We start from the raw sequence: 57,671 nt of genomic DNA on the forward strand, positions 1-57,671 counted from the left end.
GAAACCCAGCGCGAAGCCGAGCGCCAGCGCATGCCGCGCATCAAGGCGCTGGACAACCTGCTCAAGCAATACGCCGGTACCCACTACCAGTACGACGCGCGCGGCAACCTCACGCAACGCTGGCACAACGGCAAGGAAAGCCGCTTCACCTGGGACCTGTTCGACCGCCTGACGCACTACGAAGACGATCGCCTGAAGGTCGACTACACCTACGACGCCCTCGGCCGGCGCTTGTCCAAGCACAGCCAGGCGCACTACGAGGAAAGAAGGGAAGCGGGGCCACACTGGAACCGCGCCGAGCGTGTGAAACGCAACCGCGCGCTGCAATGCGGCTTCACGTTGTATGGCTGGGACGGCGATACGCTGGCGTGGGAGAGCAAGATCGCCGACGAGGACGGCTTCGGCGCACGCACCACGCACTACGTGTACGAGCCCGGCAGCTTTGTGCCGGTGGTGCAGGCGGTGCGCGACGACGCCATCGAATTGCTGGACCAGCCCGAGTACGGCGATTACTACCGGCAGGATGAAGACCCGCTGTGGTTGCCGCCGCCAGCGCCGACGATCAACAGCCTGGCGTGGTACCAGTGCGACCACCTCGGCACGCCGCAGGAGCTGACTGATGAGCACAGCGAGATTGCGTGGAGCGCGGAGTACCGCGCCTGGGGTGTCGCGCAGGAGGCGATCAGGAAGGCGTCGGGGAAGGCACCGATCGCCAACCCCATCCGCTTCCAGGGGCAGTACCATGACCATGAGTCGGGGCTGCATTACAACCGGCATCGGTACTATGATCCAGCTACGGGGCGGTTCGTATCGAAGGATCCGATCGGGCTGGCGGGCGGGGTCAACGCCTTCCAGTACGCGCCGAATCCGACGCTCTGGACCGATCCTCTTGGTTTAGCGAGAAAGTGTAATTCATGTCCGGGTAAGGATGACCGCCAATGCGATGAAGTGCACGATGACTACAATCAAGCGATGAATAGTGCCCTTGATTTTACGAAGATTACAGCAAAGAGAGCTATTCCAAATCCAGCCAAATTCGGCTCTCAGCGCTTTAACGGAAGGCGTGCTCCCGATGAATATCGAGGATTTCGTGTTGAGCACGATGAAAGGCATGGTGCTCACATCAACATCTTCAACGGGAAAGGGAACGAAAAAACGATCTGCTTTAATGCATCTGGAAAGACGGTTGCCAAGATAGTCAAGAGGTTCAATAGATGATCTTCTCTAGTGAATGTGCTAATTATGTTGCCGCCCACTCATGTGCTCGGGGTGAAGAAAGGCAGATGCTTGATATGCTCAGGAAATCTCTTCCTGCGAGTTCGTCGTCTATCGACTGGAGTCGCATTATTAAGAAGAAAGAGGTAAATGGTGTTGATCGAGCGCGGTTAAGTAATGAGCTGAAAGTTCTTTCGACTTCTATGGGGGCGGCGATAACTGACGTTTTTTATGTCTTCAATTTGGACGATGCTGTCCCGGCACTTAAGACAAGCTTGTCAGAATGGCTGAGGTTTGTGAGTGAGCTGGATTTTGTGGATACGATATTTTTATCGAAATCTGGCAAGCTCATTATTCATTGGGATTTCTATATGAATCTGCACGCGACAACCATATAAGTGGGCTGGATGTGCGTCACTAACCCGAAGGGCTGCTAATGAGCGGGTCTTCCCGGCTTCGGCGCTTGGGATGACGCGGAGGAGGCGATCAGCGATGTGGCTCGCAAGGCCGAGGTCGTGAATCCGCTGTACTTGGTTGTGGCACGACTACGATTGAGTAGCGGACCAACTTCTGCATACTGCCGAGCGACGCCGATATGCTACGTAGCACAAGGCGACGGGGTGGGTTGATCCGCTTGGCTTATCCGGTTTTGAACCTAAGGTTATAACTAGCGGAACTGTCTTTAGAAATGCATCGGGAACCCCCCGATAGCCTGACTCCGCGCTTAGGAAAAGACACGACCCGAATCGATGTGAAAGAGCCGGGCTTGTCGGCAGCCACTTCGGAAGCGGGATTGGACAGAGGGAAATATGTTGAGCTGGACGTCGGAAAGCTTTGTTCGTGCGGGCTTCAAGCGACGCATGATAAGCCGAATGGTCACGTGACCATTCGACCGATAAACGATCCGATCGATTCCAAATTGACAGACTGGGCGAAGTCCAGAGGAAGCGGCTCGACGCATTCTCTGACAGAAGGTATATTGGAAGCAGTCACTGGTCGGGGGAAAAGTGATGGCGACAGATATTAAATCCTATTTGTCAGACTATGTAGCAAGGGTAGAATGTGCCATTGAAAAGAGGGTCAAGATTGAGTCATCGAATTCAGGGTTTTACCAAAACTCTCTCGGCGGCACGGCATACGTAAGCTTCTACCCAATGGAGATCGATCTAACACTTGATCTGACAGGTATGGGTGATAAATATAGGGTAACTGCCGATCTGACGGATCAAGAGGGAAAATTGATTTCCGGAGATATTTTTAAATTCGACGGGAATTCAGAGTATTTGTGCATGGAGCTTGACGCGTTCTTCTCTGATTTGGTTAAGTTGGTTTCGGATCGTCTTTAAATGAATGAGATGGCCGCGTCAGCGGCCCCTCGTTCGTCTACAACCGGCATCGGTACTGCGATCCACAATCGGTAGGTTTGTATCGAAAGACCCCATCAGATTGAAGGGGGGGATCAACGTATATCAATATGCGTCCAATCCGATACAGTGGATCGACCCATTGGGGTTGTCAGGATACGACGTTTCTGCCAATACCGCCGGGCCGGATACTTTGGCGCGAGGGGCACATGTCAATGTAAGCGGTCCTGGACTGCCGCCTAGCGGGCGGCATATTACGTTGACGCCTAACGCAGACGGAAGCCATGTGGATCTGGGGCCGGCGGATAAAGCCACGCGCAATATGTCCGAGTCTCAATGGAAGAAAGTATGTAGCTGCGATGTCAAATGCCTCGACAAAGCAAGGAACGTTGATCGCTTGGCCGAGGCTTCACAGGTCGGTGTGGACGCATGTCCAAATTCAAATCGAGCATCAGAACTCAAAAAGGTTACTGAGATTCTCGGCAAGCATGGTGCATCTGGGACGAATCCTATTTCTAGGTAAACAGAGATGGCAATTTATTTTTATGAAATTATTGATGCGCTGCTGCAATCTAATGGCGATGATCCAGGCAGGTTGATCCGCGGTGAGGATGGCGATAAGTCGCAGCTCGAGGATCGAGGCTACGATGTTGTGGGGGAAATTCCCGATTTCCATTTGTACGAGAAGTATATGCATGTAAATCATAGGAATGGGGAAATTAATTCTCTGTATAAGTTGTATTATCTTGGCGAAACTTATGTCGGTAGCTCTGTCGACTTTGGGCCGGGCGTAAGGTTGATGGCTTTGCTTAAGCGAATTTGGGATGGGGTTCAACTAAGTTTTCTGAGGGACGATGTTCATCTTTATTTTTCTGACGACAAAAAAGATGGTGCAATTGTGTTGGGTCAGTACTCTGTTATCCGGTTTGGCCGAAGAAATGTAAGATCTGGGTATGCTGTGGTGGGCGTGGATTATGCGTCCGTTGGAAATGAAAAGTTAATAACGGGGAGTATAGGGGCGGCAATGGATATGCTCGATGAGCGGCCGTTGGGTAGTTTGAGGAAGTATTCTTCTGAATACGGAAAATTGATCAATTTCTACTTCGGCTGATTAAGCTGATGTGAAGCGTGGTACGAGTGGGACAGCTTCGATCGACTGGTACGGTTCGGCAACGGCCGGGTATCGGTGCGCTACTGGTACGATGCGCTGGGGCGACGGGTGGGGAAGGAATCGAACGCGCAGGTGAGATACAGTGCCAGTGACGGCAGTGGTTACCGGGAAGCGGAGACGGCGCGGCTGAACGCGGAGCACGGCTATGGTTTGACGCTGTACGGCTGGGACGGCGACACGCTGGCGTGGGAGAGCAAGATCGCCGACGAGGACGGCTTCGGCGCACGCACCACGCACTATGTGTACGAGCCGGGCAGCTTTGTGCCGGTGGCGCAGGCGGTGCGCGAGGAAGCCATCGAATTGCTCGACCAGCCGGAGTACGGCGACTACTACCGGCAGGATGAAGACCCGCTGTGGGGCCCTCCGCCGCCGTGCAGCATGGGAGTTGACACTGGGCTTCGCAGGGCGGCGGTCAGTGACGTTTCTATTTCGCGACGTGCAACGTCATGAATTTCCGAGAGTTTCGTATCGTTCGTCGTTCGGTCGACGACGAACGGCGCAGTGACGTCCGTATTTCGCAAACGGTGACAACTTTACTTTGTTCTGTGGCTACGTGTATGGCCCGCGGTCGCCGGATGACCTCGGGCCGCTTCACTTTTCATGAAGATGCGGATCGCTGTCGCGCACCTTCGTCACGCAAGCTACTCCACCACCTTGAACACCCGGTTAATCTCGATCACGCCGGATTTCAGCAGCTTGCCGTCATCGTGGGCCTCGGGCCGCAGATGCCGCTCGTCGAGCGCCGGTCCCGTATAGCGGCTGCGCGGCCGGATCACCTTGCCGACGCGCAGTTGCTCGATGCAGTGTGCGAGCAGCCCGACACTGCGCGCGATCGCAAACAACCCGAATGCCGCATCGGTCGGCAATTGAAGCTGTACCGCCAGCATCACAAGCGCGACGTCGATGGTCGGCCGCTGGCCGGTGAGCGTCGTGACCTTCTCGACGAAGTGCGCGAGTTCGGCCGGCGGATCGAGTCGCACGAGCAGCGCGGTCGCGCGCGGATCGCCGTCGGGGTAAAGATGGTGACCGAAACCTGGAATCGGGATCGCGGACTTCAGGTGATGATCGACCACGCGCTCGGCGCCGAGCCGTTCAACGTCGTCGAACACGGCACGCACGCGCCCCGACGCGTCGCCGTGCAGCGGGCCCGACAATGTCGTGAGGCCCGTCAGCAGGCAGCCAGCGAGGGACGCGCCGGTCGACGCGGTGATGCGTGCGGCGAACGCCGAACTCGTGATCTCGTGATCGGCGACCAGCACCATCGCACGGCGCAGCAGGTCCGCGCCATGGTCGTCGAGGCCCCAGCCGGCCGCGAGCCGCTGATGGATCCAGGGCCGCCCCGCATCGGCATCGTCGTACGCGCCGAACGCGCGCGACACGATCGCGACGAGCTGTCCGGCCTCGGTGTGCAGCGCGCTGTCGAGCCGGCCGAGCGTCGAGTGACCGTGCGCGGCCAGTGTCGCGAGCATCGTGAACGCGCATTGCCGATCGCGCTCGCTGGGCGGCAACGCAACCGCCGGCGCGTTGAACGACACAGGCGTGGTGGCTTGCCACAGCAGCGCGGCCGTTTCCTCGAGCGTGGCGGTGTCCGCGAGTTGAATGCTGTCGCGGCCGCGATACCACGCGCGGCCCTTGGAGAAGGTGGTGATGCCGCTGTAGATGCACGGCTCGGCGCCGAAGATCGTGCTGGCCGCCAGCGCTGCCCGCTTGCGGCCGACCTGTTTCTTGCGGCACAGCGCGACCACGTCGTCGGCGCGATACAGGCTCTTGCGCGGATCATCGGGATCCTGCATCACGGCGATGCTGCCGCGGCTCGCATACGCATAAATGGTCTGCGCCCGCACGCCGAGCCGCCGCGCCGCTTCCGTCAGGGTGATCCAGTTCTGCATGGCGTGTCGTGATCAGATGCGGCCGGCGACCGGCCGCTTGCGACGACTATAGACCGGGTTCAACTGAATGTCATCTCGGCGGCGCGCCGCTCGAGCACCTCAACGAGGATGTCGCCCGGTGCGCGCACGAAACAGCCGCGCACGCCGGCGCGAATCCGCGTCACCGGTTGCACGATTTCCGCGCCATTGTCGACCAGATGCGCGTAGGCGGCATCGAGATCCTCGACCAGTACGCCGAAGTGATCGATGCCTTGCACGCGGACGCCGTCCGGCACGATCGCCGAACGCGCATCCGGCAGTGCCGTGATGAACAAGTTGACGGTGCCGATTCGCAGGTCGACGCGGCCGGGGCGTCGCACGACTTCGGCGTTCAGGCAACGCGCGAACCATGCGGCCGTGGCCTCGGCATCAGCTGAGCAGAGTTGCAGGTGATCCCATTTGAATTCGATCATGATCGAGGTCAGTACGTGAAGGAGTGGCCGGAATGGGAGATGAACGTGGTCAGAGCTCGATACGCGACAGCTTGCCGAGCAATACCGAGTACGACAGCGTGCCGACGAGGCAGATCGCGCCCATCAGGTTCAGCGCCCAGAAAAAGTTGCCGGTGTGCTGCGTCACGTAGCCGATCATCAGCGGCGTGGTGACGGCCGCGATATTCGCGGCAAGGCTGGTGATGCTGCTGGTGAGCCCGACATAGCGTTTCGGCGCGATCTCGGAGACGGCGGCCCACGACATCGAGCCGATCCCCTGCGCGAAGAACGCGATGGTGAGGATCGCGATTACCAACGCATTCGAGTGCACGAAATTGACGAGCACGATCGATGCGCCGAGGAAGGTGCCGATCACGAGCGGCGCCTTGCGGGACGACGACATCGACACGCCGCGCCGGATGCAGAGATCCGACAGATAGCCGGCCATCAGGATCCCGAGCGTCGCGCCGATGAACGGCATCGCCTGGAAGAAGCCGACCTTGATCATCGACATGTGCCGCTCTTCGACGAGATAGGTCATGAACCACGTCGTGAAGAACACCAGTAGCGTGTTGTTGCAGAACTTGCCCAGACAGATCGCGAGGATCTGCCGGTAGCCGAGCAAGCGCAGCGCCATGCGCCAGTCGAACGGGTCGCGCGCGGTCACCACAGGCCGCCCTTCGGTGATGTACTGTAGCTCGGCCGCGTTGACGCGCGGATGCCGCGACGGATCGCGATAGAGCCGGTACCAGACAACGCTGAACAGGATGCCGAACGCGCCGGTCGCGAAGAAGACCGTACGCCAGCCGAACGCCGACGAGATCCACAGCAGCAGCCCGGTGAAGAGCGGTGTGCCGATGTACTGGCCCATCACGTATACACTCGTCGCAAACCCGCGCTCCTGGACCGGAAACCACATCGTCACCGCGCGCGCGTTCGACGGAAACGCGGGCGCCTCGAGCGCGCCCATCGCGAGCCGCGAGCCGAGCAGCATGTGATAGCCGTGCGCGAGCCCTTGCGTGAGCGTCGCAAGCGACCAGCCGACGAGCGACAGCGCATACGCTACGCGCGAGCCGAGCAGGTCGGCGAGCACGCCTGCCGGCAGCAGCGCGATTGAGTACGCGAGGCCGAACACCGCGAACAGCTCGCCCATCTGCACGCGGGTGAGCGCGAGATCCTTCGACAGCGCAGGCGCGACGATGCCGAGCGCCGAGCGGTCGACGTAGTTGAGGATGGTAGCCACCAGCAGCATCGACAGCATGCCGTAGCGCACCCTCGATCGTCTCGCGAGGGCTGCGGGCGCGTCGAGATCGCGCATCACCAAAACCTGCTCTTCTGCGGTTTTCAATGTCGTCTCCTTATATATTCGATTTGATGGGCCGGCGCGCAGTCGTCGTGCGCGCTCGCGCGCGTCAGGTCAACCGCGCCCGACGAACGGCATCGCGCTCGCCATGATCGTCATGTGCAGAATGTTCGCTTCGAGCGGCAGGCTCGCCATCTGCACGATCGCGTTCGCGACGTGCGCGACGTCGACGCGCGGCTCCTGCGCGACGCGGCCGTCGGCCTGCAGCACGCCGCTGTTCATGCGCTCCGTCAGCGACGTGGCGGCATTGCCAATGTCGATCTGGCCGCATGCGATATTGAATGGACGGCCGTCGAGCGCGAGCGAGCGTGTGATGCCGAGCACCGCGTGCTTCGTGGCCGTGTATGCGATCGTGTTCGGGCGCGGCGTGTGCGCGGAGATCGACCCGTTGTTGATGATGCGCCCGCCTTGCGGCGTTTGCTGCTTCATCTGGCGCCATGCGGCGCGGGCGCACAGGAACACGCCCGTCAGGTTGGTCGCGATCACGTCGTTCCAGAACTGCAGCGAGTAGTCGTCGAGTGGCACCGCACCCGCGTTGCGGCCGGCGTTGTTGAACAGCACGTCAAGGCGCCCGAAGTCTTGTGCGATCTGCGCGAAGCTCGCGTCGACCGATGCTTCGTCGGAAACGTCGGTCGGAATGGCCGCCGCGTCACCGCCGGTGCGCTCGATGATCTCCTTCGTCGCGAGCAGCGGATCGATGCGCCTGCCGAGCAGTGCGACGGTGAAACCTGTGCGCGCGAGCGCCACAGCCGCCGCCTGCCCGATTCCGGTACCGGCGCCCGTCACTGCCGCAATTTTTTTCTCTGGCTGCATTTTCACGACCTCGTCGTCGGTTCGTTGAACGTGCCAAAAGCATTGCGCGGCGGCGATTCTGCAGCAATCTTGATTCTTTCAATCAATATCAAGCGCCCCGTCCGGTCGGGGCGGCGTCAGGGTTTTCCTGAGTTCGCCGACGCGTCGGGCGGAGGCCTGCACTGTACCGGCGCATCGCAAACCGCACGACCGTAACCGTTCGGCAATTCGGCTGTTCGATGCCACACGGACATGTTGATCGAATCAATCAATATTGACCCGCGTCGACCGTGCTTCGTAGGCTGTGCTCCGTTTTCCGACCTAAGGACGAGACCATGCCTGACAACAATCGCACCCGCCTGCTGGTGGCGCGACGCGTGCCGGCCGCGGTGGCCGCACGCGCGGAAGCCGACTTCAACGCTTATGTAACCGACGCCGACATGGACGCGCCGTCCGTCGTCGAGTTCTGCAACCGCTACGACACGCCGGCGGTGCTGATCGGCAAGAAATCAGGGCTGCAGGCCGAGCACATCGCGGCATTGCCGCCGAGCGTGAAGATCATTGCGAACGCGAGCGCCGGCTACGATCACATGGATGTGACCGCCGCGCGCGCGCGCGGGATCGTGGTCAGCAACGCACCCGACGCGCTCACCGACTGCACGGCCGATTTCACGCTGCTGCTGATGCTGGCCGCGTGCCGGCGTGCGTCGGAGTACGAGCGTATCGTGCGCGCCGGTTGGGGAAAGTCGTTCGGCATGACGGACATGCTCGGCACGCGCGTGAACGGCAAGACGCTCGGCGTCGTCGGCTTCGGCCGGATCGGGCGGGCGGTTGCGCAGCGTGCGCGGGGTTTCGGAATGAAAATCGTCTATACCGACCGGCGGCCCGCACCGCCGGAGATCGAAGCCGGCGCACGCTATTGCGCGGACCTCGACACGCTGCTGCCGCAGTGCGACATTCTCACGCTGCACGTGCCGGGCGGCGGCACGCCGCTGATGACGCGTCGCGAGTTCGGCCTGCTGCGCGACGGTGCGGTGTTCGTGAACGCAGCGCGCGGCAGTCTCGTCGACGAGGATGCGCTGTACGATGCACTGGCATCGCGTCGGCTCTTCGGTGCGGGGCTCGACGTCTACCGGAACGAGCCGAATATCGATCCGCGCTTCGCCACGCTCGACAACGTGTTTCTGTCGCCGCACATGGCGAGCGCGACGATCGAGACGCGCGACCAGATGGGGTTTACCGCGCTCGACAACGTCGCGGCGGTGCTTGAGGGGAGGGCGGCACCGAACGCGCTGTGACGGCGACCGGGGTGGCTGCTCATTGATGCCGGGGCGTCCAATAGCAGGAACGCGGGCGCTCGGCAGATGCTTACCGACACCCCCCTCCGCCACCAGCACCTCATGTGTTGGTGGAAGCCGTTAAAAGGGCTGGGAATCGGCCGCGTGGAGGCGTATCCAGGTCGTGACAGTCATGTAACCATCCGCAATCACCCCGTGGGCGTCGGGAAATCAATACAGGGGACGCGGTCAGTGCGTCGGTGGTGCGAGACAACAAAGCCGAATGTAGAACTCGGCATCGACATCGGCTATGTTCGTCGCGCCCGGTGCAATCGCAAGGGTTCGAGCAAGCAAAATCGCATAGAAGCCGGGAACCGGCCATCGTCAATCGCAGTCGTCATGGCTGCGCTGGCGGAATCCGGCAAGCTGCCACGAGTGTGGGCTTCCGCCATGCCGCGCACCAAGCGATTGAACCAAGAAATGACACGATTTCTCGAAGACAGTGGATGCGGAGACCAAAATGAAGTCGTAGTTTTGACTGACGGAGCTCGAGACCTAGCCGGCGTCGCCAACAATCTGCCATACGACAACGAGTGGGTTCTCGATTGAGCACACATCGGACGGATGATGCGACGCGTTGATCGGGCTATCGCGCCTTTGGCATACGGGCGACTCACGGACGGTGGATCAGCGTTTGAGTTATGTGATCTGTTTGTCCGCTTCCGCCATTACGTTTGGGTCGGACGCACATTTGCCTGGAAGCAGCTTGCAGCCAGACTCGCTCGCTTGCTTGACCTCCGCGAGAAGCGCGATCCGGCGGTGAGACGTGAAGTCAGGAAAGCGAGCTATAGCCTGTTGAATGTGGTCACGTATCTCAGCAGTAACGTCGAGTCGCTGATTGACTATCGCACCTGGCAATGCTCGGGAGGGCGGATCTCCACCGGATTCGTGGAATCATCAATTAATCGACTCATTGGTCGTCGTATGTGCAAGGGCCAGCAGATGCGCTGGAGTCGCGTGGGAGCACAGAGTGTCGTGCAATTGCGCGTGGCATTGTTGAACCGGGAATTTCACGAACTCGCACAGCGCCAGTTTCCGTGCATTGGACTGCAGCGCGTTAGTTGGCCATGGCGATGAGCTTCCGGGCCTTTTTAACGGCTTCCTTCAACAGCAGCTGCAGGAGCGGATGCAGTCGATGCTGCTCGAGCGCAGCGCACGGTCGCGCCGACCCGACGAAGTGATCCGGCGCCAAGTGGCGCACCTGCGCGACGCGTAGCAGATGACGCCTGATCTCGTGCTGAAAGATTCATACATCCTCGACTTTCTCGGCCTCAATGATCACTATCTGGAGCGTGATCTCGAGGATGCGATTCTGCGCGAGATGGAACAGTTCTGTTGATTTCCACCGCATCCCCGGTGGGTCAATTCCGCGTGGACGTCAACAGCCGCAGCGTTCGCACCAAATCCGACGGGGGGATGCAGCATCACCCGGTACTCGAACAGCGGCAGGTCACGCACTCGGCGAACCGTTGTCTCGTGGATCTGCGGGCAGCGTGTCCCACATTGCTCGCAGTACATGACCTTGCTGACCGGCTTCAAATACAGCGACAGCCTGCGGCCTTCGCCTTCCGGCTATTCCACACGCTCCAAATCGCTGACCTGTCCAGCAACCCGGTGCCTGAAGTGCCTTGCGATCGAGCAACTCCTCCTCCTGACCTCCTTACAGTCAGGCGTCAGATTCGCAATCGGCATCAAATCTTCCACGGTTTCCTGTGATGAACCATTTTTAAGCCATTTCCTAGTGTTTTCCCTTAAATGGATGTGTCGGGTTTTTCCCGTAGTGCGCCTCCGCGAGCGCCCAGTGCCCGGCGCAGCAGTAGTTCCCGTCAAATCGCGCCCGGCCGCGCCAATACTGGCTGTAGCGTCACTGGTACTTTTCCACAAGCGCCGGCTTTTTTCGTCCGTAGCCGATGCATTACCAAAGGTATGGGAAAGCGCACAAAAAATGTATCTGGAACAACGAAATTGGATTGATACGCTGCAATCACTGTATCAGCGCCGTCAACCACGCAGAAGCGGCATCGGGCCCACCCGCCAATCGGGCTATCGATGCCGAATCAGACGAAGTTCGCGGTTTCCCTTGCCAGTTAGTCGGGACGACAGAATGACTCCAAATCTGACGTTTGCGCCGGGCGACGTACTTCCCCCCGAAGCAATCCACACCGATGGTGCGCCGTCGATCGCCCGTTCGAGTATCGCGACCGGAACCGACATCCTGACCGTCAAGCACCTGTCGAAGATTTTCGGCCCGAAGCCGGAGCGTGCGATCGAGATGCTCAAGCGCGGTGTCGGCCGCAACGAGATTTTCGCTGAAACCGGCAACATGGTGGCGGTCAACGACGTGAGTCTGAGCGTGCGGGCCGGCGAAATCTTCGTGATCATGGGGCTGTCGGGCTCCGGGAAATCGACGCTGGTCCGCCTGCTCAACCGGCTGATCGAGCCGACGTCGGGGCAGGTCGTGCTCGAAGGCCGCGACATCGCACCGATGTCGACGCCGGAACTGCGCGACGTCCGGCGCCAGAAGATGGCGATGGTGTTCCAGTCGTTCGCATTGCTGCCTAACCGCACCGTGATCGACAACATCGCATACGGGCTCGAAGTCGCGGGCATCAAGAAGGCGCAGCGCTACGACGTCGCGCGTGCCGCGCTGGAGCGCGTCGGCCTCGGGTCGTACGAAAAGCTGCTGCCGAGCGAACTGTCGGGCGGCATGCAGCAGCGCGTGGGCCTGGCACGCGCGCTGGCGGTGAATCCGTCGGTGCTGCTGATGGATGAGGCATTCTCCGCGCTCGATCCGCTGATCCGCTTCGAAATGCAGAACGAGCTGCTGCGCCTGCAGAAGGAAGAGCAGCGCACGATCGTGTTCATCTCCCACGATATCGAGGAAGCGGTCAAGATCGGCGGGCGCATCGGCATCATGAAGGACGGCTGCCTGATCCAGGTCGGCACGCCGGCCGAACTGATCCAGACGCCGGCCGACGCGTACGTGCAGGACTTCTTCCGCAACGTCGACGTGTCGCGCTTCCTGAAGGCGTCGAGCATGATGACGAAGATTGAACGCGGACTGCTTCGCTGCGATGCGGGCACGCCGTCCGAGCGTTACCTGAACCAGCTGATCGACAGCGGCGCGGAATGCGGCTACGTATGCGACGAGGCCGGCCATTACCTGGGCTGCGTCACGCCCGCGACGCTTCACCGGTCCGGCACGCGGCCGATTCGCGAGGCATTCCTGAACGACTTCAATGCGGTTCCGATCGATACCGATCTGCATCGGCTCGCGTCGATCGCGCTGACCCAGGAGCACGACGTGCCGGTGACGGACACAGCGGGACGACTGGCCGGCGTCGTGTCCTGCCGGACGATACTCAAGCAGATGATGCAACGGAGGGCAGCATGAATTCGTCGGTGATCGGGAAGTTCGCGGAGAACTTCGTCAATTTCCTGTTTCTGCATTTCCGCGGCGGCTTCGACACGTTCTCGGCGGGGCTTGGCGCGGTCGTGAAGCTGCTCGAGGACGGCCTTGCCGCGATACCGTTCATCGTAATGGTCGTGATCCTGGTCGGCCTCGCGCTGTGGCGTCGCGGCGTCGTGTTTTCGGTCTTCGTCGGCGGCGCGCTGCTCGTGATTCACTACATGGGCTTGTGGGCGCAGACGGTGTCGACCCTCGCGCTCGTGACCGCGGCGACGTTCTTCAGCCTCGTGATCGGTGTGCCGCTCGGCATCTGGGGCGCACGCAACAACCGGATCGGCATGATCCTGCGCTCGCTGCTCGATTTCATGCAGACCATGCCGGCATTCGTGTACCTGATCCCGGCCGTGATCCTGTTCGGTCTCGGCCGCGTGCCGGCGGTGATCGCCACGATCGTGTTTGCGATGCCGCCCGTCGTGCGGCTGACGACGCTCGGCATCCGCCAGGTTCGCGAGGAACTGATCGAAGCCGGCCGTTCGTTCGGCAGCACCGACTGGCAGCTTCTGTGGAAGATCCAGTTGCCGAACGCGTTGCCGTCGATCATGGCCGGCGTGAACCAGACGATCATGATGGCGCTGTCGATGGTGGTGGTCGCGTCGATGATCGGCGCGGGCGGCCTCGGCGAATACGTGCTGAGCGGGATCCAGCGGCTCGACATCGGGATCGGCTTCGAAGGCGGGCTGGGCGTGGTGCTGCTCGCGATCGTGCTGGACCGCCTGACGGAAAGCTTTGGCGTGAAGGCGAAGAAGAAGGTGAAGAAGCCGATGGCCCGCACCGGCAAGGCCGGCCCGCACGGCGCGGCACGCACCTGATGAGCACAGAGGTGAAACGCAGTTGACGGACGATGAAGCGCCGCGGCCACGGTGCCGCGGCTCAGCCGGTGTAGCAGTGCATGGAGACCAGAAACGCCGATCAAGGCGTTTCTCATTCTTGAAAGACTCGCGTGATTAAAAAGGAGTACTAGATGAAAATCCATACGTTCAAGTCGCTTCTGGCGAAACTTGCGGTATCGACGGTGGTTGCCTGCAGCGCAGGTGTGGGCGCGGTGTCGGCGGCCGAACCGGTCAAGATCGCGGTGACCAACTGGGCGGACGTGCTGGCGGTGGCCAACGTCGCGAAGTACGTGCTGGAGACGCAGCTTAAGCAGCCGGTGCAGTTCGTCCAGGCCGATATCGGCATCCAGTACCAGGGCGTCGCCCGCGGGGATCTCGACATCATGGTCGGCGGCTGGCTGCCGGTCACGCACGGCACGTACTACGCGAAGTACAAGAACGATCTGGATGACGTCGGCATCATCTACACCGGCGGCAAGAACGGCTGGGCCGTGCCGACCTACGTTCCGGAATCGGAGCTGTCGTCGATCGCCGACCTGAACAAGCCGGAAGTCAAGAGCAAGCTGAACGGCACGATCCAGGGCATCGAGCCGGGTGGCGGCCTGATGCAGGCGTCGGAGAAGACGATCAAGGCCTACAACCTGGAAGGCTACAACCTCCAGGCATCGAGCGAGGCCGGGATGCTGGCGAGCGTGTCGCGTGCGTACCAGTCGAAGCAGTGGATCGTCGCGACGGTCTGGAGCCCGCACTGGCTGTTCCAGAAGTGGCAGATGCGTTACCTGAAGGACCCGAAGGGCACGCTCGGCGGTGAAGAACAGGTCCACGCGTTCGCGTCGAAGAAGTTCGCGGGCAAGTTCCCGCGCGCCGACGTGTTCTTCAAGCACCTGAAGCTGACGCTGGCCGACGTCGAGGCGATCGAGTTCGAAGGCAACAGCACGAACGACTACGCGACGGCTGCGAAGAAATTCGTCGATGCCCACCCGGACAAGCTGAAGGCCTGGCTGCAGCAGTAACGTCGTGCGGCGGTAGCGCAGGCGACGCGTTCGACGTCGTCCGCGTGAACCGGCCAGGTGTATCGCCGCAAGCCGATGGCCGGTGCCGCAACGATGGTGCCGGCTTGGCAGCGGACGGTACACGCAGTCGATGCAGCCCATCACGAACCGCGCCGCGGAGTCACCAAGTGAACGAGAACGCCCGATTTTTTTCCGAAACCCTCCAGAGCCGAGATCCGGTGATCGCATCGGAGATCGCACTGGAGCTGCGTCGCCAGCAAACCCAGATCGAGCTGATCGCGTCCGAAAACATCGCGTCCGCGGCGGTGTTGGAAGCCCAGGGAACCGTGCTGACGAACAAGTACGCGGAAGGCTACCCGTCCCGGCGGTACTACGGCGGTTGCGATCATGTCGACCGGATCGAGGCGCTCGCGATCGACCGCGCGTGCGCACTGTTCGACGCGAACCATGCGAACGTCCAGCCGCACTCGGGCGCGCAGGCAAACGGTGCAGTGATGCTCGCGCTGGCCAGGCCCGGCGACACGGTGATGGGCATGTCGCTCGATGCGGGCGGCCACCTCACGCACGGTGCGCGGGCCGGGCTGTCGGGGAAATGGTTCAACGCGGTGCAGTACGGCGTGAACCCGGACACGCTGCGCATCGATTACGACGACGTGCGCCGGCTCGCCGAGCGTCATCGCCCGAAGCTGATCATTGCGGGCTATTCCGCGTATCCGCGCGCGCTCGACTTCGCCGCGTTTCGCGAGATCGCGGACAGCGTCGACGCGAAGCTGATGGTCGACATGGCGCACATCGCCGGCATCGTCGCGGCCGGCCACCATCAGAACCCGGTGCCGTTCGCGGACGTGGTGACGTCCACCACGCACAAGACGCTGCGCGGCCCGCGCGGCGGCTTCATCCTGACGAACCACGCCGAGGTCGCGAAGCAGATCAATTCGGCGGTCTTTCCGGGGCTGCAAGGCGGGCCGCTGATGCACGTCGTCGCGGGCAAGGCCGTGGCATTCGCGGAAGCACTTCGCCCCGAATTTACCCGCTATATCGACCAGATGCTGCGCAATGCGCAGGCGCTCGCGGGCGTGCTGACGGCAGGCGGCCTGAAGCTCGTCACGGGCGGCACGGACAACCACCTGCTGCTGGTCGACCTGCGTTCGCGGCGCATCACCGGCACGCAGGCAGAGAAGGCGCTGGAGCGCGCAGGCATCACCTGCAGCAAGAACGGCATTCCGTTCGATACGGAAAACTTCACCGTCACGTCTGGCATCCGGCTCGGCACGCCGGCCGGCACCACGCGCGGTTTCGGTATCGCGCAGTTCGAGCAGATCGGCGAAATGATCCTCGACGTGCTGGACGCGATCGAGCGCGACCCGGCCGGCGACGAAGCGGTCGAGCGCGCGGTGCGCACGCGCGTGCGCGACCTGTGCAACCAGTTTCCAATCTACGCGCATGCGGAGGTGTTCGCCTGAGCGCGGAAGCGGACCGGGTCAGGAACATCGTTCGGATAACGTAGCTAACCGGTCGTCGCGCATGCATCAACGTGCCGACGACATTGAGTCGAATTGCCGGTTTCCCGCCTGACGGCGGGAACCTGGCGCACCCACCTGAATGAGGAATCGAAATGAGCTTCGAGGGCGTACACACACCGCTGGTCACCCCGTTCGACGCGGACGGCGAAATCGATCACGAACTGCTTGGCCGGCATGCGGCCGATCTCGCCGGCCGCGTGTCTGGCCTCGGCATCGGCGGGACGACGGGCGAATACTATGCATTGAGCTTCGACGAGCGCGTGCGCACGTTCGACACGGTCGCGGCCGCAGCCGGCGGCAAGACGTTCCTGACCGCGGGCATCAATGCGACGACGACGAAGGAAGTGCTGCGTCTCGGCCGCGAAGCGAAACGCGCGGGATTGAACGCGCTGCTCGTTGCCGCGCCGTATTACGCGCAACCGACCCAGCAGGAACTGCTCGCGCATTTGCTCGCCGTGGACGACGCGCTCGACATGCCGATCATGCTGTACAACTTCCCGGCGCGCACCGGCACCGAAATCGGCGACGGAATTCTCGAAACGCTGCTCGAGCGCAAGAATTTCGTCGCGATGAAGGAAAGCACCGGCGACATCGCGCATCTGCATCACCTGTCCACGCATTTCGGCGGCCGGCTCGTGCTGAGCTGCGGCATGGATGACCAGGCGCTCGAGTTCTTCGCATGGGGCGCCCGCAGCTGGGTCGGCGGCGCATCGAACTTCCTGCCCGAAGCGCACACCGACCTGTTCGACGCATGCGTGACGCGCGGCGATTTCGCGACCGGCCGCAATCTGATGGCGCAACTGCTGCCGGTGCTCGAACTGCTCGAGCGCAGCGGCAAGTTCATTCAGTACGTGCGTTACGGGTGCGAGCTGGCCGGCTTGCCGGTAGGCGTCGCGCGCGCACCGCTCGGCGCGCTGTCGGGCGACGAGCGTGACGCGTTCGCGAAGCTCGTGAAGCCGCTGCTGCGCGAGCGCCGGTAATTCATCATGAGCACGAGTGTGGAATTCGCGCGGTTTCCGGCGCCAGACGGGATGAATGGCTGGTGGGAGAGCCTGCCGCCCGCGACGGACGCCCGCACCGTCGCGTCCGAGAGCCGGTTCGACTGGGTCGTCGTCGGCGGCGGCATCACCGGGCTGTGCGCGGCCCGGCGGCTCGCGGAGCTCGCGCCCGGCGCGTCCATCGCGCTCGTGGAGGCCGACCGGATCGGCCGCACGACGGCCGGGCGCAATTCCGGATTCTTCGTCGACCTGCCGCACGACATCAGCAGCGAAAGCTACTCACGCAGCATCGAGGAAGATCGCGCCGACGTTCGGTTTCAGCGGCACGGCATCGACTATGTGCGTGACATCGTGAGGCGCTTCGGCATCGACTGCGACTGGCGCGACGACGGCAAATTTCACGCATCGGCGAACAAGAAGGGCGCCGCCGCGCTCGCGCATTTTGCCGACGGCCTGACCCGCATCGGCGAAGCATTCGAATGGCTCGACCAAGCCGCGATCAAGGCTGTGACCGGCACCGACTTCTACACGGGCGCGCTGTTCACGCCTGGCTGCAGCACAGTGCAGCCGGCTGCGCTGATGCGCGGGCTCGCGGCCACGCAGCCGGACAACGTGACGGTGTTCGAGCTCAGCCCGGTCACGCTGATCGAGCCGCGCGGCGACACGCGCGTGCTGCATTTCGCCGGCGGCACGATCGTCGCGAAGCAGGTGATCCTGTGCACGAACGCGTACGCGGCGACTTTCGGCATGCATTCGAACGGCTTGCTGCCGGTCTATACGTTTGCGTCGCTCACGCGCCCGATGAGTGCCGACGAAGTCGCGAAGCTCGGCGGCACGCGCTCGTGGGCGGTGATTCCGGCTGATCCGATGGGCACGACCGTGCGGCGCCTGATCACCGATCGCATTTGCGTGCGCAACCATTTCGCGTTCCGGCCGGACGTGAAGGTGTCTGCGGCTGATCTGGCGAAGGCGCGGCATCTGCATCAGCGCTCGTTCGCGCGCCGCTTCCCGGTGCTCGGCGGCGTCGAGCTCGAATATACGTGGGGCGGGCCGCTGTGCCTGTCCGCGAACAACGGCGCGCTGTTCGGCAAGCGCGCCGACGGTCTCTACGAGGCGATCGGCTGCAACGGCCTCGGGCTGAGCCGCGGATCGTCGTCCGGCAAGCTGATCGCCGAATATGCGCTCGGCGAATCGAACAGCCTCGTGCAGCAGCTGCTAAAGCAGCCGCATCCGCGCCCGCTGCCGGTCCGACCGATCGTCGACCTGGCCGTGTCGGCGACGATCTGGGCCAAGGAATTCTCGGCAGGTGCCGAGCTTTGATTTTCAAGGAAACGACATGACGACCCATCAGGATTGGAAGCAGAAGGCGAGTGCGTTGTCGCTCGACGGCCGCGCGGTTATCGCGGGGCAACGCAGCGCGGCGGCGTCGGGCGAGACGTTCGCGACGCTCAACCCGGCGTCAGGCAAGGTGCTCGCGGAAGTGGCGCGCTGTAACGAGCGCGATGTCGATCGCGCGGTCGCGGCCGCGCGCGACGCGTTCGAGTCGGGTGTCTGGTCGAAGGCCGCGCCCGCGCATCGCAAGGCGGTGCTGCTGCGCCTCGCGCAGCTGATCGACGAGCATGCAGAGGAACTCGCGCTACTCGAGGCGCTGGAAGCCGGCAAGCCGATCGGCGAATGCCTGGGGCTGGACATTCCCGAATCGGCCGCGTGCATTCGCTGGCACGCGGAAGTGACGGACAAGCGCTACGACGCGTTGTCACCGTCCGGCGCCGGCGTCGTCAGCATGATCACGCGCGAACCGATCGGCGTCGTCGGCGCCGTGCTGCCGTGGAATTTCCCGGCGCTGATGCTAGCGTGGAAAATCGGCCCGGCGCTGTCGGTCGGCAACAGCGTGGTCGTGAAGCCTGCCGAGCAGACGTCGCTGTCGACGCTGCGCATCGCCGATCTCGCGCTGGAAGCCGGCGTGCCGCCCGGCGTGTTCAGCGTCGTGACCGGGTTCGGCGGCGAAGCGGGCGAGGCGATCGGCCGCCATCCGGACGTCGATCTCGTTGCGTTCACCGGCTCGACCGCGACCGGCAAGCGCTTCCTCCACTACTCGGCCGACACCAACCTGAAGCGCGTCGTGCTCGAGTGCGGCGGCAAAAATCCGCAGGTGATCCTGCCGGACGTCGCGAACCTCGACGCGGTGGCCGAGCAGGCGGTCGCAGCGGCATTCTGGAACATGGGCGAGAACTGCAGCGCCGGCTCGCGGATCCTCGTGCCGTCGAGCCGCAAGGCCGAGCTGCTGGAGAAGATCCAGGCCGTGCTCGCCGGCTGGAAGACCGGCGATCCGCTCGACCCGGACGTGAAGCTCGGTGCGCTGATCGAGCAGAAGCACTACGAGAAGGTGCTCGGCCATATCGAGAAGGCGAAGGCAGAAGGCGCGCACGTGGTGTGCGGCGGCCGCGCGATCCTCGCGGAGACCGGCGGCTGGTTCGTCGAACCGACGATCTTCGACCGGGTGACGCTGGAGATGAGCATCGCGCGCGACGAAGTGTTCGGGCCGGTCGTGTGCTTCATCGAGTACGACGACGTCGACGATGCGGTGCGGATCGCGAACGATACGTGCTACGGGCTGGCCGCGTCGCTGTGGACCGACAACGTGAATAGCGCGCACAAGATCGCCGCGCGGATTCGCGCGGGCACGGTCACCGTGAACTGCTTCGGCGAAGGCGACCTGTCGACGCCGTTCGGCGGCTTCAAGCAATCGGGGTTCGGCGGGCGCGACAAGTCCGTCTACGCGCACGATCAATATTGCGAGCTGAAGACCACCTGGCTGAAGCTCGACTGAGTGCGCGGGCCGGGCACGACGCGCGATGGTGCGCCGAACCATGCGTCGCCCGCATGGTCGCCGGTCGTTCGGCCTGCGGGAGTCGCGCACAGCGCGACAAGCGGCGACCCTTGCGGCTGCCGAACCGATGTGCGACTTGCAGTCCCCGTAATCGCTTCCGATAATGGCGGCGCGGTGCACAATCGATCGAAAATGGCGTCGTCGCGACGCTGTTGCGGCGGCCGGGCCGCCCTTGTCAGCCGCCCGGCCGACGCGCAAGCTGCAATATTCGGATAATTGAATGGTTTGCGATGAGACAGCCCGCGGCCAGCGTGCGGGACTGTTGTCGACGGGTGCGTCGACGCAGCGTCCGACCTCCGTTTTGAGAGTGAAAGCCATGTTGAAGAAGCAATTGTTTGCCGACCGACTTCTCGCGCAGATGCCGTCGCTTCGCGCGCTGCGGTGCTTCGTGACGGCGGCGCGCTATGAGAGCTTCACCCAGGCGGCCGAGGTGCTGTGCGTGACGCAGGCCGCGATCAGCCGGCAGATCAAGGAACTCGAGGATTCGCTCGACGTTGCGCTGTTCGAGCGCACCGGCCGGCACATCGCGCTGACGGATGCCGGACGGATTCTCTACAACGCGTCGTATCTGTCGATCATGAACATCGCCGAGGCGGCGGAGGCCGTGCGGCGCACCGACAAGCACGCGTTGATGGTCTGCGTGTCGCACACGTTCTCGGCGCTGTGGCTGTCGTCGCGGCTGCCCGCGTTTCGCGAGCAGTTTCCGAATATCCAGCTGCACGTGATCGTCACCGAACATTTCATGGAGCTCGACGGGCTCATCGAGCCCGACGTGATCATCACGAAGAACCCGCCGCGCGAGCCCGAGTTCGAATCCGAGCCGCTGTTTCATGACATCGTGTATCCAGTCTGCAGCCCGTCGTTTCACGAGCGGCATTTCCACGGCCGGTCGCTGAAGCCGCTGGACCTGCTGTCGAGCCCGACGTTGAACCTGTCGATGCTCGGCCGCGCGCAGGTGTGCGAGCACGTCGACTGGCGCGTGTGGCGCAACTGGTTTCAGCAGAGCGACGGCACCGATATGCTGAGTCAGAACAAGTATCTGGAAAGCAACGACTACCGGCTGCTCGTCGCGCAGGCCGAGGCCGGCGAGGGCACGCTGCTCGGCTGGCATCACCTCGTGCACCGGCAGATCGACCAGGGCATCCTGATGCGGCCGGTGCAGGACGTGCTGGTGTTTCGCGATCGCCATCACTACCTGATCACGCACCGGAATGCTCAGCCGCGCCCGGAGTATCGGATGTTCCGGGAGTGGCTGAGCAACGAGGTCGGCGTGATGATGCGCGGCTGGCTCGACACCGGCGTCGAGATCGCGGGCTAGCGCATCGGCTGCATCGCTCGATCGCGCTGTTCGACAAGGAAGTCTTTCCCGTTTGCTCTCCGGCGTGGCTGCGGCAGGACAGCGCGCTACGGACACGGCGTCGCGCTTGGCTGGGGGTGGTTCGTTCACGACCTGCTTGATACGGCGTCGATTTCAGAATTGAAACTTCGGTTCCATATTTGACGCGGTGCGGCGCCGGGCCTCGCGGCCGGTCACGGTACATCAACGCCGTCCGTTCCATTCTCGATGTGGCCTGCTTTTTGCATTACCGGAGCGACATGCTGGATGTCCGCTCGTTTGACGGATCTTTCCGGATAAACGGAAACGAACCCGACAGTTCGACGGATGCCGCCGATTTTCAATCGTAAGGTGATGCAATGACTGACTACGACAAACGAAGCACCGTATCTGACGGCGACGCGCATTGCGATGCGCAGGAACGCCTGGCGGACGCCAATCGGTCCGCATTGACGCCCGGATGGGTCGGCGCACGCCGCCTCGACACGAACTGGGCCTGGGCGAAAGGAACACCAGGCTACGACTGGATGGATCACGCGCCGCTTTTCGATCCCCGCGATTGATCCTCCCGCGAGCGCAGGTCGTGCCACGGGCTCGCCGTGGTTAGACCGGCGACCGAACCGGCCGGCGAGCCGGTCCCTTATTTCCGGCTGGTCGGTTGGATGCTATTCGTCGTCGCGATGTCGATAGCGGCTGTCCGGCGATCTGGCGAACATGTCGACTGGCGAAAGCCGGGACGATGCAACCTCGACTGACCGACGCGAGAATCCGCACGCCGCCCAGCGAGGCAGGCGGGTGGAGGACGGCGCGTCGGCGAGCTCAATTCAACTCTTTACTATCCATGGCCGCCGTGACGCCTACCCCCATCCAGTCCATCCTGATCGCGAACCGCTCGGAAATCTCGATTCGCGTAATGCGTGCCGCCGCCGAACTGAACATGCGTACGGTGGCGGTCTATTCGAAGGAAGACCGGCTCGCGCTGCATCGCTTCAAGGCGGACGAGAGCTACCTGATCGGCGAGGGCAAGAAGCCGCTCGCCGCGTATCTGGACATCGACGACATCCTGCGTGTCGCACGGCAGGCGAAGGTCGACGCGATTCACCCCGGTTACGGCTTCCTGTCCGAGAACCCGGACTTCGCGCAGGCCGTGATCGACGCCGGCATCCGCTGGATCGGCCCGTCGCCGGACGTGATGCGCACGCTCGGCAACAAGGTTGCCGCGCGCAATGCGGCGATCGCGGCCGGCGTGCCGGTGATGCCCGCGACCGCGCCGCTGCCGGGCGATCTCGACGCGTGCCGGGCGCTGGCCGCGGAGGTCGGCTATCCGCTGATGCTGAAGGCGAGCTGGGGCGGCGGTGGACGCGGGATGCGCGTACTGGAAAACGCTCAGGACCTCGAAACCCTGCTGCCTGTCGCGCGGCGCGAGGCGCTGGCCGCATTCGGCAACGACGAGGTGTACGTCGAGAAACTCGTGCGCAATGCGCGGCACGTCGAGGTGCAGGTGCTCGGCGACCTGCACGGCACGGTCGTCCATTTGTACGAGCGCGACTGCACGGTGCAGCGACGCAACCAGAAGGTCGTCGAACGCGCACCGGCGCCATATCTCGACGACGCGGGCCGGCAGGCGCTGTGCGAATCGGCGCTGCGCCTGATGCGCGCGGTCGGTTACACGCATGCGGGCACCGTCGAATTCCTGATGGATGCCGACACCGGCCAGTTCTACTTCATCGAGGTGAACCCGCGCATCCAGGTCGAGCACACGGTGACCGAGATGATCACCGGCATCGACATCGTGAAGGCGCAGATTCGCATCACGGAAGGCGCCCGTATTGGTCTCGCCGAGGACGCAACGGACGGCGACGGCGCGCTTGTCGCACGTGCGGCAGGCGTGCCGGAACAGCAGGCGATTCCGCTGAACGGCAACGCATTGCAATGCCGGATCACGACCGAGGATCCGGAGAACGACTTCCTGCCCGACTACGGGCGGCTCACGGCCTATCGCAGCGCGGCGGGCTTCGGCGTGCGCCTCGACGCCGGCACCGCCTATGGCGGCGCGGTGATCACGCCGTACTACGACTCGCTGCTCGTGAAGGTGACGACCTGGGCGCCGACGGCCGCCGAATCGATCCACCGGATGGATCGCGCGCTGCGCGAGTTCCGCATTCGCGGCGTCACGTCGAACCTGCAGTTCCTCGAGAACGTGATCAATCACCCGGCCTTCATCGCGGGCGACGTGACGACGCGCTTCATCGACAAGACGCCGGAGCTGCTCGCATTCGCGAAGCGTGGCGATCGCGCGACGAAGCTGCTGCGCTATCTCGGCGAGCTGAACGTGAACGGAAACGCCGAGATGAGCGGTCGCACGCTACCGGCTCTGCCGTTGCCGAAGCCGGTGTTGCCGAAGATCGATACGGCCGTGGCGATTCCTGCGGGCACGCGCGATCGCTTGCGTGAGCTTGGTCCCGAGAAATTCGCGCGCTGGATGCTCGACCAGAAGCAGGTGCTGCTGACCGACACGACGATGCGTGACGCGCACCAGTCGCTGTTCGCGACGCGCATGCGCACCGCCGACATGCTGCCGATCGCGCCGTTCTATGCGCGCGAGCTGTCGCAGCTGTTCTCGCTCGAATGCTGGGGCGGCGCGACGTTCGACGTCGCGCTGCGGTTCCTGAAGGAAGACCCGTGGGAGCGGCTCGCGCTGCTGCGCGAACGCGTGCCGAACATCCTGTTCCAGATGCTGCTGCGCGGCTCGAACGCGGTCGGCTATACGAACTACGCGGACAACGTCGTGCGCTTCTTCGTGCAGCAGGCCGCGAGTGCCGGCGTCGACGTGTTCCGCGTGTTCGATTCGCTGAACTGGGTGCGCAACATGCGCGTGGCGATCGATGCGGTGGGCGAGAGCGGGATGCTGTGCGAAGGCGCGATCTGCTACACCGGCGATCTGTTCGACACGTCGCGCTCGAAGTACGACCTCAAGTACTACGTCGGCATCGCGCGCGAACTGCAGCAGGCCGGCGTGCACGTGCTCGGCATCAAGGACATGGCCGGCATCTGCCGCCCGCAGGCGGTCGCGACGCTCGTGAAGGCGCTCAAGGAGGAAACCGGGCTGCCCGTGCATTTCCATACGCACGACACGAGCGGCATCGCCGCGGCGTCGGTGCTTGCGGCAGTCGGTGCGGGCTGCGATGCGGTTGACGGCGCGCTCGACGCGATGAGCGGGCTCACGTCGCAGCCGAACCTGTCGAGCATTGCGGCGGCGCTGGCCGGCGGCGAACGCGATCCGGGGCTGGATCAGGACCGTCTGCACGAAGCGTCGATGTACTGGGAAGGCGTGCGCCGGTATTACGCGCCATTCGAATCCGAGATCCGCGCGGGCACGGCTGACGTCTACCGTCACGAGATGCCCGGCGGCCAGTACACGAACCTGCGCGAGCAGGCGCGTTCGCTCGGCATCGATCATCGCTGGACCGAGGTATCGCGCGCGTATGCGGACGTGAACCGGCTGTTCGGCGACATCGTCAAGGTCACGCCGACGTCGAAGGTGGTCGGCGACATGGCGTTGATGATGGTCGCGAACGACCTGAGCGTGGACGACGTGCGCAATCCGGACAAGGACATCGCGTTCCCGGAATCGGTCGTGTCGCTGTTCAAGGGCGAGCTGGGCTTCCCGCCCGACGGCTTTCCGGCCGAACTGTCGCGCAAGGTGCTCAAGAGCGAGCCGCCGGCACCGTATCGTCCCGGCGACCAGATTCCGCCGGTCGACCTCGACGCGGCACGCAAGCAGGCCGAGGTCGCGTGCGAGCAACCGCTCGACGACCGGCAACTCGCGTCCTACCTGATGTATCCGAAACAGACGGTCGACTATTACGCGCACGTTCGCGCGTACAGCGACACGTCGGTCGTGCCGACGTCCGCGTTCCTGTACGGCCTGCAGCCACAGGAGGAAGTGGCGATCGACATCGAGCCGGGCAAGACGCTGCTCGTATCGCTGCAGGGCCAGCATGCCGATGCGCAGGACGGCATCGTGAAGGTGCTGTTCGAGCTGAACGGCCAGTCGCGTTCCGCGCTGGTCGAGCAGAAGAGCGTCGTGCAGGCGGGCAAGGAGCGCCATGGTCTGCAGCGTGCCGATCCGGCGAATCCGATGCATGTTGCCGCGCCGATGCCGGGCTCGGTGGTGACGGTGGCCGTACAGCCGGGGCAGCGCGTGGCGGCCGGCACCACGCTGATCGCGCTTGAGGCGATGAAGATGGAAACACACATCGCGGCGGAGCGCGACTGCGAGATCGCGGCCGTGCATGTGAAGCCGGGCGAACGGGTGGCGGCGAAGGATCTGCTGATCGAGTTGAAAGACCCGACACAATGAGGGTTGCCGCGATCGGTCGTGCGTGGTGACCGGGCGGGGCATCGCAATCGGCACACCGCCTGCTCGGGGGGGCGTGCCGAACTGTTCGGCGACGGCTGCCTGCGCGTCGTTACGCGCCGACGCGCAGGCAGCCGGCCCGCCATCGGTCAGTACACCGCGTCGCTCCCCCCCTGATCGGTCACGATCGCAACCCCCGAACTCGTGCCGAGCCGCGTCGCGCCGGCCTCGATCATCGCGAGCGCGGCCGCGCGGTCGCGTACGCCGCCCGACGCCTTCACACCGAGCACGGGGCCGACCGTGCGGCGCATCAGCGCGACATCCGCGAGCGTCGCGCCGCCGTGGCCGAAGCCGGTCGACGTCTTCACGAACGCGACGCCGAGGTCGCGGCACATCTCGCACACGCGCACCTTCTCGTCGTCGGTCAGCAGCCCCGTTTCAAGAATCACCTTGAGCGGCACCGTGCCGCAGGCGCGGTGCACGGCGTCGATATCGGCCTTCACGTCGTCGGCGCGGCCGCTCTTCAGCGCGCCGAGGTTGATCACCATGTCGATCTCGCGCGCGCCCGCCGCGATCGCGGCCGACGCCTCGAACGCCTTCGCGGCGGACAGGCCCGCGCCGAGCGGGAAGCCGACCACCGCACACACAAGCACGCCGGTGTCGGCCAGCTCGCGCGCGGCGAGCGGCACGTTCGCCGAATTCACGCAGACCGAGTAAAAGCGATGCTCGGCCGCCTGGCGGCAGAGTTCGCGGATCTGTGCGTCGCTCGCGTCGGGCGCGAGCAGCGTGTGATCGATGGTTTGAGCGAGTTGGGCGTTGGAAAGCGGCATGTTTCAGGACTCCACGGATCGTGTGCGGGAAGGGCACACGTAAAGTTGATGTTTTCACATCGGTTTGTTACAAATACGACATTCCGGCCGGGCCCACGCGCCCGGCATGACAAGCGACGGATGCGACGGGTACGCAGGATACTGGCATGGAAACGAAGAAGGGCGAACGGATCAAGACGCTGATGAATGTGCTGCAAGGGCAGAACGCGATTCATCTGAGGGAAGTCGCCGAACTGTTCGGCGTGTCGGAAATGACGATCCGACGCGACCTCGCGGACAATCCGCACGGCCTCAGCCTGATCGGCGGCTACGTGACGCGCCACTTCGCCGCGCAGCGCAGCGACATCGGCGAGTACGTCGTCAGCGCCGAGAACAACCGGCAGACCGAGGAGAAACGCCGCATTGGCAAGCTGGCCGCGCAGTTCGTGACGACCGGCGACACGATCTTCGTCGACTGCGGCTCGACCACGCCGTTCATCGTCGACTTCATCCCTGACGACCTCGAATTCACCGCCGTCTGCAATTCGCTGAACGTGTTCGCGAAGCTGCAGCAGAAACCGCATTGCAGCGTGATCCTGTGCGGCGGCGTGTATCACCGCAAGAACATGGTGTTCGAGTCGGTGGCCGAGACGGGCATCCTCGACACGGTGCGTGTGTCGAAGGCGTTCATCTCCGCGGCCGGCGTGAGCGACCGCTGCGGCGTGACCTGCTTCAACTTCCACGAAGTCGACGCGAAGAAGAAAGTGATGGAACGCGCGCAGAACCGCTTCCTGCTCGTCGACCACACGAAGTTCGACGAAGTGCGCGCGGCCTATTTCGCCGAGCTGACCGACTTCAACTACGTGATCTCGGACGGGCAGCTGAGCCGCCGGTACGAAACGACGATCCGCGAACACGGGATCGCGCTCGTGACCTGATGCAGCATGGCGGCGCAGTTCGATCTCGCCTCGCATCGTCAGGCTCCTGACGTGTTGCGCGCAGCGGCATAGCGCGCGGGCGCGTTGCCGTCGGCGGCTGCGTCGGGCATCGCCGCCGGCTGGTGCCGCAGGCAGTAGAAGCCGTAGTAGACGATCACGACGAAGCACGCGAGCGGCACGACGAATGCGAGCTGCATGTTGCCGCCCGTGTGATCGGAGATCAGCCCCTGGATCAGCGGTACGACCGCGCCGCCGACGATGCTCATCACGAGGATCGAGCCGCCGTATTCGGTGTCCTTGCCGAGCCCGTCGATCGTGAGGCCATAGATCGTCGGCCAGCACGGGCCGAGGAACACGCTCACGCCCACGGCTGCATAGACGGCCGTGATGTTGTGCACGCTGATCGTGTACGCGAGCAGCACGATGCACAGGATGCCGTAGACGATCAGCACCTTGGCCGGGCCGACACGCTTCATCACGAGCGTCGCGATCAGCTTGCCGACGAAGAACGCGAAGAACGTCGCGAGCAGGTAGTGCGACGCGCCGCGCTCGGTGAGGCCGCCGATCTGCATCGCGAGCCGGATGGTGAAGCTCCAGACGCCCACTTGTGCACCGACGTACAGGAACTGCGCGACGATGCCCGCGACGAAGCGCCGGTTGCCGAACAGGCGCGCCAGCGTGCCGCGCGCGTCGATCCGGTGTGTGGCCACGCCGGGGCCGTTGCCCTTGCAGGCCGGGTAGGGCGTGAGCGCAAACACGACGAACACGCCCGCGAGCACGACGATCAGCCACTTGTACGGCTCGAGCGTGGCCTGGATCATCGCGAGCTGGTGGACGTGGGCTTCGGCCGCCGACATCGCGGCGAGCTGCGCATGCGACGCATCGCCCTCCTTGAAGATCAGGAAGCTGCCCATGTACACGCCGGCCATCGCGCCGAACGGATAGAACGTCTGCGAGATGTTCAGCCGCCGCGTGCTGGTTTCGCGCGGGCCCATCAGTGTCGAATACGAGTTCGACGCGGTTTCGAGGAACGACAGGCCCGCCGCGATCACGAACAGCGCGACGAGGAACATCCCGTACTTCGCCATCGACGCGGCCGGGAAGAACAGCAGGCAGCCGGTCGTGTACAGCAGCAGGCCGACGAGGATCGTCGTCTTGTAGCTGAACTTCTTCACGACGGTCGCGGCCGGAATCGCGAGAAAGAAGTAGCCGAGATAGAACGCGGACTGCACGAACGCCGATTCGAAGTCGGACAGGAAGAACGATTTCTTGAACTGCGCGATCAGCACGTCGTTCAGGTTCGCGGCGGTGCCCCACAGCGCGAACAGGCAGCACAGCAGCGTGAACGCGAAGAGCGGCGTGCGGTTCAGGTAATAGCCGTCGGGGGCGTGTTCGATTCTGGTACGGCCCATGGGTGTCTCCTTCCCGGTTGTCTCGTCGATGAAGGCGCCGTTCAGATGCCGGCGTCGCGGAGGAAGCGTTCGAACGTCGCGGCGTCGGCGTACGATTTCTGCGTGCCGAGGCCCATGACCGAATGCGCGGCGTAGGCCGACGCGTAGCGCATCGCGTCGATCGCATCGCGCGTCGCCGCGTAGCAGCGCGCGAAGCAGCCGATGTACGCGTCGCCGGCACCCGTCGTGTCGCGCGCATCGACCTGTACGCCCGGCACGTGCCGCGCGCCGTCGCGTGACACGAGCAGCGAGCCGTCGCTGCCGAGCGTGACGAGCACGTGCTTGAGCCCGCGCGCGATCAGCGATTCGGCGGCGCGGGCGGCGCTCGCGCGCGAATCGACCGGCATGCCCGACACGATCGCGAGTTCGGTCTCGTTCGGCACGAAGAATTCGACGGACCGGATCCGCTCGAAATCAAGATCGGCCACGGCGGGTGCGGGGTTCAGCAGCACGGGAATGCCGTGCCGGGCACCGAATTCGATCGCGTGATAGACGGTGTCGAGCTCGATCTCGAGCTGCAGCACGATCAGCGCGCATTCGACGAGCTGCGGCGCGGCCGCGTCGATGTCGGCGGGCGTCAGGTGGCGGTTCGCGCCCTTGACGATCAGGATGCTGTTGCTCGAATCGGGTTCGACGAAGATCGGCGCGACGCCGCTCGGCACGCCGGCGACCTTGCGCACGTGCGTGGTGTCGATGCCCTCGCGCTCGAAGTTGCGGATCGTGTTGTCGGCGAACATGTCGTCGCCGACCTTCGTGACCATCACGACACGCGCACCGAGGCGCGCGGCCGCGACGGCCTGGTTCGCGCCCTTGCCGCCGCAGCCGAGCTCGAAGTTCGGCGCCTCGAGCGTTTCGCCCCGGGCGGGTATGCGTGTGACGTAGGTCACGAGATCGACCATGTTGCTGCCGATGACGGCGATTGTCTCCATCTGCGTCTCTTCCTTGGAATGGGGGGCGTATACGATCGACGGCGGCCACCACGAATGATAATAAAATCACAACAAATGTGATAATGCAATCGTATGATGTTATGTGGGTCACTATGTGGGATCGGCCCGGGTGCGCCTGGTACTGGGCGCACCAGACGCAGGACATCCGGGGCGTGACTGCGCTCATCCTGAAGTCGCTGGCGGGTCTCTGGTGCGCGACGCCGCACGCGGCGAGCGTGCGCGTCCCGACCAGGTTCGCGCACGGGGCATCGGGCCCGCGAAGGTCACACGTGCGGCTCGCGGCTCAGCCAGTCAATGCGACGACACGAACACCGCATCGTCGAATGGCGCCGGAATCGCGAACTGCGCGCGCATGCGCTTCGTCTCCTGCGCGGGCGTCAGGCCGAACAGCCGCTTGAATTCCCGGCTGAACTGCGACGCGCTCGCATAACCGACCGCATGGCCGGCCGCCTCCGCAGTCAGGTCCTGGCGCACCATCAACAGGCGCGCCTGATGCAGCCGCGTCGACTTCAGGTACTGCATCGGCGACACCTGCGTGATCGCCTTGAAGTGGCTGTGGAAGCTCGGCACGCTCATGCCGGCTTCCCCGGCCAGTTGCGTCACGTCGAGCGACTTCGCGTAGTCGGCGTGGATCATGCGCAGCGAACGGCCGATCCGGCCGAACTGTCCACGCATCGCCAGCGCGCTGCGCATTGCGCCGCCCTGCGCGCTGGTGAGCACGCGGAAATACAGTTCGCGCAGCAACCCGGGGCCGAGCACCGCCGCTTCGAGCGGGCGGTGCATCGCCTCGACGAACCGCAGCACGGTCGCGTGCATCGCATTGTCCATCGGCGTCGACATCATGCTTTTCGGCGCTTGCACGGGTTCGGCGATTCCCTCGCGATCGATCTGCGCGGCCAGTTCGGCGGCCATCGGGAAATCGAGGTGCAGATACAGCGCGAGCAGCGGGTGCTCCGCCGTTGCGTCGGTTTCCATGCTGAACGGCACGGGCACCGATACGGCGAGGTAGTGGTCCTCGTCGTACAGATAGCGTTCGCCGCCGAAATAGCCGCGCTTGCTGCCCTGGCACACGATCACGATGCCCGGGTCGTACAGCACCGGCGTGCGGGATAGCGCGCGGTTCGAACGCAGGATGCGCACGCTCGGTAGCGCGGTCAGGTTGTAGCCTTCGTCGGGCGCCAACGCATGCAGCAACGCGATCAGGCGTTTGCGACCGCGCGCGGGCAGCGACGGCGAGTGGGACGAGGAGGAGGCGGCGTTCATAGTTTCAGGCAAGAAATTCAGCGGAATCGGGCTTCTTCGACCTAGTTCGTCAGACTAGCATGCATGCTTCGATCGACATTCGGGAGAAGCTCACATGGCATCCGGCAACATCATGCTCATCACCGGCGTCAGCAGCGGCTTCGGCCGTGCGCTCGCGCAAGCGGCGCTGGCCGCGGGTCATACGGTGGTCGGCACCGTGAGAAGCGAAGCGGCAAAACGGGCGTTCGAGGCGCTGTCCCCACGTGCGGCCATCGGGCGCGTGCTCGACGTGACCGACTTCGAGCGCATCAACGGCGTCGTCGCGGAAATCGAGTCGAGCGTCGGGCCCGTCGACGTGCTGGTGAACAATGCCGGTTATGGACACGAAGGCATCATGGAGGAGTCGCCGCTGTCGGAGATGCGCCGACAGTTCGACGTGAACGTATTCGGCGCCGTCGCGATGTTGAAGGCCGTCGTGCCGTTCATGCGCGAACGCCGGCGCGGCCGCATCCTGAACATCACGTCGATGGGCGGCCACATCACGATGCCGGGCATCGCCTATTACTGCGGCAGCAAGTTCGCGCTGGAAGGGATTTCGGAGACGCTCGGCAAGGAGCTCGAGCCGTTTGGCATCGCGGTGACTGCCGTTGCGCCGGGCTCGTTCCGTACCGACTGGGCTGGCCGTTCGATGACGCGAACGCCGCGTTCGATCGCCGATTACGACGCGCTCTTCGATCCGATCCGCCAGGCGCGCGAGGAGAAAAACGGCCGCCAGTCGGGCGATCCCGCGAAGGCGGCGCGCGCGATGCTTGCGGTCATCGCGGCGGACCATCCGCCGGCCCATCTGTTGCTCGGCAGCGATGCGCTTCGGCTCGTGCGCGCCAAATGGTCGGCGCTGGAAGACGAAATTCGCACATGGGGGGCGGTGACCGTGTCGACGGACGGTTGACGCGCGATCGGTCGTGCGTGACGCGTCACACGGTGAGTACCAGGGTGCCGATGCACGGCGCGACGTAATTGGCTTCATGACACGGTCGCGGTTTTCCGCTACAACACTGAGGTGCTGCGTCGACCGACGCGGTGTGCCACCGCGCCGCAGCTCGTCACCGACACCCGCCCGGGTGGCCGGCCGGCACGTATGTTCACTTACCTCAAAGGAGCCTGCAGCCATGCCGTACATCACCACGAAGGACAACGTCGACATCTTCTACAAGGACTGGGGCCCGAAGGACGCGCAGCCGATCATGTTCCACCATGGCTGGCCGCTGTCTTCCGACGACTGGGATGCGCAGTTGCTGTTCTTCGTTCAGAAGGGCTATCGCGTGGTCGCGCACGATCGCCGCGGGCACGGCCGGTCGGCGCAGGTTTCCGACGGCCACGACATGGATCACTACGCGGCGGACGCGTTCGCGGTGGCCGAAGCGCTCGACCTGCGCAACGCGGTTCATATCGGTCACTCGACCGGCGGCGGCGAAGTCGCACGCTACGTGGCCCGCCACGGCGAGCCGGCCGGACGTGTCGCGAAGGCGGTGCTGGTCAGCGCGGTGCCGCCGCTGATGCTGAAGACGGACGCGAACCCGGAAGGCCTGCCGCTCGAGGTCTTCGACGGCTTCCGCAAGGCGCTCGCCGACAACCGCGCGCAGTTCTTCCTGGACGTGCCGTCGGGCCCGTTCTACGGTTTCAACCGGCCGGGCGCGGTGGTGCACCAGGGCGTGATCCAGAACTGGTGGCGTCAGGGCATGATCGGCAGCGCGAAGGCGCACTATGAAGGCATCAAGGCGTTCTCGGAAACGGACCAGACCGAAGACCTGCGGTCGATCTCGGTGCCGACGCTCGTGCTGCACGGCGAAGACGATCAGATCGTGCCGATCGCGGACTCGGCGCTGAAGTCGGTCAAGCTGCTGAAGAACGGCACGCTGAAGACGTATCCGGGCTATTCGCACGGGATGCTGACGGTCAATGCGGACGTGCTGAACGCCGATCTGCTCGCCTTCATCCAGTCGTAACGCTATCGTTGCATGCCCGCTTTCGCGGGCTGTGCCGCGCTGGCCGGTCATGCCGGTCGCCTCGGCGCCGATTTGATTCGGTGTCCTGTGCGTTGCGCGGAGCGGGGACACCGCGTCGACTTGAGTCTGCGCGGTGTCGTCTTGCCGCTGAACCGGTGCGTCGGCGGCAACGCGCGTGCAGCCGGATCGCGCCGCGCGCGTCACACGTCACGCATTGTTTGCGGCGCTGTCGCCGACATCGCCTTCGATCGCGGCCATCAGATCGTCGACGCTCACCATCAACGCTCGAACCTGCCGCAGCGATTCGTACTGATGCAGCACTGCGCGCCATGACGGCAGTTCCAGCAACGCTTGCCATACGGCGCCGAGGCCGTGCGGATCGGCATCCGCGTGCTGCGCCAGCGCGCTCGCGTATTCAAGGCTCGCCGGCGCCGACAGCAACTGCATCCGGCTTGCGGCCCCCAGCAGGCGCGGCGCGGGGTCTGCCGATGCATCGCAGCAGTACAACACCTCGCGCTGCAGTGACGCGTCGTCGATCGTCAGTGCGTGCAGCGACGCACCGTGCAGGCGTACCGCGCCTTCGCGCGTGTCGAACGTATAGACAGTGTCCGGATCGGCTTGTGCGAGCAGGCTCAGGCCGCGCAGCAGGCGCGGCAGGTCGGTGGTCGAGGCATCCGCGGACGCTTTCGCTTCGACGAGAAACAGGACGTGCCACGCGGCCGACGGATCGTCGCCGCGCGCGCGCTCGAGCAGCACCGCATCCCACTCGGTTTTCGCGCGGTCGTGTTTGCCGGGTATCGAGGCCGGCACGCGCATCGACGTGACCACGCGATACGTGCGGTGCGCGTCGCTCGCATCGAGCTGCGCGGCCAGGGCGTCGAGCGCCTGCGCGGCCAGCGCTTCGACGGCCGCGCCCCGCTGTTGCGACGTGACGCCTTGCGCGACGGCGAGCGCGCTGCCTTCGAGCGGACCCTGGCGGCTCCACAGCGTGCGGTACCGCTGGACGTCCGGATCCGGCAACAATGCGTCGAGACGCTGCAGTCGGGCAAGCGCGGCGCTGTCCTTCAGTTTGGCGATGTCCTGTTCGAACGCGGTGTCGGCCGCCGTCTCCGGTTGCGTGAGCAAGTGGCGCAGTGTGGCATCGAGAGCGTCCCACGACGCGCCCGCCGCGGCCGCATGCAGCCGTGCGAGCGGTTCGCGTTGCCATGCCTGCGCACGCCGTTCGAGCCGGGCCGGATGCGCGATCGTGTTGACGGCCGAACGCAGTGTGCGCCGATCCTGCTCGGCATGCGAGGCGAGCGATGCGTATTCGCGCACGGCCGGGGCACCATGTCGAAGCACCGCGGCCTGGAATGCGGGGTCGCCGGACCGTGCGTCCATCGCGTCGCCGATCATCCGCGCGAGCGCGTCGATGAACCGGCGTTGCAATGCCGGGGCGGGCGTGAGGCCGTCGGCGTGCATCCGGCGCGCTTCCTCGATCACGATGGCGATGATGGCGGCCGGGTTCGCGGCATCGGTCAGCGACGATGCGCGCACGAACGGCGGCAGCCGGTAGCGGCGATCGACTGTGCTCAGGACTTCGTCCAGCAGGGCAGGCAACGGTGTCGGCGGCATGGCGAGTGACGGGAGGGGCACGCGGTTCGCGCGTGACGGGCGATGTGCAACGGTATCACGCAGTGCCGACATGCTGCATCGTGTGCCACGGCGAAGCCGCCGTTCGCGTGGCGCGGGCCGTGCCCGACGTGCGTTACGCGTGGAGCGCTTCGATCTGCTTGCGTGCGTTCGCCAGCCCCGCTTCGAAGCCGTGCGGCTTCATGTCGAGGCCCTCCGCGTAGACGAACCGGACTTGATGGATGCCCATCAGGCCCAGCACGGCACGCAGGTACGGCGTGACGGCGTCGGTCGGCTGCCCGACGTGCACGCCGCCGCGCGAACTGAACACGATCGCGTCGACGCCTTCGACGAGCCCCATCGGATAGGTGTCCGTGTAGCGGAACGTCACGCGTGCGCGTGCCACCAGGTCGAACCAGTTCTTCAGCTGGGTCGGCACGTTCAGGTTGTACATCGGTGCGCCGATCAGCAGCAGGTCGCTGCCCTTCAGTTCGGCGACGAGCTCGTCGGACAGCGCGACCGCCTGCCGCGCACGCTCGCCCGGATTCTCCGCGCCGCGCAGCGCATGGAACAGTTTGCCGTCGAGCACCGGCAGGTCGAGATCGACGAGATCGCGCACGACCACGTTGTCCGCGTGCCCGCTGGCCTTGCGTTGCGCGAGGAATGCGTCGATCAGCGCGTTGGTTTGCGACTGGTCGCGGTTGATGCTGGACTTGAGTACGAGAATGCGGGCCATCGGGATCTCTCCGTTCATCTATGAACAACGGGGCTGATCGTATCATCCACTTTTTGTCTCAAAAAGCGATAAGATTTCCCGTCAATGTAGACTTTATCGATCCAATTGCATGCGAAACAACCTCAACGGCATCGCCGTGTTCGTTGCCGCGGCGGAAGCCGACAACTTCGCGCAGGCCGCCGAGACGCTGCACATCACGCGTTCTGCGGTCGGCAAGAGCATCGCGCGACTCGAGGCGCGGCTGGGCGTCGTGCTGTTTCAGCGCACGACGCGCAGCCAGAGCCTGACGGACGAGGGCGCGTTGTTCTATGAATACTGCCTGCGCGCGGTGGAGGAGATCCACGCGGGGGAGGCGCTGCTCGAAAGCGGCAAATGGCAGATGAAGGGGCGGCTGCGCGTGTCGATGCCGGCGCTGTTCGGGCATCTGTGCGTCGCGCCGATCCTGATCGGGCTTGCGCGCGACCATCCCGAGCTCGATCTCGACCTGTCGTTCAGCGACCGGACGATCGACCTCGTCGAGGAGCGCGTCGATCTGGCGGTGCGGGTCGGTGCGCTGCCCGACAGCAGCGGCCTCGTCGCGCGTGCGCTCGGCGAGCACAAGATGGCCTTTTGTGCGTCACCGGCGTATCTGGCACGCTGCGGTGAACCCGCGACCGTCGACGCGCTCGCGCAGCACAAGGCGCTGGCCTATACGCGTCACGGTCAGATGCATCGCTGGCAAGTGGTCGTCGGTGGCCGGACGGAGGAGTTGCAGCCGACGGCCCGTCTGCTCTCCGACGACTTGCGCGCGGTGCTGGACGCGGCTGTCGCGGGGCTCGGTGTCGCGTGGCTGCCTTACTGGCTGGTGCGCGACGAGATTCGCCGCGGCGCGTTGCGCGAGCTGCTGCCGGATCAGCCGGGCGTGACCTATGCGATCCACGCGGTGTGGCCGCATACGTCGCACCTGCCGCTGAAGGTGCGCGCGGCCGTCGATGCGCTCGTGAACCAGCTGCCGGCGCGACTGGCCGAGGTGGAGGCGCAGGCGTAGCGTGCGGCGAGCCGCGCATGCGGCAGGCTCGCGGAAACGGCGCGACGTGCCGGCGGCGAGCGATGAATATGTGACGGGTGTCGGCCCGCGTGAGTCGTTCAGCGCGACGATGCCGACACCCCGCTGCGCGCCGACGACGATACGCGCCGCGTTCCCCACCGCCGGCCGTCAGGCCGTCAGCGTCACCGACAGGCTGCCGAGTTCGCCGAAGCGCACCGTCAGCGCGTCGCCGATCGGCACGTCGATCGCGCCCGCATACGAACCGGTCGTTACGATCTGGCCGGCACGCGCGCCGTCGCCGCGCGATGCGAGGAAATTGACCAGCCACACGAGCGGCTTGAGCGGATCGCCGTCCGGATGACGGCCGTCGATCGTGCGATTCAGCGCACCTTCGAACGACAGCGCGAGCGTCTCGAGCGGCACGTTCAATCCATCGGGCACGACGGGGCCCACGCACAATCCCTGGTTGAACTGCCCGTCGGCGAGTAGTTCGAACTTCGACGCGCGCGCGGGCTCCGCATAGCGGCAACCCAGCACCTCGAGCACGATGCGCACTTCGCGGATCGCGCCGCGCACGTCGCTCTCGTCGTACGGCTGCGCGCGCGCGGGCAGGTCGCGATCGAGCACGAACGCGATCTCCGGCTCGATCCGCACGATCGGGCCGCCGACGACGCGATACGGCACATCGGCTTCGCGGATCGTCGACGCGAAGATCGGCGCGACGATCACGCGGTCGGGCGGCGGCAGCGCGCATTTCCATCCGCCGATGGCTTCGCCGAGCAGGTCGGCGACGCGATGCTGGATCGCCAGCGCGGTATCGACGCTCTCGGGGCGCAAGGCGTCGGGCAGCAGCGGGCCGGGCACGCCGGCATGGCGGGCGGCGACGAGATGCTGGGCGGCGCCGTCCACGCGTTCGGTAGTCGTTGTCATGTCGGTTGAGCGAGTTGAAAGTGAGCCGGCAAAAAAAGGGCCGGACGAAGGTCGCAACGTCGATGATAGCGCTTTCGGCGGCATGGCCGCCCGGTTGCCCGGCGCGGCCTCGGGGATGGCGCGCCGATTTTTGCGCGTGGCGCTTTGCCGCACGCCGCGTTTTGGGTGGATTTTGATCGCCGTCAAGCTTCCAGCCGGCCGTCCGCCGATGATGGGGACATGGCCACGCGCGACCGCGCGCGGCAACTCACCCCAGCGAGGTTCGCATGTACAAGAAGATCATGGTGGCCGTCGACGGCAGCGCTTCGTCGAAACAGGCGCTTGCCGAGGCAATGAAGGTGGCACTGGCGGGCGACACGCACGTCAGCGTCGTGTACGTGGTCGACAAGTCGGTGCTGTTTACGTACGCGGGTCGTTTCGATCCGCATGCGCTCATCGAGGAAATCCGCGACGACGGGCGCAAGGTGCTGCGTGAAGCCGAAGAGGTCCTCGCGCGGGCCGGCGCGAAGGGCGAGGGCGAACTCGTCGAGACCGAGAGCATTGGCGAGGACGTCGCGGAACGCCTGCAGCGTTACGTCAAGGAGCGCGGGATCGACCTCGCGGTAGTCGGCACGCACGGGCGGCGCGGCATCCGGCGCGTGGTGCTCGGGAGCGTCGCCGAGCGCTTCGTGCGTGGCTCGAAGTGCCCGGTGCTGCTGATTCGCGGCGACGATGCCGGCGAGCCGGCTTCCGCCGCGGCAGCCTGATCTGGCGGACGCGCGATGATACGTCGTCAATACCGGATCGTCGTCGCGGCGATCGCCGTGTTCGTGTCGCTCGCGGGGATGATGTCCGTGGTGACCGGGCTGCTGTTCGACGAAACGATCGCGCTGCGTGGCGGCGCGGTCGCGTTGATCGTCGGCGTGGCCTGCTTTGTCGTCATGCTCAACCCGGGGCCGAAGGGCGAGGGGTGACGCGCGGCGCTTCCTCGGTTTCATGCAAGACCGGCAATCACCGCAGCAGCACCGCCGGTCCGTCTTTCCGCCTCTCTCCGTCCGTCATGTCCGGCGCATTCGCGTCATCCAGCCCGGCCGGCATCTCCCTGGCCGGCATCTCCCGTCTCATCGATTCCGCATCAGGCAGCGCACGCTTTGATTGAATGACTCGCGCATGCGCGAGCACGCCGCTGCTTACCTCATCGCGGCGGTCGAGTCCTGTCCTCGCAGCTTTACTTCGGTGGCGCACCCGCATTGATCCGGCCTGACACGGCAACCGTTAGCGCGCGCGTGGCAGCGACCCGTGCGTGATCGCATCGCGCCGCGAAAGCGCGTGATGTCGTGACAAAGCGGCTCACGTACATAACCGTGTGATCGAGCGCCGGCCTGCAACCCGTCAAACCCGTTTCGAAGTCCTTCGTGAAGGCGGGAGCCGCGCGGCGATTCCAGATGGCAAACACCGGTTGATTCAACGCCACACGGTGCAGGTGAATCCCGAGCCTCGCTCCGGCTACGAGCGGCCGCGATGGACGAACGCGTGGTGCGAAGGTCCGGTGCCGGGCATGCCATTAGCGCTCCTGAATCGATCCCCATTTAATACCGATGCGTGCGGGGGCAACGATATCGTGATTTGTATCAAGTCGTGATATGTCGATCCGAAAGAGAATTCATTCGATCCGGACGCAAGGGATGGAACCGGACGCCACGAGCCGAATGCCGATCGTCCTTTACATCCGGAATATCACCTCCTTAAATACTCAGGGTCTGCGAAAAGACCGGAAAAACGAGATCCCCATGAGCCATTTCCTGGATAGATTGCGTTATTTCTCCACCACAAGGCCAACATTCTCCGACGGACATGGCGCCGTCACGGACGAGGACCGCAAATGGGAAGACGGCTATCGGCTGCGCTGGCAGCACGACAAGATCGTCCGCTCGACCCACGGGGTGAACTGCACGGGTTCGTGCTCCTGGAAGGTCTATGTGAAAGGCGGGATCGTCACCTGGGAAACGCAGCAGACCGACTACCCCCGCACGCGCCCCGACATGCCGAACCACGAGCCGCGCGGCTGCTCGCGCGGCGCTTCGTACTCGTGGTATCTGTATAGCGCGAACCGTCTCAAGCATCCGATGGTGCGCAGCGCGCTGGTGAAGCTGTGGCGCGAACGCCGCCGCACGCTCGCGCCGGTCGACGCATGGCGCTCGATCGTCGAGGACGACGACGCGCGGCGTTCCTACCAGAGCCGACGCGGGCTCGGTGGTTTCGTACGCGCGAGTTGGGACGAGGTCAATGAGATCGTTGCGGCCGCAAACGTTTACACGGTCGAGCGGCACGGCCCCGATCGCGTCGTCGGCTTCTCGCCGATTCCGGCGATGTCGATGGTGTCGTACGCGGCGGGCTCGCGCTACCTGTCGCTGATCGGCGGCGTGTGCCTGAGCTTCTACGACTGGTATTGCGACCTGCCGCCCGCGTCGCCGCAGACCTGGGGCGAGCAGACCGACGTGCCGGAATCGGCCGACTGGTACAACTCGACGTTCATCATGATGTGGGGCTCCAACGTCCCGCAGACCCGCACGCCCGATGCGCACTTCCTCGTCGAGGCGCGCTATCGCGGCACGAAGGTCGTGTCGGTGTTCCCCGACTACTCGGAAGGCGCGAAGTTCGGTGATCTGTGGCTGCATCCGAAGCAGGGCACCGACGCGGCGCTCGCGCTCGCGATGGGTCACGTGATCCTGAAGGAGTTCCACCTCGCAGGCAAGAGCGACTATTTCATCGACTACTGCAAGCGCTATACCGACATGCCGGCGCTCGTGCGCCTCGTGCCGCACGGCGACGGCTACGTGCCCGAGCGCCTCGTTCGCGCGTCCGATTTCGACGACGCGCTCGACGAGGCTGCACATCCGGACTGGAAGACCGTGATGATCGACGACGCGACCGGCGAATTCGTCGTGCCGGTGGGCTCGATCGGCTTTCGCTGGGGGCAGCAGGCCAAGGACGGATCGAGCGACAAGGGCAAGTGGAACCTGCGAGGCGAGACGTCGAAGGGTGCGGCGCTGTCACCACGGCTGTCCTGCACGGCCGGGCACGACGACGTGGTCGACGTGCTGTTTCCGTACTTCGGCAACCAGCCGCACGCGCATTTCAACTCGACGCAGCACGGCTCCGAGCTGTCTCGCCGGATCGGCGTGCGGCGCGTCGCGACGCGCGACGGCGAGATGCTGGTCGCGACCGTCTACGACCTGTTCGTCGCGAACTACGGGCTCGACCAGGGGCTGGGCGGGCGCGACGTGGCCGCGAGCTACGACGACGATCTTCCGTACACACCCGCCTGGCAGGAAACGATCACGGGCGTGAAGCGCGCGGACGTGATTTCGGTCGCGCGGCAGTTCGCGGAGAACGCGCACAAGACGCAAGGCAAGTCGATGGTGATCATCGGCGCGGGGATCAATCACTGGTTCCACATGGACATGTCGTACCGCGCGATCATCAACATGCTGATCATGTGCGGCTGCGTCGGCAAGCCGGGCGGAGGCTGGTCGCACTACGTGGGCCAGGAGAAGCTGCGTCCGCAGACGGGCTGGACCGCGCTCGCGTTCGCGCTCGACTGGAACCGGCCGCCGCGGCACATGAACGCGACGTCGTTCTTCTACGCGCACACCGATCAGTGGCGCTACGACACGATGGACCCGGGCGCGCTGCTGTCTCCGCTCGCGGACAAGACGCAGTTCCACGGTTCCCCGATCGACTACAACGTGCGCGCCGAACGGATGGGCTGGCTGCCGTCCGCGCCGCAGCTCGCGGTGAATCCGCTGAAGGTCGGTGCGAGTCTGGGCGACCCCGCGCAGGCCGGCGCCGAGGTCGCGCGGCACCTGAAAGCCGGAATGCTGCGGATGGCGTGCGAGGACCCGGATTCCCCCGACAACTTCCCGCGCAACCTGTTCGTGTGGCGCTCGAACCTGCTCGGTTCGTCGGGCAAGGGCCACGAGTATTTCCTGAAGCACCTGCTCGGCACGACCAACGGCGTGCAGGGCGACGACCTCGGCGCGACGGGCGGCGCGCGTCCGGAGGAAGTGAAGTGGCACGACGAAGCGCCGCGCGGCAAGCTCGACCTGCTCGTCACGCTCGACTTCCGGATGTCGACCACCTGCATGTATTCGGACGTCGTGCTGCCGACCGCGACGTGGTACGAGAAGGACGACATGAACACGTCCGACATGCACCCGTTCATCCATCCGCTGTCGGCAGCGGTCGATCCCGCATGGGAATCGAAGAGCGACTGGGAAATCTTCAAGGGGATCGCGAAGCGCTTCTCCGAGCTGTGCGACGGGCATCTCGGCGTCGAACGCGACGTCGTCCTCGCGCCGATCGCGCACGATACGCCGGGCGAACTCGCGCAGCCGTTCGACGTGCAGGACTGGAAGCGCGGCGAATGCGAGCCGGTGCCGGGCCGCACGATGCCGTCGGTGATCGCGGTCGAGCGCGATTATCCGAACACCTATGCACGCTTCACGTCGCTCGGCCCGCTGATGGACAAGCTCGGCAACGCGGGCAAGGGCATCGGCTGGGACACGAAGGACGAAGTGAAGCTGCTCGGCCAGCTCAATTACCAGGTCGCCGGCGGCGCCACGCAGGGGCGCCCGCGCATCGACACCGCGCTCGACGCCGCGGAGGTGATTCTCGCGCTCGCGCCGGAGACCAACGGCGAAGTCGCGGTGAAGGCGTGGCGCGCGTTGTCTGGCATCACCGGCATCGACCACACGCACCTGGCCGCCGCGCGCGCGGACGAGAAGATCCGTTTCCGCGACATCCAGGCGCAACCGCGCAAGATCATCTCGTCGCCGACGTGGAGCGGGATCGAATCCGAGCACGTGTCGTACAACGCCGGTTACGTGAACGTGCACGAACTGGTGCCGTGGCGCACGCTGACGGGCCGTCAGCAGTTGTACCAGGATCACGCGTGGATGCGCGCGTTCGGCGAGTCGCTGTGCGTGTACAAGCCGCCGATCGACACGGGCAGCTATGCGCACATGGTCGGCAAGCGCTCGAACGGAAATCCGGAGCGCGTGCTCAACTTCCTGACGCCGCACCAGAAGTGGGGGATCCACAGCACGTACACGGACAACCTGCTGATGCTCACGCTGTCGCGCGGCGGCCCGATCGTGTGGATGTCGGAGGACGACGCGAAAGCGATCGGCGCGGTCGATAACGACTGGATCGAGTGCTACAACTCGAACGGTGCATTGTGCGCGCGGGCGGTCGTGAGCCAGCGGATTCCGTCCGGGATGGTGATGATGTACCACGCGCAGGAAAAGATCGTGAATACGCCGGGCTCCGAGATCACAGGCACGCGCGGCGGCATTCACAACTCGGTCACGCGCATCGCGCTGAAGCCGACCCACATGATCGGCGGCTACGCGCAGCTGTCGTACGGCTTCAACTATTACGGCACGGTCGGCTCGAATCGCGACGAGTTCCTGATCGTGCGCAGAATGAGCAAGATCGACTGGCTCGACGGCGAGGAAACCGCGGTCGACCCGACCACACAGGCCGTACGGGATGGAGAAACGTCATGAAGGTACGCGCACAGATCGCGATGGTGCTGAACCTCGACAAGTGCATCGGGTGCCATACCTGCTCGGTGACCTGCAAGAACGTGTGGACCAGCCGCGAAGGGATGGAGTACGCGTGGTTCAACAACGTCGAGACGAAGCCGGGCATCGGCTATCCGAAGGACTGGGAGAATCAGGACCGCTGGCGCGGCGGCTGGCAACGCCGTGCGGACGGCCGGATCGAGCCGCGTATGGGCGGCAAGTGGCGGCTGCTCGCGCAGATTTTCGCGAACCCGCACCTGCCCGAGATCGACGATTACTACGAGCCGTTCACATTCGACTACGGCCATCTTCAGGAAGCGGGCAACACGCGCGCGATGCCGGTCGCGCGGCCGCGCTCGCTGATCAGCGGCCAGCGGCTCGAAAAGATCGAGTGGGGTCCGAACTGGGAGGAAATCCTCGGCGGCGAGTTCGAGAAGCGCGCGAAGGACTACAACTTCGAGTCGGTGCAGAAGGAGATCTACGGGCAGTTCGAGAACACCTTCATGATGTACCTGCCGCGCCTCTGCGAGCACTGCCTGAATCCGGCGTGCGTCGCGTCGTGCCCGTCGGGTTCGATCTACAAGCGCGAGGAAGACGGCATCGTGCTGATCGACCAGGACAAGTGCCGCGGATGGCGCATGTGCGTGTCGGGCTGCCCGTACAAGAAGATCTACTACAACTGGCAGAGCGGCAAGGCCGAGAAGTGCATCTTCTGCTATCCGCGCATCGAGGCCGGCCAGCCGACGGTGTGTTCGGAAACCTGCGTGGGCCGCATCCGCTACCTCGGCGTGCTGCTGTACGACGCCGACAGGATCAGTGAAGCCGCGAGCGCGGAGAACGAGAAGGACCTGTACGAAGCGCAGCTGTCGCTGTTCCTCGATCCGGAGGACCCGGCCGTGATCGCGCAGGCCGAGCGCGACGGCGTGCCGGCCGCGTGGCTCGACGCCGCGCGGCGCTCGCCGACCTACAAGATGGCGATCGACTGGAAGATCGCGTTCCCGCTGCATCCGGAATACCGGACGCTGCCCATGGTGTGGTACGTGCCGCCGCTGTCGCCGATCAACTCGGCCGCCAACAGCGGCGCGCTCGGGATGAACGGCTATCTGCCGGACGTCGAATCGTTGCGCATTCCGCTGCGCTATCTCGCGAACCTGTTGACGGCCGGTGACGAGGCGCCCGTGAAGCTCGCGCTCGAACGGCTGCTCGCGATGCGCGCGTTCATGCGCGCGCGCCACGTGGACGGCGTCGACGCGCGCGGCGTGCTCGACCAGGTCGGTCTGTCGCTCGCGCAGGTCGAGGAGATGTACCGCTATCTGGCGATCGCGAACTACGAGGATCGCTTCGTGATCCCGACGACGCACCGCGAGTATGCGGAAAACGCATACGACCTGCGCGCGTCGTGCGGCTTCTCGTTCGGCAACGGCTGTTCCGACGGCCGTTCGGAGGGCAGCCTGTTCAGTCCGAAGAAGGGCACGAAAACCATTCCGATCCACGAGGCGTCCCGATGAGCACCGCACCCGATCCGACCTACGCGGCGTTCGCTGCGCTGCTTGACTATCCCGACGATGCGCTCGTCGACGTCCTCGATTCGATCGAAGCCCATCTGCGCGAATGCGTGCGCGTGCCGAAGGCGGTGCGCGCGGGCCTCGACCGCTTCTTCGCCTACGTGCGCGAGCGTGACCTGCTGACGCTGCAGGAGAACTACGTCGCGCTGTTCGATCGCGGTCGCGCGACGTCACTGCACCTGTTCGAGCACGTGCACGGCGAATCGCGCGACCGCGGGCAGGCGATGGTCGACCTGCTGCAGATGTACGAGCGGCACGGGTTGACGTTGAATCCGGGCGAGCTGCCCGACTACCTGCCCGTGTTCCTCGAATACCTGTCGCGGCTGCCGGCGACCGATGCGCGCAACCTGCTCGGCGAGACCGGCGAGATCCTGCGCGCGTTGGCCGGCCAACTCGCGCAGCGCGGCAGCCATTACAGCTTCGTTGTCGGCGCGCTGCTGCCGATGGCCGGCCTCGCGTCGGTCGACGCACCGGCGGCCGCGGACGACGACGTCGCAGGCGAGCGGCCGAGTGCCGACGACTACCGCGCGCTCGACGCGTCGTATGCGGACGAGGCAGTGCGCTTCGTCGGCGCGGCAACGCCGGCCGAGCAGACGGTGCGGTTCCACGACAAGCGGCCGGCCTGCGGCGCATAAGCGCCGGCTCAACTGGGGAAAGACATGAACGCTTATTTGCATCAGTTCCTGTTCGGGATCTACCCGTACATCTGTCTCGCGGTGCTGCTGGTCGGCAGCCTGATCCGCTTCGACCGCGAGCAGTACACGTGGAAGAGCGATTCGTCGCAACTGCTGCGCCACGGGATGCTGCGGCTCGGCAGCAACCTGTTCCACTGGGGCGTGCTGGTCGTCGTGCTCGGGCACTTCGGTGGCTTCCTCGCACCGCACTGGCTCGTGTCGCCGTTCCTGTCGGCGTCCGGGCACCAGCTCGTCGCGATGGTGGCGGGCGGTGCGGCCGGCGTCGCGGCGATCATCGGGCTGACGATCCTGATCTGGCGACGCCTCGGCGACCCGCGCATCCGCAAGAACAGCCGCCAGTCCGACATCCTGATCGTGCTGATGCTGTGGGTGCAACTCGCGCTCGGGCTCGGCACCGTCGTGCTGTCGACGCGTCACATGGACGGTGTGATGTTCGAGCAGCTCACCGATTACGTGAAGGGCGTCGTCACGTTCCGGCCGGACATCGCAAGCCTGCTGGTCGGCGTGCCGCTGACGTACAGGCTGCATATCCTGTTGGGCTTCACGATCTTCCTCGTGTCGCCGTTCACGCGGATGGTGCACATCTGGAGCGGCATCGCGTCGGTCGCGTACCTGATCCGCCCGTACCAGCTCGTGCGCAAGCGCTGAGGAGGCCACATGAACGACGTTCTCTCCGAAGTCGCGACCGCGCCGCTGGCGATCAACGGCGTTGCGATCGACGACGCGGCCATTGCGGCCGAGGCCGAGCATCACGGCGATGCGCCCGATCCGCTCGACGCGGCACGGCATGCGCTCGCGGTGCGCGAACTGCTGCGTCAGCGCGCGGTATCGCTCGGGCTGATCGATGAAAGCACACCCCTCGACGACGCAGCGGTCGATGCCTTGCTCGAGCGCGAGCTGACTCACGTGCCCCAACCCGATCGCGCCGATTGCGAGCGCTACTACGGGCAGCATCCGACGCGTTTTCGCCGCGGCGACATCGTGTATGCGAGCCACGTGCTGTTCGCGGTGACCGACCGCGTGCCGCTCGCACCGCTGCGGCAGCGCGCGGAACGTGCGCTCGCCGACGTGGTGGCCGCGCCCGACACGTTCGAAGCGGTCGCGCGCGCGTCTTCGAATTGTCCGTCGGCACAAGTCGGCGGCAGCCTCGGGCAGCTCCTGCGCGGCGACACCGTGCCGGAATTCGAGGCTGCGCTGTTCGATACGGACGGGCTCGGCGTGCTGCCGAAACTCGTCAATACCCGCTTTGGCTTCCACATCGTGCGCATCGAGCGCCGCGTGCCTGGCGACGTGGTGCCGTTCGACGAGGCCGCCGGCCAGATCGCCGCGTACCTGTCGGAACGCGTGCGGCAGCGGGCGATACGGCAGTACGTGGCGATACTCGCGGGCGGCGCGCGGGTCGAAGGCGTGACCTTCGACGGCGCGAACGGCCCGCTCGTCCAATGAAACGAGGTTTTGCGTATGGCAATTCAACAAGGTAGCGCTCGCCTGGCCGCGGAGACGCAGACCGTTCCGCTGCGCGCATGGTCGGTGCTGGCCGCGAGCACGCTCGCGTTCATGGTGTGTTTCGTCGTGTGGATGATGTTCGGCGTGCTCGGCGTGCAACTGCGCACCGATCTCGGGCTGAACAGCACGGAATTCGGGCTGCTCACGTCGACGCCCGTGCTGACCGGCGCGCTGATGCGCTTGCCGCTGGGCACGTGGACCGACCGCTTCGGCGGCCGGATCGTGATGACGGTGCTGCTCGTCGTGTGCGCGATTCCCGTCTACATCGTCAGCTACGCGACGCAGCTGTGGCAGTTCCTCTTGATCGGGCTGTTCCTCGGCTGCGTCGGCGCGTCGTTCGCGGTCGGCACGCCGTACGTCGCGCGCTTTTTCCCGCCGAAGCGGCGCGGGCTCGCGATGGGCGTGTTCGGTGCGGGCACGTGCGGCGCGGCGGTCAACCTGTTCGTCACGCCGCTGCTGCTGTCCGCATATGGATGGCGCTTCGTGCCGCGCGTCTACGCAGTCGCATTGCTCGTCACGGCCGTGATCTTCTGGTTCGCGTCGGCACCCGATCCAGGGGCAGGCAAACGGGGTGGATCGATGCTCGACGCGTTCAAGGTGTTGCGCGATCCGCGCGTGTGGCGGCTCTGCCAGTACTACTCGATCACGTTCGGCGGCTTCACGGCGCTCTCGCTGTGGATCCCGCAGTACCTGAAGAGCGAATACGGGATGTCGCTCGTGATGGCATCCGCGTTCGCGGCCGGCTTCTCGCTGCCGGGCTCCGTGCTGCGTGCGCTCGGCGGCGCGCTGTCCGACCGCTTCGGCGCGCATGCGGTCACCTGGTGGGGGCTGTGGGTCGCGTGGATCTGCCTGTTCCTGCTGTCATATCCGGCGACCGACTTCGTGATTCACACGATCGACGGCACCGCGTCGCTGAATCTGTCGATGCCGGTGGCAGGCTTCGTCGCGCTGACCTTCGTGCTCGGTGCGGTGTTCGCGTTCGGGATGGCGTCGACCTTCAAGTACGTAGCCGACGATTTCCCGGACAACATGGGCGTCGTCACGGGCATCGTCGGCCTCGCGGGCGGGCTCGGCGGCTTTCTGCTGCCGATCCTGTTCGGCCTGCTGCTCGACTTGCTGCGCGTGCGCACGACCTGCTTCATGTTCTTGTACGGGATCGTGTGGGTGTCGCTGATCCTGATCTACCTGTCCGAGGTGCGGCGCACGCCTGTGACGGGCTGAACGTTCCTGCGCGATGCCGGTAGCCTGCGGCATCGCGCACGCATCTTGCAGCACGCCGGGCGTTTTCGAGCGTCCGCAGTTCTGTCAAACTGGCGCCCATGACACCGCGCCTCGCCTTATCGCCTTCCTCCGATTCCACACCTGCGCCCGCGGGCGTCCCCGACGCCGACGAACTGGCCGCGCTGCGCGCGTGGTACGCGGGCATGACCGTGCGGCAGGCCGTCGAGCGCTACCTGCCCGATCGGCTCGGCGAAGGGCGCTCGGCGCGCGGCGTGATCGGCGGGATTCGTCGCCGTCTCGTGCGTGTCGCGCGGCAGGCAGGGCGGCCCGATCTCGCGGAGCAACTGGGTCATGCCGACAGCGCGCGCATTCAGATGGCGAAGGCCGCGACCGATGCGATCGGCCTGCTGCGCCATGCGCGAGCGCCGGTGCCGCAGATCAGCGATGACGTTGGTTTGTGGCTGCCCGCACGCGCAGTCGTCGCGCTGCGCGCGCACGGGATCGCGACGCTGGCCGACCTGACCGTGCGGATTCCGCGGCGGCGCCAGTGGTGGCGCGCAATAACGGGGCTCGGCGTGGCGAGCGCACGCCACATCGAGGCGTTCTTTTCCGCGCATCCCGACTTGACCGAGCGGGCGCGGGCGCTGATCGCGGCGACGCCGCGCAGCGCCATCGTGCCGTGGGAGCAGCTGAAGTTGCCGCACGAGGTCGACGGGTCGGCCGGCACGTTCCGCGCGCCGCGCGCGACCAGCACGCTCGACGCGGACAACGATTACGCGGCCGTGCACGCGTGGCTGTCGCTGCACGAATCGGCCGCGACGCGCCGCGCGTACCGGAAGGAGGCCGAGCGGCTGATCCTGTGGGCGATCGTCGAGCGCGGGCGCGCGCTGTCGTCGCTGACCACTGAGGATGCGGTTGCGTATCGCGCGTTCCTGCGCAACCCGACGCCGCACGAACGCTGGATCGGCCCGGTGCGGCCGCGCGGCGCGCCGGACTGGCGGCCGTTTTCGGGCGGATTGTCCGCGCGTTCGGCCGCGTACACGCTATCGGTCCTCGGCGCGCTGTTCCGCTGGCTGATCGAGCAACGCTATTTGCTTGCCAATCCGTTCGCGGGCGTCAAGGTGCGCGATACGCGCGGCGCGAATGCGCTGGACACGTCGCATGCGTTCACCGAAGGCGAGTGGCTGCTCGTGCGCACGATCGCGGACGGGCTCGAGTTTCGCAAGGGCAAGCCGCCCGGCGCACCGCAGTCCGGCTGGACGCCGGCCGCCGCGCAACGGCTGCGTTTCATCCTCGATTTCGGCTATGCGACCGGGCTGCGCGCGAGCGAACTGGTCGGCGCGACGCTTGGCGACATCGAAACGGACGCGCACGGCGATGCGTGGCTGAAGGTGATCGGCAAGGGCAGCAAGGCCGCGCGCGTCGCGCTGCCGCCGCTCGCGCGCACGGCGCTCGATCGTCATCTGGTCGCGCGGCGGCTGCCGGTCACGCCGGTGCGCTGGCGGCCCGATACGCCGCTGATTCCGAGCCTTGCGGAAGACGGGGCGGCGGGAATTACGAGCGTGCGGCTGTGGAAGGTGATGCAGCGTTTCTTCGCGCAGACGGCCGCGCTCGTCGATGACGACAACCCGTCGCTCGCGCAGAAGCTGCGCCAGGCGAGCCCGCACTGGATGCGTCATACGCATGCGACGCACGCGCTCGCGCGCGGCGCGGAGCTGACGACGGTGCGGGACAACCTGCGGCATGCGTCGATCTCGACGACGTCGATTTATCTGCACGGGGACGATGTGAAGCGGGCACGGCAGATGTCGAGTGCGTTTTCGGCTGACAAATGAGCAGGGCGCGCGCGTGATCGCATGAAATCTGAACGGAACGACACCGCGTCGGTAACGGTCAGAAGGGTTATTCGGTAACGGAGCGGATGGATGGCATCGAGTCAGGGAACCGTCGATTTCGTCGTCGAGCAGATGGCTGCAGCGGGTACCGTGTCGGCGCGCAAGATGTTCGGCGAGTACGGCATCTACTGCGACGGCAAGATGGTCGCGCTGGTGTGCGACGACCGGTTGTTCGTCAAGCCGACGCCTGACGGGCGTGCGTTTCTCGGCACCTGCGACGAAGCGCCACCGTATCCGACGGCGAAGCCGCATCTCGTCATCGGGGGCGAGCGCTGGGACGACCGTGAATGGCTGTCGACGCTGATCCGGATCACTGCTGCGCAACTGCCGGTGCCGGTGAAGCGGGGTCGATAGCAGTCGGCGTATTCTGTGAACCATGTGCGCGACCATCGCGCCCCCGCTGGAGCACAAGAATGGAGACATCCGAACATCCGCAAGCACCGCGATATGCGCGCCGCGCATGGCACGCGCTCGTCGCAGCCCTGTGCCTCGGCTGGTGCGCGCTGCCGTTCGGCGCGGACGGCGCGGCGGCGCTGCTCGACCGTTACCACAGCCTCGGTGCGCAACTGAAGGACAACGCGTTTCACCGGCCGCTATACCTCGAATCGTCGGAGGCGTCGTCGTCGCTGAAGGGCGACATTTACGCGGTCGTCGACTATCCGTTTTCCGTCGTGAACGGCAAGCTCAACGATCCCGCGCAGGGCCCCGCGAACTGGTGCGCGGTGCTGATCCTGCACCTGAACACGAAGTACTGTCACGCGTCGACCGGCAGCGACGGCCCGGTGCTCGACGTGAACCTCGGCCGCAAGATCGAGCAGAAGCTGTCGGATACCTATCGCGTGCAGTTCCGCTACCGCGTGGCCGCCGCGACGCCTGACTATTTTCAGGTCGACCTGACCGCCGACAGCGGCCCGATGGGCACGAAGGACTACCGGATCGCGCTGGAGGCCGTGCCGGTCGGCGCGTCGCGCACGTTTCTGCACCTGACGTATTCGTACGGCTTCGGCGCCGTCGGCCGCATGGCGATGAAGACCTACCTCGCGACGGTCGGCAGCGACAAGGTCGGGTTCACGGCAGCCAGCGGCGCATCGGCGACGCAGCCGCAGTACATCGGCGGCGTGCGCGGATTGCTGGAGCGCAACACGATGCGCTACTACCTCGCGATCGACACGTATCTCGCGACGCTCGACAAGCCGCTCGACCAGCGCCTTGCGCGCTGGTTCGACGCGACCGAGCAGTACCCGAAGCAACTGCACGAAGTCGAGCGTGGCGCGTATCTGCAGATGAAGGCACAGGAGGTGCAGCGGCAGCAGGCGGCGCGATGACGCCGCCTGCTGCCGGCCTGCTCGGCGCCGATCAGTTCGACGCGCCGCCGACCGTGCGAATGCTGTGCCACTGCCCCTGTTCGACGCGGAACAGCGTGTAGGGCGGCTTGATCAGGTCGCCGCGTTCGTCGAACGAGATCTTCCCCGTCACGCCCGTGACCGACACCCCCGGCAGGCTCGCGACGATCTTGCCGCGGTCGACCGAATCGGCCTTGCGAACGGCCGCGATCATTGCGAGCGCCGCGTCGTACGCGAACGGTGCATACAGCTCGACGTCCTGGTTGAAGCGCGCCTTGTAGCGCTGCGCGAACGCGATGGCGGACGGCAGCTTGTCGAGCGCCGGGCCCGGCTCGAGATCCTGCGTGCCTTCGCCCGCGTTGCCGGCGATCTTCAGGAACGCATTGCTTTTCAACGCGCCGGCGCCGAACAGCTGCGCGCGGATGCCGAGCGAGCGCATCTGCTTGACGAGCATCGCGCCCTGTTCGTCGAGGCCGCCGAAGAACAGCAGGTCGACGTTGTTGCTCTTCATCGTCGTCAGGATGCCGCGGAAATCGACGGCCTTGTCGTTCGTGTATTCGCGGCCGACGATGCTGCCGTGCGCGTCCTTGACGCCTTTCTCGAATGCGTCGGCAAGCCCCTGGCCGAATGCGGTGCGATCGTCGATGATGCCGATCCGCTTCGCCTTCAGCTGCTCGACCGCGAAGCGGCCGGCCACCACGCCGCCGACGCCGTCGTGCCCCATCGTGCGGAACACGTTCTTGAAGCCCTGCATCGTCAGTTGCGGATTGGTCGAGCCGGGCGTGATCATCGCGACGTTCGCCTGCTTGTAGACGGCCGACGCGGGGATGCTGCAGCCCGAGTTGTAGTGGCCGATCACGCCGACCACGCCGTCGTCGACGAGTTTCTGTGCGACCTGGATCGCGATGCGCGGATCGGCCTGGTCGTCCTGCACGTCGAGCACGAAACGTACCGGCTTGCCGCCGATGGTCGGATGTTTCGCGTTCTCCTCGTCGAGCGCAAGCTGCGCACCGTATTGCAGGTCCTTGCCGACGCGCGCGACGGGCCCCGTCAGCGGGCCGGCGAAGCCGATCTTGATGGCTTCCGGGTCCGCGGCCTGCGCGGACGCGGCGACCGTGCCGATCGAGCAGATGGCCAGCCAAACCAGCCAGTTACGACGATTCATGATGCATGCCTCCTTGCAGTGGTTGAAATCGCGGCGCGCGTCAGAATCGCGCGGCCCGGTATGGCGTGAGGTCCAGCGGTGGCGAGCGCTCGGCGACGAGGTCGGCGACGATCCGCCCGGTGATGCCGGCGAGCGTCACGCCGAGATGCTGATGACCGAATGCGTGGATCACGCGTGTGCTGTCGCGTGCGCGGCCGATGACCGGCACGCCGTCGGGCAGCGTCGGCCGGAAGCCGAGCCAGCTGCGCGTCGGTGCGCCGAGCGACGGCAGCGCCTCGCGTGCCGAGCGCGTAAGCAGCGCGACGAGCGAGTGGTTCATCGGCGCGTCGAAGCCGCCGAGTTCGACGGTGCCAGCCGCGCGCAATCCTTCGTCGAGCGGTGTCATGTAGAAGCCGCGCTCGGCCCAGCCGACCGGCCGCGTGACGATCTGCTCATGCGCGGCGAATTGCACGTGATAGCCGCGCTCGGTATCCAGCGGCACGGCATCGCCGCACGCGGCCGCGAATTCACGCGAGCGGGCGCCCGCGGCAATGACGACGTGATCGAAGGCGCACACCGAGCCGCCCGCATGCACGTTTACGCCGTTGCCGACGGGCTCGATCCGCTCGACGCGCTCGCGTTCGAGCGTCGCGCCGCCGGTTGCCAGATGCGCGAACAGTTCGCCGAGAAACCCGTGCGGATCGGAGAAATGCCAGCTTCCGACGAACAGCACGCCGCGCGAGAAGATCGGCGCGAGCGCGGGCTCGAGCCGGCGGATCGCGTTCGCGTCGAGCAGCTCGAACGGCACGCCGAGCCGGCGCCGCAGCGCGAGCGACGGCTCGGCGGCATCGAACGACGCCTGCCGTGCGTACAGGTACAGGCATTCGCGCGGCCGCACGAACGCCGCGAGCCGCGCGGTGGACAGCAGCGGCGCATAGCCGTCGGCGGCGCGCGACAGCAGCGCGGCCAGCGCGCTCGCGCTCTGCGCGTGGCGCGCGGGCGTCGATGCGAGCAGGAACCGCGCGAGCCACGGCGCGCCGCGCAGCAGGTACGGCCAGCGGATGCGCAGCGGGCTGTCGGCGGCGAACAGGAAGTGCGGGATGTTGCGGAACACGGACGGGCCGTTCACCGGCACGCAGCCGTACGGCGCGAACGTCGCGGCGTTGCCGAACGACGCGCCGTGGCCGACGCCGGCCGGATCGAACAGCGTCACGCGATGCCCGTCGCGCTGCAGCCATGCCGCCGCGCCGAGCCCGATGAAGCCTGCACCCACGATGGCGACGTTCGCCATGACGCATCCCCTCCGGCACACATGATTCACACAAAGTTGAGATTAAGAATCACACAGTAAATTTTTGTGTGCAATCAAAATCAGATTGTGTGGTGCTAGTGTTTACCCGATTTGAATCGGTTGATTCGACAGACTTTTCCGCTGGCGTTTGACGGGGAGGGGATGTCATATACAATCGCTGGGCAGGCCAAAATGGCAGACAAACGTTTTTTGTGTGGTCACAGGCGATAAATGGCATCAGACAAACTTTCCGGCGAGCGCGACGGTGGTGCGCCGGTGCAGGCGAAGCGGCCGACTTATGTCGAGGTATCGAGCTCGATCGAGGCGGAGATCCGCAACGGCATGTATCCGCCCGGCAGCCGCCTGCCGCCGCAGCGCCAGCTCGCGACCGAGCTCGGCATCAACGTGTCGACCGTGTCCCGCGCGTACAAGGAACTGCAACTGCGCGGCCTCGTGATCGGCAGCAAGCGCCGCGGCTCGCTCGTCACCGGCGGCGCGATGCCGAGCATCGCGCCGGCCCGTGCGTCGCTCGCGGCAGGCAACGGCGTGATCGACCTGACCGTGAATCGCCCGGCGACCGGCGATTTTCTCGCGAGCCTCGCGCAGACATTCGCCACGCTGCCGAACGACCCGCGTTTCGCCGCGCTGCAGGAATACCAGCCGCCGCAGGGGCCCGACTGGGCGCGCGCGGCCGGCGCGCGGTGGCTTGCCGCGCCCGGCTTCGCGCCGTCGAGCGACCAGGTGGTCGTCACGAGCGGTGCGCAGCACGGGCTGTATGCGGTGCTGAACAGCCTGATCGGCACCGACGGCGTGATCGTCGCCGATCGCCTCACGTATTACGGGCTCAAGGCGCTCGCGCCGGTGTTCCAGTTCGAGATCGTCAGCGCGCCTGCCGACGACGACGGCCTGCTGCCCGACGAGATCGAGCGGATCTGCCAGCGCATGCCGGTCAAGGCGATCTTCGTCGTGCCGAACCTGCAGAACCCGACCGTGACGACGATGAGCCTCGCGCGCCGGATGGCGCTCGTCGACATCGCGCGGCGCCATCACGTGACGATCATCGAGGACGACGTGTATGGCCCGCTCGTGCGCGACCGGTTGCCGGCGATCGCGGGGCTGTGCCCCGAACTGACGTTCCATATCGGCGCGACGTCGAAGATCCTTGCGCCCGGGCTGCGACTCGGTTTCCTGAGCTGCCCGCGCGACAGCGTCGCGCTGTGCGCGGAAGCAGTGCGCACGACCGCATGGATGCCCGCGCCCACGTCGATGCTGATCGCGACGGTATGGATCGAGGACGGCACCGCCGAGCGGATCATGGCCGCGCAACTCGCGGAGATCCGCGCGCGCGTCGATCTTGCGCGGGAGCTGCTGCCGGCCGGGCAGCTGAAGTCCGATCCTGCGTGCATGTTCGTGTGGCTGCGACTGCCACCGCCGTGGCGCGCCGACGACTTCGCCGCGAACGCGAAGGCGCGCGGCGTGATCGTGATGCCGTCGTCGACGTTCGCGGTTGATCGCGCGGAAATCGAGCACGGCGTGCGCATCAACCTCGCGTGCCCGGCGACGCGCGACGAACTTGTGAACGGGCTGCGGATTCTGGCCGGCACACTGAAGGACCGGCCGCGCGCGCTGTTCGGGTCGGTCTGACGCGCGCCGCTTGCGCCGGCAACCCCGCAACCACATCGACGTCGCGGCAGCGTTTCGTCCGCGGTAGCGACGATACTGCCGGTTCGCTCCCCGTGTCGGGCAGACCGACGTCGGTGCCCGCACCGGGCGCAGGTGAACAGCCGCAGCGCGTTGCGCCAACGGGCAGCGTCCGCATCTCGTCCCGAGCCCTTCATCTTCGGCTCGCCGCCGCCCGTGCCGCACGCCCCATCGCTCTCGCGCCATCTTCATGGCGGTGCAGCTCGGGCCGCCTCGACCTTTTCCCGTCTGGCCGGTCGGGCATGACCAGCCAGCGCCCACGGCGCTGCGCGTCAAGTCGTATTGCTCTCCGGTCGCCGCTCTCCGCCCCTGATTCGTAAGACGTACAGTTCGCCCGAAGCCGCAAATTCGCGACGAACTGTACTCTTCTGTGCGTGTCCGATGTGTGTACTCTGCGTCAACTGTTCTGCTTTTAAGATTCCATCATCAAGTGCACAGTGCCGCAGGCCCAGACATCACGGGCCTTCCGGCGCATCTTCAAAAGCGAGCCACTGCGATGGAAAAGGCAAAACCCAAGGGAGCAATCAGGCATCACGACAGCCTGGTCAGCAGGCAGCACACGCACGGAACGGGCGTGCACGGGGCGGCGGCGCGCATGCGCTGGGCGGCGGGGAGCACGCAATGAAGCTCTACGAAAAACTCGCGGACGACATCGAACGTCTGATCCGCCAGGGCGTGTACCGGCACGGCGACCGGATTCCGTCGGTGCGGCAGGCGAGCCAGCAGCACCGGATCAGCATCACGACCGTGCTGCACGCGTACCTGTTGCTCGAAAGCCGCGGGCTGCTGGAAAGCCGCCCGCAGTCGGGCTACTTCGTGAACCTGCGTCGCGACGACAACCATGCGCCGGTGCGCGAGCTGCGGCCGTCGAAGCCGATCGCGATTTCGTCGTCGGTCGACATGAGCCGGCTCGTGCTGTCGACGTTGCGCTCGATCGGCACCGACGACGCGGTGCCGCTCGGTTCGCCGTATCCGGATCCGAGCCTCTTTCCGTTCGAGAAGCTGAACCGCTACGCGTATGCGGCCGGCCGGGACAAGTCGCTGTGGGGCGTGACCGACGGGCTGCCGCCCGGCCATCCGCGCCTGATCCGGCAGATCGCACGGCGCTACCTGGAAAACGGCATGTCGGTCGACCCGAACGAGATCATCGTGACGGTCGGCGCGACGGAGGCGATCAACCTGTGCCTGCAGGCGGTCGCGAAACCGGGTGACACGATCGCGGTGGAGTCGCCGACGTTCTACGCGATGCTGCATGCGATCGAGCGGATGGGGATGAAGGCGATCGAGGTCGCGACGCATCCGGAATACGGGATCGATATCGCCGCGCTGGCGGCAATCGCAAAGTCGCAGCCGATCGCCGCGTGCATGGTGATGCCGAATTTCCAGAATCCGCTGGGCTTCCAGATGCCCGACGAGCGCAAGCGCGAACTGGTGGAATTCGCGACCCGCGTCGACATGCCGATCATCGAGAACGGTGTGTATAACGAACTGTATTTCGGCGAGTCGCATCCGGGCACGCTGAAGTCCTACGACCGCAACGGGATCGTGCTGCATTGCGCATCGTTTTCGAAGAGCCTGACGGCGGCTTACCGGGTCGGCTGGGCGTTGCCGGGCCGGTATCGCGATCAGGTCGAGAAGCTGAAGTTCCTGAACACGCTGGCCACGCCGTCGCTGCCGCAGCTCGCGATCGCCGAGTTTCTCGAACGCGATGGCTACGAGCATCACCTGCGGCGCTTGCGCAAGGCGTATGCGCAGCAGGCGAACCTGATGCGCGCGATGGTGTCGCGATTCTTCCCTGAAGGCACGCGCATCTCCAGCCCGGCCGGCGGCTACGTGCTGTGGGTCGAGTTGCCGGTGCAGGTCGACGCGATGCGGCTGTATCAGCTCGCGCTGGAGCAGGGAATCACGATCGGCCCCGGCTACATGTTCTCGATTACCGATAACTACCGGAACTTCATCCGGCTGAACTACAGCAGCCCATGGTCGCCGGAGATCGAGCGGGCGGTGATCGCGGTCGGGAAGC

The 57,671-nt window shown here is 65.2% G+C and carries 46 protein-coding genes and 4 pseudogenes (1 of these 50 running past the window's edge); 36 read left to right on the forward strand and 14 right to left on the reverse strand.

All coding sequences use genetic code 11. From position 1 onward, the window contains the following. The 6 genes and pseudogenes from DIE08_RS07665 to DIE08_RS07690 form a co-directional block, all read left to right on the forward strand. A partial coding sequence (locus tag DIE08_RS07665) for an RHS repeat-associated core domain-containing protein (RefSeq protein WP_148096079.1) occupies positions 1-1,218 on the forward strand: 1,218 nt, incomplete at its 5' end. 65 nt (positions 1,219-1,283) lie between these two features. Further along, positions 1,284-1,613: a hypothetical protein gene (locus tag DIE08_RS07670; protein ID WP_124625579.1), complete on the forward strand. Its 330-nt coding sequence runs from the start codon at positions 1,284-1,286 to the stop codon at positions 1,611-1,613. A 612-nt stretch (positions 1,614-2,225) separates the two neighbouring features. Beyond that, positions 2,226-2,561, forward strand: coding sequence for a hypothetical protein (locus tag DIE08_RS07675; protein ID WP_124901505.1), 336 nt, complete (start codon positions 2,226-2,228; stop codon positions 2,559-2,561). Between the two features lie 38 nt (positions 2,562-2,599). Next, positions 2,600-2,733 (forward strand): annotated as a pseudogene (locus tag DIE08_RS36690) (RHS repeat-associated core domain-containing protein); the annotation flags it as partial. Positions 2,734-3,108: 375 nt separating this feature from the next. Then, positions 3,109-3,690, forward strand: coding sequence for a hypothetical protein (locus DIE08_RS07685; protein WP_124901506.1), 582 nt, complete (start codon positions 3,109-3,111; stop codon positions 3,688-3,690). 75 nt (positions 3,691-3,765) lie between these two features. Then, on the forward strand, positions 3,766-4,200 hold the full coding sequence (locus tag DIE08_RS07690) for a hypothetical protein (RefSeq protein WP_124901507.1): 435 nt from the start codon (positions 3,766-3,768) through the stop codon (positions 4,198-4,200). 191 nt (positions 4,201-4,391) lie between these two features. Here DIE08_RS07690 and DIE08_RS07695 read toward each other — a convergent pair whose 3' ends face one another. The 4 genes from DIE08_RS07695 to DIE08_RS07710 form a co-directional block, all read right to left on the reverse strand. Beyond that, a complete protein-coding gene (locus DIE08_RS07695) occupies positions 4,392-5,639 on the reverse strand; it encodes a citrate/2-methylcitrate synthase (protein ID WP_124901508.1) in 1,248 nt (415 codons plus the stop codon). A gap of 59 nt (positions 5,640-5,698) precedes the next feature. Further along, entirely contained in the window at positions 5,699-6,091 is a 393-nt protein-coding gene (locus DIE08_RS07700) for a VOC family protein (protein WP_124901509.1), read from the reverse strand. A 49-nt stretch (positions 6,092-6,140) separates the two neighbouring features. Next, positions 6,141-7,427 (reverse strand): MFS transporter, encoded by a 1,287-nt coding sequence (locus DIE08_RS07705; RefSeq protein WP_124901663.1) that lies wholly within the window; start codon positions 7,425-7,427, stop codon positions 6,141-6,143. Positions 7,428-7,526: 99 nt separating this feature from the next. Beyond that, complete coding sequence (locus DIE08_RS07710) at positions 7,527-8,285, reverse strand: SDR family oxidoreductase (protein ID WP_124901510.1); 759 nt, start codon at positions 8,283-8,285, stop codon at positions 7,527-7,529. A gap of 314 nt (positions 8,286-8,599) precedes the next feature. On the opposite strand from DIE08_RS07710, the gene DIE08_RS07715 reads away from it, so the two are divergent. The 3 genes and pseudogenes from DIE08_RS07715 to DIE08_RS07725 all read left to right on the forward strand — a co-directional run. Continuing rightward, entirely contained in the window at positions 8,600-9,562 is a 963-nt protein-coding gene (locus DIE08_RS07715; protein ID WP_124901511.1) for a D-glycerate dehydrogenase, read from the forward strand. A gap of 159 nt (positions 9,563-9,721) precedes the next feature. Beyond that, positions 9,722-10,678 (forward strand): annotated as a pseudogene (locus tag DIE08_RS36695) (ISKra4 family transposase); the annotation flags it as partial. Positions 10,679-10,709: 31 nt separating this feature from the next. Further along, positions 10,710-10,934, forward strand: a pseudogene (locus tag DIE08_RS07725) (DUF1016 domain-containing protein); the annotation flags it as partial. Positions 10,935-10,985: 51 nt separating this feature from the next. On the opposite strand, the pseudogene DIE08_RS35550 reads toward DIE08_RS07725, so the two are convergent. Beyond that, positions 10,986-11,243 (reverse strand): annotated as a pseudogene (locus DIE08_RS35550) (ISL3 family transposase); the annotation flags it as partial. 462 nt (positions 11,244-11,705) lie between these two features. On the opposite strand from DIE08_RS35550, the gene DIE08_RS07730 reads away from it, so the two are divergent. The 10 genes from DIE08_RS07730 (at position 11,706) to DIE08_RS07775 (ending at position 26,023) form a co-directional block, all read left to right on the forward strand. Next, positions 11,706-12,995, forward strand: a complete 1,290-nt coding sequence (locus DIE08_RS07730) for a glycine betaine/L-proline ABC transporter ATP-binding protein (protein WP_124901512.1) — start codon at positions 11,706-11,708, stop codon at positions 12,993-12,995. Beyond that, positions 12,992-13,879 (forward strand): proline/glycine betaine ABC transporter permease, encoded by an 888-nt coding sequence (locus DIE08_RS07735; protein WP_124901513.1) that lies wholly within the window; start codon positions 12,992-12,994, stop codon positions 13,877-13,879. Before DIE08_RS07730 ends, DIE08_RS07735 begins: the two co-directional genes overlap by 4 nt. A gap of 152 nt (positions 13,880-14,031) precedes the next feature. Beyond that, the gene (locus tag DIE08_RS07740) at positions 14,032-14,913 is read left to right on the forward strand and encodes a glycine betaine ABC transporter substrate-binding protein (RefSeq protein WP_124901514.1); all 882 of its coding nucleotides are present in this window, start codon (positions 14,032-14,034) and stop codon (positions 14,911-14,913) included. A gap of 167 nt (positions 14,914-15,080) precedes the next feature. Beyond that, a complete protein-coding gene (glyA, locus tag DIE08_RS07745) occupies positions 15,081-16,376 on the forward strand; it encodes a serine hydroxymethyltransferase (protein ID WP_124901515.1) in 1,296 nt (431 codons plus the stop codon). A gap of 152 nt (positions 16,377-16,528) precedes the next feature. Continuing rightward, on the forward strand, positions 16,529-17,416 hold the full coding sequence (locus tag DIE08_RS07750; RefSeq protein ID WP_124625558.1) for a dihydrodipicolinate synthase family protein: 888 nt from the start codon (positions 16,529-16,531) through the stop codon (positions 17,414-17,416). A 6-nt stretch (positions 17,417-17,422) separates the two neighbouring features. After that, entirely contained in the window at positions 17,423-18,754 is a 1,332-nt protein-coding gene (locus DIE08_RS07755) for an FAD-binding oxidoreductase (protein WP_124901516.1), read from the forward strand. Positions 18,755-18,770: 16 nt separating this feature from the next. Further along, positions 18,771-20,264, forward strand: coding sequence for an aldehyde dehydrogenase (locus DIE08_RS07760; protein ID WP_124901517.1), 1,494 nt, complete (start codon positions 18,771-18,773; stop codon positions 20,262-20,264). A 376-nt stretch (positions 20,265-20,640) separates the two neighbouring features. Beyond that, a complete protein-coding gene (locus DIE08_RS07765) occupies positions 20,641-21,642 on the forward strand; it encodes a LysR substrate-binding domain-containing protein (protein WP_124901518.1) in 1,002 nt (333 codons plus the stop codon). Between the two features lie 377 nt (positions 21,643-22,019). Continuing rightward, complete coding sequence (locus tag DIE08_RS07770; protein ID WP_124901519.1) at positions 22,020-22,223, forward strand: hypothetical protein; 204 nt, start codon at positions 22,020-22,022, stop codon at positions 22,221-22,223. Between the two features lie 278 nt (positions 22,224-22,501). Next, complete coding sequence (locus DIE08_RS07775) at positions 22,502-26,023, forward strand: pyruvate carboxylase (protein ID WP_124901520.1); 3,522 nt, start codon at positions 22,502-22,504, stop codon at positions 26,021-26,023. A 146-nt stretch (positions 26,024-26,169) separates the two neighbouring features. Here the strand turns inward: DIE08_RS07775 and deoC are convergent, their stop codons facing one another. Next, positions 26,170-26,850 carry a deoxyribose-phosphate aldolase gene (gene deoC, locus DIE08_RS07780; RefSeq protein WP_124901521.1) on the reverse strand — a complete coding sequence of 227 codons (681 nt, stop codon included), beginning with the start codon at positions 26,848-26,850 and terminating at the stop codon, positions 26,170-26,172. A 146-nt stretch (positions 26,851-26,996) separates the two neighbouring features. On the opposite strand from deoC, the gene deoR reads away from it, so the two are divergent. Further along, a complete protein-coding gene (gene deoR / locus DIE08_RS07785) occupies positions 26,997-27,767 on the forward strand; it encodes a DNA-binding transcriptional repressor DeoR (protein ID WP_124625545.1) in 771 nt (256 codons plus the stop codon). Positions 27,768-27,805: 38 nt separating this feature from the next. Here deoR and fucP read toward each other — a convergent pair whose 3' ends face one another. The 3 genes from fucP to DIE08_RS07805 form a co-directional block, all read right to left on the reverse strand. Further along, positions 27,806-29,179 carry an L-fucose:H+ symporter permease gene (fucP, locus tag DIE08_RS07790; RefSeq protein WP_124625542.1) on the reverse strand — a complete coding sequence of 458 codons (1,374 nt, stop codon included), beginning with the start codon at positions 29,177-29,179 and terminating at the stop codon, positions 27,806-27,808. A 41-nt stretch (positions 29,180-29,220) separates the two neighbouring features. After that, entirely contained in the window at positions 29,221-30,147 is a 927-nt protein-coding gene (gene rbsK, locus DIE08_RS07795) for a ribokinase (protein ID WP_124901522.1), read from the reverse strand. A 312-nt stretch (positions 30,148-30,459) separates the two neighbouring features. After that, positions 30,460-31,431: an AraC family transcriptional regulator gene (locus tag DIE08_RS07805; RefSeq protein WP_124901524.1), complete on the reverse strand. Its 972-nt coding sequence runs from the start codon at positions 31,429-31,431 to the stop codon at positions 30,460-30,462. A gap of 94 nt (positions 31,432-31,525) precedes the next feature. On the opposite strand from DIE08_RS07805, the gene DIE08_RS07810 reads away from it, so the two are divergent. Beyond that, positions 31,526-32,359, forward strand: coding sequence for an oxidoreductase (locus DIE08_RS07810; protein ID WP_124901525.1), 834 nt, complete (start codon positions 31,526-31,528; stop codon positions 32,357-32,359). Positions 32,360-32,579: 220 nt separating this feature from the next. Continuing rightward, positions 32,580-33,416, forward strand: a complete 837-nt coding sequence (locus DIE08_RS07815) for an alpha/beta fold hydrolase (protein WP_059605832.1) — start codon at positions 32,580-32,582, stop codon at positions 33,414-33,416. A gap of 207 nt (positions 33,417-33,623) precedes the next feature. Here the strand turns inward: DIE08_RS07815 and DIE08_RS07820 are convergent, their stop codons facing one another. Then, positions 33,624-35,030, reverse strand: coding sequence for a 3-deoxy-D-arabino-heptulosonate 7-phosphate synthase (locus tag DIE08_RS07820; protein ID WP_124901664.1), 1,407 nt, complete (start codon positions 35,028-35,030; stop codon positions 33,624-33,626). 133 nt (positions 35,031-35,163) lie between these two features. Beyond that, complete coding sequence (locus DIE08_RS07825; RefSeq protein WP_124901526.1) at positions 35,164-35,763, reverse strand: FMN-dependent NADH-azoreductase; 600 nt, start codon at positions 35,761-35,763, stop codon at positions 35,164-35,166. A gap of 109 nt (positions 35,764-35,872) precedes the next feature. On the opposite strand from DIE08_RS07825, the gene DIE08_RS07830 reads away from it, so the two are divergent. Next, positions 35,873-36,790: a LysR family transcriptional regulator gene (locus tag DIE08_RS07830; RefSeq protein ID WP_124901527.1), complete on the forward strand. Its 918-nt coding sequence runs from the start codon at positions 35,873-35,875 to the stop codon at positions 36,788-36,790. Between the two features lie 168 nt (positions 36,791-36,958). On the opposite strand, the gene DIE08_RS07835 is transcribed toward DIE08_RS07830, so the two are convergent. Beyond that, the gene (locus DIE08_RS07835) at positions 36,959-37,720 is read right to left on the reverse strand and encodes a 2-keto-4-pentenoate hydratase (RefSeq protein WP_124625533.1); all 762 of its coding nucleotides are present in this window, start codon (positions 37,718-37,720) and stop codon (positions 36,959-36,961) included. A gap of 266 nt (positions 37,721-37,986) precedes the next feature. Here DIE08_RS07835 and DIE08_RS07840 point away from each other — a divergent pair, with 266 nt between their 5' ends. The 11 genes from DIE08_RS07840 to DIE08_RS07890 all read left to right on the forward strand — a co-directional run bounded on the left by DIE08_RS07840 (position 37,987) and on the right by DIE08_RS07890 (position 51,494). Next, the gene (locus tag DIE08_RS07840) at positions 37,987-38,466 is read left to right on the forward strand and encodes a universal stress protein (protein WP_059605845.1); all 480 of its coding nucleotides are present in this window, start codon (positions 37,987-37,989) and stop codon (positions 38,464-38,466) included. Between the two features lie 15 nt (positions 38,467-38,481). Next, positions 38,482-38,673, forward strand: a complete 192-nt coding sequence (locus DIE08_RS07845; protein WP_059605848.1) for a DUF2964 family protein — start codon at positions 38,482-38,484, stop codon at positions 38,671-38,673. A gap of 816 nt (positions 38,674-39,489) precedes the next feature. Then, positions 39,490-43,269 (forward strand): nitrate reductase subunit alpha, encoded by a 3,780-nt coding sequence (locus DIE08_RS07850; RefSeq protein ID WP_059605851.1) that lies wholly within the window; start codon positions 39,490-39,492, stop codon positions 43,267-43,269. Next, positions 43,266-44,795 (forward strand): nitrate reductase subunit beta, encoded by a 1,530-nt coding sequence (gene narH / locus DIE08_RS07855; RefSeq protein WP_124901528.1) that lies wholly within the window; start codon positions 43,266-43,268, stop codon positions 44,793-44,795. Before DIE08_RS07850 ends, narH begins: the two co-directional genes overlap by 4 nt. Then, positions 44,792-45,487: a nitrate reductase molybdenum cofactor assembly chaperone gene (gene narJ, locus DIE08_RS07860; RefSeq protein ID WP_124901529.1), complete on the forward strand. Its 696-nt coding sequence runs from the start codon at positions 44,792-44,794 to the stop codon at positions 45,485-45,487. Before narH ends, narJ begins: the two co-directional genes overlap by 4 nt. A 24-nt stretch (positions 45,488-45,511) precedes the next feature. Next, entirely contained in the window at positions 45,512-46,195 is a 684-nt protein-coding gene (gene narI / locus DIE08_RS07865; RefSeq protein ID WP_059605860.1) for a respiratory nitrate reductase subunit gamma, read from the forward strand. Positions 46,196-46,204: 9 nt separating this feature from the next. Continuing rightward, on the forward strand, positions 46,205-46,993 hold the full coding sequence (locus DIE08_RS07870) for a peptidylprolyl isomerase (RefSeq protein ID WP_124901530.1): 789 nt from the start codon (positions 46,205-46,207) through the stop codon (positions 46,991-46,993). A 15-nt stretch (positions 46,994-47,008) separates the two neighbouring features. Further along, positions 47,009-48,274, forward strand: a complete 1,266-nt coding sequence (locus DIE08_RS07875) for a nitrate/nitrite transporter (RefSeq protein ID WP_124901531.1) — start codon at positions 47,009-47,011, stop codon at positions 48,272-48,274. A 98-nt stretch (positions 48,275-48,372) separates the two neighbouring features. Continuing rightward, positions 48,373-50,109: a site-specific integrase gene (locus DIE08_RS07880; RefSeq protein ID WP_124901532.1), complete on the forward strand. Its 1,737-nt coding sequence runs from the start codon at positions 48,373-48,375 to the stop codon at positions 50,107-50,109. Positions 50,110-50,199: 90 nt separating this feature from the next. Continuing rightward, on the forward strand, positions 50,200-50,523 hold the full coding sequence (locus tag DIE08_RS07885; protein WP_059605872.1) for a TfoX/Sxy family protein: 324 nt from the start codon (positions 50,200-50,202) through the stop codon (positions 50,521-50,523). A 59-nt stretch (positions 50,524-50,582) separates the two neighbouring features. Continuing rightward, positions 50,583-51,494, forward strand: coding sequence for a hypothetical protein (locus DIE08_RS07890; RefSeq protein ID WP_124901533.1), 912 nt, complete (start codon positions 50,583-50,585; stop codon positions 51,492-51,494). A gap of 31 nt (positions 51,495-51,525) precedes the next feature. On the opposite strand, the gene DIE08_RS07895 is transcribed toward DIE08_RS07890, so the two are convergent. Together DIE08_RS07895 and DIE08_RS07900 are read right to left on the reverse strand one after the other, a co-directional pair. Beyond that, on the reverse strand, positions 51,526-52,677 hold the full coding sequence (locus DIE08_RS07895; RefSeq protein ID WP_124901534.1) for a branched-chain amino acid ABC transporter substrate-binding protein: 1,152 nt from the start codon (positions 52,675-52,677) through the stop codon (positions 51,526-51,528). Positions 52,678-52,717: 40 nt separating this feature from the next. Continuing rightward, positions 52,718-53,947, reverse strand: a complete 1,230-nt coding sequence (locus tag DIE08_RS07900) for an FAD-binding oxidoreductase (protein WP_124901535.1) — start codon at positions 53,945-53,947, stop codon at positions 52,718-52,720. A gap of 231 nt (positions 53,948-54,178) precedes the next feature. On the opposite strand from DIE08_RS07900, the gene DIE08_RS07905 reads away from it, so the two are divergent. Further along, positions 54,179-55,591, forward strand: a complete 1,413-nt coding sequence (locus DIE08_RS07905) for a PLP-dependent aminotransferase family protein (protein ID WP_124901536.1) — start codon at positions 54,179-54,181, stop codon at positions 55,589-55,591. A 678-nt stretch (positions 55,592-56,269) separates the two neighbouring features. Further along, positions 56,270-57,671, forward strand: partial view of a PLP-dependent aminotransferase family protein gene (locus DIE08_RS07910; protein ID WP_124901537.1) — the 5' portion only. 23 nt of this gene lie beyond the right edge of the window; only the first 1,402 of its 1,425 coding nucleotides appear in the window; it begins with the start codon at positions 56,270-56,272; the stop codon falls past the right edge of the window.

It is taken from the genome of Burkholderia sp. Bp9004 (assembly GCF_003858025.1).
Taxonomy (GTDB): Bacteria; Pseudomonadota; Gammaproteobacteria; order Burkholderiales; family Burkholderiaceae; genus Burkholderia; species Burkholderia diffusa.

Coding starts and splice junctions, on each gene's coding strand:
- deoC (WP_124901521.1), bottom strand. CDS start 26,850: ATGCCGCTTTCCAACGCCCAACTCGCTCAAACCATCGATCACACGCTG.
- DIE08_RS07700 (WP_124901509.1), bottom strand. CDS start 6,091: ATGATCGAATTCAAATGGGATCACCTGCAACTCTGCTCAGCTGATGCC.
- DIE08_RS07900 (WP_124901535.1), bottom strand. CDS start 53,947: ATGGCGAACGTCGCCATCGTGGGTGCAGGCTTCATCGGGCTCGGCGCG.
- DIE08_RS07810 (WP_124901525.1), top strand. CDS start 31,526: ATGGCATCCGGCAACATCATGCTCATCACCGGCGTCAGCAGCGGCTTC.
- DIE08_RS07755 (WP_124901516.1), top strand. CDS start 17,423: ATGAGCACGAGTGTGGAATTCGCGCGGTTTCCGGCGCCAGACGGGATG.
- DIE08_RS07775 (WP_124901520.1), top strand. CDS start 22,502: ATGGCCGCCGTGACGCCTACCCCCATCCAGTCCATCCTGATCGCGAAC.
- DIE08_RS07715 (WP_124901511.1), top strand. CDS start 8,600: ATGCCTGACAACAATCGCACCCGCCTGCTGGTGGCGCGACGCGTGCCG.
- rbsK (WP_124901522.1), bottom strand. CDS start 30,147: ATGGAGACAATCGCCGTCATCGGCAGCAACATGGTCGATCTCGTGACC.
- narH (WP_124901528.1), top strand. CDS start 43,266: ATGAAGGTACGCGCACAGATCGCGATGGTGCTGAACCTCGACAAGTGC.
- DIE08_RS07670 (WP_124625579.1), top strand. CDS start 1,284: ATGCTTGATATGCTCAGGAAATCTCTTCCTGCGAGTTCGTCGTCTATC.
- DIE08_RS07760 (WP_124901517.1), top strand. CDS start 18,771: ATGACGACCCATCAGGATTGGAAGCAGAAGGCGAGTGCGTTGTCGCTC.
- DIE08_RS07820 (WP_124901664.1), bottom strand. CDS start 35,030: ATGCCGCCGACACCGTTGCCTGCCCTGCTGGACGAAGTCCTGAGCACA.
- DIE08_RS07835 (WP_124625533.1), bottom strand. CDS start 37,720: ATGACAACGACTACCGAACGCGTGGACGGCGCCGCCCAGCATCTCGTC.
- narJ (WP_124901529.1), top strand. CDS start 44,792: ATGAGCACCGCACCCGATCCGACCTACGCGGCGTTCGCTGCGCTGCTT.
- DIE08_RS07750 (WP_124625558.1), top strand. CDS start 16,529: ATGAGCTTCGAGGGCGTACACACACCGCTGGTCACCCCGTTCGACGCG.
- DIE08_RS07765 (WP_124901518.1), top strand. CDS start 20,641: ATGTTGAAGAAGCAATTGTTTGCCGACCGACTTCTCGCGCAGATGCCG.
- DIE08_RS07840 (WP_059605845.1), top strand. CDS start 37,987: ATGTACAAGAAGATCATGGTGGCCGTCGACGGCAGCGCTTCGTCGAAA.
- DIE08_RS07685 (WP_124901506.1), top strand. CDS start 3,109: ATGGCAATTTATTTTTATGAAATTATTGATGCGCTGCTGCAATCTAAT.
- DIE08_RS07875 (WP_124901531.1), top strand. CDS start 47,009: ATGGCAATTCAACAAGGTAGCGCTCGCCTGGCCGCGGAGACGCAGACC.
- DIE08_RS07695 (WP_124901508.1), bottom strand. CDS start 5,639: ATGCAGAACTGGATCACCCTGACGGAAGCGGCGCGGCGGCTCGGCGTG.
- DIE08_RS07885 (WP_059605872.1), top strand. CDS start 50,200: ATGGCATCGAGTCAGGGAACCGTCGATTTCGTCGTCGAGCAGATGGCT.
- DIE08_RS07890 (WP_124901533.1), top strand. CDS start 50,583: ATGGAGACATCCGAACATCCGCAAGCACCGCGATATGCGCGCCGCGCA.
- DIE08_RS07845 (WP_059605848.1), top strand. CDS start 38,482: ATGATACGTCGTCAATACCGGATCGTCGTCGCGGCGATCGCCGTGTTC.
- fucP (WP_124625542.1), bottom strand. CDS start 29,179: ATGGGCCGTACCAGAATCGAACACGCCCCCGACGGCTATTACCTGAAC.
- DIE08_RS07880 (WP_124901532.1), top strand. CDS start 48,373: ATGACACCGCGCCTCGCCTTATCGCCTTCCTCCGATTCCACACCTGCG.
- DIE08_RS07850 (WP_059605851.1), top strand. CDS start 39,490: ATGAGCCATTTCCTGGATAGATTGCGTTATTTCTCCACCACAAGGCCA.
- DIE08_RS07815 (WP_059605832.1), top strand. CDS start 32,580: ATGCCGTACATCACCACGAAGGACAACGTCGACATCTTCTACAAGGAC.
- DIE08_RS07710 (WP_124901510.1), bottom strand. CDS start 8,285: ATGCAGCCAGAGAAAAAAATTGCGGCAGTGACGGGCGCCGGTACCGGA.
- DIE08_RS07735 (WP_124901513.1), top strand. CDS start 12,992: ATGAATTCGTCGGTGATCGGGAAGTTCGCGGAGAACTTCGTCAATTTC.
- DIE08_RS07675 (WP_124901505.1), top strand. CDS start 2,226: ATGGCGACAGATATTAAATCCTATTTGTCAGACTATGTAGCAAGGGTA.
- DIE08_RS07805 (WP_124901524.1), bottom strand. CDS start 31,431: ATGAACGCCGCCTCCTCCTCGTCCCACTCGCCGTCGCTGCCCGCGCGC.
- DIE08_RS07870 (WP_124901530.1), top strand. CDS start 46,205: ATGAACGACGTTCTCTCCGAAGTCGCGACCGCGCCGCTGGCGATCAAC.
- DIE08_RS07830 (WP_124901527.1), top strand. CDS start 35,873: ATGCGAAACAACCTCAACGGCATCGCCGTGTTCGTTGCCGCGGCGGAA.
- DIE08_RS07770 (WP_124901519.1), top strand. CDS start 22,020: ATGACTGACTACGACAAACGAAGCACCGTATCTGACGGCGACGCGCAT.
- DIE08_RS07825 (WP_124901526.1), bottom strand. CDS start 35,763: ATGGCCCGCATTCTCGTACTCAAGTCCAGCATCAACCGCGACCAGTCG.
- DIE08_RS07730 (WP_124901512.1), top strand. CDS start 11,706: ATGACTCCAAATCTGACGTTTGCGCCGGGCGACGTACTTCCCCCCGAA.
- DIE08_RS07895 (WP_124901534.1), bottom strand. CDS start 52,677: ATGAATCGTCGTAACTGGCTGGTTTGGCTGGCCATCTGCTCGATCGGC.
- DIE08_RS07740 (WP_124901514.1), top strand. CDS start 14,032: ATGAAAATCCATACGTTCAAGTCGCTTCTGGCGAAACTTGCGGTATCG.
- DIE08_RS07905 (WP_124901536.1), top strand. CDS start 54,179: ATGGCATCAGACAAACTTTCCGGCGAGCGCGACGGTGGTGCGCCGGTG.
- DIE08_RS07705 (WP_124901663.1), bottom strand. CDS start 7,427: ATGCGCGATCTCGACGCGCCCGCAGCCCTCGCGAGACGATCGAGGGTG.
- narI (WP_059605860.1), top strand. CDS start 45,512: ATGAACGCTTATTTGCATCAGTTCCTGTTCGGGATCTACCCGTACATC.
- deoR (WP_124625545.1), top strand. CDS start 26,997: ATGGAAACGAAGAAGGGCGAACGGATCAAGACGCTGATGAATGTGCTG.